Genomic DNA, 55,698 nt, shown 5'->3' with positions numbered 1-55,698 from the left:
ACTCAACGCCATGCGCGCCGACCCGCCGGCCTATGCGGCGAAGCTCTCGGCATTCCGGCGGCTTTTCCCGACGCCCGAAGCGAAATTCTATCTGATCCCCGGCGACCCCGTGATGCACATGACCAACGAAGGCGTGGGCGCGATTGACGAGGCGATTGCCGCACTGTCAAAACGTCCACCGCTGGGTACGCTGGCGCCCGCCCCCTTGCTGGGCCGCGCGGCGCGTGACTTTGTCGAGGAACAAGGTCCGACTGGCGCGATCGGCCATCGCAGCCAGAATGGCGACGGTCCCGGCGACCGGGTCAAGCGGCGCGGCGGCGACATCTATATCGCGGAGACGATCAGCTATGGCGCGAACAGCGCCACCGAGGTGATCCGCCAGTTGATCGTCGACGATGGCGTCGCCAGCCGTGGCCACCGCGCGATCCTGCTCTCGCCCGAATATCGCGTAGCAGGCATCTGGTGCGGACCACATGCGCGATACGGCGCGATGTGCGTGCTCGACTTCTCGGTATCCGCCACCGGCAGCTATCACCCCGGCTGAGCCGCGACGCTCAGAATGGCAGCTTGAACCCCGGCGGCAGCGGCATGCCGCTGGTCAGCTTGGACATTTCGGTGTTCGAGGCCGCGTCCGCCTTGCCGCGCGCGTCGTTGAACGCGGCGACGATCAGATCCTCGAGCATTTGCTTCTCGCTCGGCACGAGCAGCGAATCGTCGATCGCGATGCCGATGATCCGTCCCTTTGCCGAGGCTCGCACCTTGACCAGCCCGCCGCCCGAGGCACCTTCGACCTCGATCGTATCGAGATTGGCCTGCGCCTTGGTCAGTTCGGCCTGGACGTTCTGCGCCATGGCCATGATGTCTTCGATGCTCTTCATGCTTCGTTACTCCGTATCTCTGTCGTCCAGCTGTCCAGCACCGCGTCGGGGAATGCCGCGAACGCCGCCTTGACCACCGGGGTCTCCAATATCGCCGCGCGTTCGGCCGCTGCCTTTGCCAGCTTCACTTCGTTGAGCGTTGGTTCGCCCGGTACCTCCTCGGCGAAAACCTTCCACTGCTTGCTGGTGATCCGCTTCAGTTCGAGCGTCAGCTCACGCACGAAGTCTGCAGGCATCGGCCGCGCCGAACTCAGCACGAGTTCAAGCGGCGCGTAGCGCACCAGGCTTGCTGTATGGCTGAGCCGCGCGGCCAGCGCCGCCTCGCCCAGATCGTCGAGCATGGCGATAAGCCCGATAAAGTCCTCCGGCAGCGATGATGCGGTCGCCCCGTTGGAAGCGGACGCAGCCGTTGCCGGGGCTGCAGCAACGGTGGGAGCAGGACCGCCCGCCGCCAATTGCCGCGCCAGTTCGCCGGGATCCGGCAAGGTCGAGGCATGCACGATACGCAGCAGCGCCATCTCGCATGCCTCGATCGGCAGCGCCGCCCGCGCAACCTCGTCATGGCCCTTGAGCAGCAACTGCCAGAGCCGATGCAGCGCGGCAAAGGACAAGCCATTGGCCCAGATTTCCTGCGCCTCACGCTCCTCGACCGCCTGTCCCGCTTCGGGTGCGGTGCCGAGCTTGACCAGAGTGGTCGCGTGCACCGCCTCGAGCAGCGCGCGCATCACCGCCTGCGGGTCGACACCCAGGTCATATTGCCGCCGGAGCGCCGCAAGTGCACCGAGGCCATCGCCCGAGAGCAGCACGCCAAGCAGCGCCCGCACCGCGCCGCGATCGGACAAGCCGAGCATTTCGCGGACCGCGGCCGCCTTGACCCCGCCCCCCTCGATTCCCGCATGCGCAATGGCCTGGTCGAGAATCGACAGGCCGTCGCGGGCCGACCCTTCCGCAGCCCGCGCGATCAGCGCCAGCGCCTCCGATTCGGCCTCGACGCCCTCAGCCTCGGCGACATAAGCGAAATGCGCGCCCAACATCTCCGCCGAGATGCGCCGCAAGTCGAAACGCTGGCAGCGCGACAGCACCGTCACCGGCACCTTGTTGACCTCGGTCGTGGCGAAAAGGAATTTCACATGCGCCGGCGGCTCTTCCAGCGTCTTCAGAAGCGCGTTGAATGCGTTCTTCGACAGCATGTGCACTTCGTCGATAATGTAAATCTTGTAGCGCGCCGACACCGCCGCATAGCGCGACGCATCGATGATTTCACGCACATCGTCGACGCCGGTATGGCTCGCGGCGTCCATCTCGATCACATCGATATGCCGCCCCTCGGCGATTGCGCGGCACGGTTCGCACACGCCGCACGGATCGATCGTCGGACCACCCTCGCCATCGGGCCCGATACAGTTGAGCGCCTTGGCGATCAGCCGCGCGGTCGATGTCTTGCCGACCCCGCGCACCCCGGTAAGCAGGAACGCATGCGCAAGACGCCCGCGCTTGATCGCGTTGCCAAGCGTGGTCACCATCGCATCCTGACCGATCAGTTCGGCAAAGGTCTGCGGCCGGTATTTGCGGGCGAGAACGCGATAGACCTCAGCCTTGGCAGGCTGGGGCGGTTCACCAAGATCGAAGGAGTCGGACATCGGCTTCTATCTAGGGGCGCGAAGCCGCGATGTCGAAGGGTTCGGTCAAGAATGACGACCGATGGTCGCTCGCTTGACCCGATCCCACGCGATCAGCGACATCGCCTGACATAAAAGAGGAGTGCGGCATGTATCGACGGTTTGCGGGATTGCTTGCGGTTTGCGCCGTGATCGTCTCACCGGCATCGAACGCCCAGACTTCGCAAGTCGCCAAGCCGCTTTATCAGTTGCGCGTCTATCAGTTGAATCCGGCAAGCAAGGCCATCTTCCACGACCGATTCGCCGAACATGCGATGCGTATCATGCATCGTCACGGCTTCGACATCGTCGCCACCTGGGAGGCCGATCACGAAGGCAAGCCGGAATTCGTCTATCTGCTGCGCTGGACGGATGAAGCCGCAATGACGGCGCAATGGGCAGCATTCATGGCCGATGCGGAATGGGCGAAGATCAAGCGCGAAACCGTCTCGCCCGACGCGCCGATCATGGGCGGCATCGACACGCGAACCATGCGCCTGACGGCCTATTCGCCGCCGTTCGAATGAGGTTGAGGTGGGAGCCGGAACGACCCGCGGCGAAATCGTTGCGGCTGCTTCCTTCCGGATCTGACCGGGTTGGCGACGACCACGTCCGCCCGACTCCCGCGCTGCAGATAGGAGAGTCGGGCGGCGTGATCAATAGGGTCAGTTAGCGGCGATAGCGTACCGTGCGGCACCGCGTGACCTTACGGCCATGATACCAGGTGCGCTGACATACTTTCCGCGAGCCCCAGCCATGGCGGCGGCGATCATTACCCCAGTGGCGGCGGGTTTCGGTGCGATGGCGAACGACGACGCGCTCACGCGTCTGTTCGCCCGCGACCGTTCCAGCGACAGGCGCAACCGGGGCCGCGACGGCGGCGGTCGGGGCAATCGCGGCGGCGCCAAGCAGGCCGGCGGCGATCATGACGAAGAATTTCATGGGCTTCTCTCCTGGTGCCGATGTCGACACGGGATCGAAACGGTCATCGTCCCTGCATGTTCCGCGCTTCGCCGGGAATCCGTACCGTCAAGCCATCGAGCGTTTCATCGAGCCAGATCTGACAGGCGAGCCGGCTCGTCCGCGTTGCGCCCGCGGCAAGGTCGAGCATATCCTCTTCGTCTTCGCTCGCCCGGGGCAGCCGGGCGAAATCCTCCGCGGTGACGATGACATGGCAAGTCGAACACGCCATCTGCCCCTCACAGGTGCCTTCGAGCGGCTGGCCATAGGCCTGGGCGAGATCGAGCAGGCGATCGCCCGGCGACCCACGCGTTTCCAGGATCGATCCATCGGTGGCGATAAAGCGGACCAAAGTCATGCTGCGGCCCGCTGTGCGTCAGCGGCAGCGTTGATGCGGTCGATCGCCTCGACCAGTTCCGTTTCGGTCGAATAGCGGCCGAAGCCGATACGAATGCTCGAACGCGCCTGCGCTTCGCTCAGCCCGATTGCGCGGAGCACATGGCTGGAGCGGCCCGACCCGCTGGCACAGGCAGACCCTGCCGAAAAGGCGATGTCGCGCAGGCTCGACATCAGGCGGGCGACATCCAGGCCATCGCGGCGAATATTGAGATTGCCGCGATAGCGCTGATCGATCGACCCGTTGATCATCCAGCGCGACCCAAGCGCCGCCGCCGCATTTTCCCAAAGTCCGGCAACATGCGCGGCATCCTCGGCCTGGCGCTCGGCTGCCAGGCGAGCCGCCGCGCCGAAGCCGGCACAGAGCGCGGGCGACAAGGTGCCTGATCGCCCGAGCGCTTCCTGCCCGCCGCCATGCAGCAATGGTTCGAGTTCGACGCCATCGCGCACCCATAGCGCGCCGATGCCCTTTGGTCCGTGAATTTTGTGCGCCGATACCGCGACCATGTCGCATCCGGCCGGGATCGGCACTCGCCCAAAGCCCTGCACCGCGTCGCACAGCATCAGTGCTCCAGCTGCATGCGCCATTTCAGCCAGCTCGGCGATCGGCTGCACCACACCGATCTCATTATTGATCAGCATGGCGGCAACCAGCGCCGTTCCCGGCCCAATCGCCGTACGGGCCGCGGCGAGATCGACCAGGCCATCAACGCCCACAGGCAGCACCGTCACCGCCCGCCCCGACCGCGCCAGCGCGTCGACTGTGTCGAGCGTTGCCGCATGTTCGGTCGCGATCGTCACGATCCGGCCCGGCCCTCCAACTTTACCGGCCCCCTTGATCGCCCAGTTGATCGCTTCGGTCGCGCCGCTGGTGAAAGCGACCCTGCCGCCAGCGGGCAACAAGGCAGCGAGATTGTCCCGCGCGACCTCGACCGCCGCCCTGGCCGCCCTGCCCGGCACATGTGCCGAGTGCGGATTGGCGTGCTGGTTTTCGAGCCAGGGCAGCATCGCCGCCAGCGCTTCGGGCGCGAGGGGCGTCGTCGCCTGATAATCAAGGTAAATCATGCCGCAAACGCGCGCGCGGAGCGCGACACGGTGCGCCATTCGGCGATGAAGCGATCGACGTCTGCCTCGCTGGTCGTGCGGCCGAAGCTTACCCGCACCACTTCACGCGACGCTTCGACGCTCCACCCCATCGCGCCGAGTACATGGCTTGCCTTCATACTGCCTGACGAACAGGCGCTGCCCGCCGATACCGCAATTCCCGCCATGTCGAAGCGAATCAGCTGCGTCGCCGCCGCCAGCCCCGCCATGCGATACGAGCCGATCGCGGGATGACGCGGCTGGCCGTCCGCGACGAGAGTTCCGCCAGACCGCCCGATGGCATCGTCGAGTTTCACCCGAAGCACCGCCATCTTCGCCATATCCTCGGCCACGCCGAGAGCGGCGGCGAATCCAAGCGCAGCGGGCAAATTCTCCGTCCCCGCCCGATAGCCTCGTTCCTGCCCGCCGGTCGGCAGCAATGTCGCCAGATCGCGCACCAGCAGCGCACCGACACCCGGCGGCCCGCCGCGCTTATGGGCCGAGATCGCAACGAAATCGGCATGCATCGCCACCTCGGCATCGGCATCGGCGGGCATCTGCGCGGCATCGACCAGCAACAGGCCGCCAGCGTCATGCACTGCCCCGGCCAGCGCCGCGATCGGCTGACGCACGCCCGTTTCGCTGTTCGCCCACTGGATCGCCACGACCGGTCGACCCGCGATCGCCAATACCCGCTCAAGTGCCACCGGATCGATCAAACCCTGGGAATCGACCGTCAGCATCGCCGCATCGGGCGCGGCGCGGATGGCCGCATCATGTTCGACCGCGGAGATCAGGCGCCGGTCCACGACCGATCGGCCAAGCCCGATCGCCAGCGCTTCGCTCGCACCGCTGGTCAGGATCGTCTCTCCCGCCCAGCCATAGGCGGCGGCAATGCGTCCGCGCGCCGCTTCCAACGCCGCACGCGCCGCGCGTCCTTCGGCATGGGGCGATGACGGGTTGGCCCAATGCGCCATCCCATCGGCCATCGCAGCGATCGCTTCGGGCAGCATCGGTGTGGTTGCGGCATGATCGAGATAGAGGCGGTCGGCCAAGCGGTTTGTTCCAATTGCGAAAAGGCGCATCTTGCTTATATAGCGCGCACATTCCAGCGCTCCACCGTCAGTCTTTCGGGGGCGCGCGCAAATATTGTCAGCAGGTCTCCATGCCAGAAGTCATTTTCCCCGGTCCCGATGGCCGTCTCGAAGGCCGTTTCGCTCCCGGGCCGCGCCCGCGCGCGCCCGTGGCGATGATTCTCCACCCACATCCATCATCGGGTGGCACGATGAACAATCGCATCGTGCAGGAGCTCTACAAGACCTTCCAGCGACGCGGGTTCGCCACGCTGCGCTTCAATTTCCGCGGCGTCGGCAAGAGCCAGGGCACGTTCGACAACGGCATCGGCGAATTGTCCGACGCGGCGTCGGCGCTCGACTGGGTGCAGAGCTTCCATCCCGAAGCGTCGACCACCTGGATTGCCGGGTTCAGCTTCGGCGCGTGGATCGGCATGCAGCTGCTGATGCGCCGCCCGGAGATTCGCGGCTTCATCTCGGTCGCACCACCGGCGAACATGTACGATTTCACCTTCCTTGCCCCCTGCCCGGCCAGCGGCATCATCATTCAGGGCGAGAATGACGAAGTCTCCCCGCCGCTCGCGACCCAGAAGCTGGTCGACAAGCTGCGCACGCAGAAGCACATCACCATCCATCACGATACCATCCCCAAGGCGAACCACTTCTTCGAGCATGAAATGCCCGAGCTGATGGGCAGCGTGGACAAGTATCTGGATATGCGGCTCGACCCGAACTCGCCGATCCGGTGAGCGGGTCGGGGCCGACCGGCCCCGACGGTGTTTGATCGACAACGTGAGCAAGTTCGAAGGCTGAGGAGCGCGTTTCCACACTTGCCGCGATAGCGGGGGTCGAACAGCGCTTGAATCGATCGGCCAGAAAACGGCCATCGCGGGGGAGATATGTTACACCGGATTGTTACATATCTTCGACCGATAGAGCACGAGAAATTCCCGAATATATCGATTAATATCATTGATATATGCGACATATTTCAGAACTCCGGCAAACAACCGTGAGCATGGCAGATTGAGGGGTTTGCACCTGCTACCGACACCGTCCAATGCGGCTAGGGACCGCGCCATCGGCGCGCTGCTTGGACTTGCCGTCGGCGACGCGCTGGGCACGACGCTGGAATTCAGCGCGCGCGATTCGCTGCCACCCCTGGTCGATATGGTCGGTGGCGGTCCGTTCCATCTAGCACCGGGCCAATGGACCGACGATACCGCAATGGCCCTGGCGCTCGGCCATAGCTTGGTCGGAATGGATGAGCTCGATCCGGGCGACTGTATGGCGCGCTTCGTCAACTGGTATCGCCGGGGCATGTATAGCTGCACGGGCACGTGCTTCGATATCGGCTTAACCACCCAAGCGGCACTTCAGAACTTCGAGAAGAACGGTGAGCCCTTCGCGGGATCGACCAGCCATGAAAGCGCCGGCAACGGTTCGCTCATGCGGCTGTCGCCGGTCGCCATCTGGGGCGTCCGGCGCGACGAAGCCGCGATCCTCAAGGTTGCTCGTGCCCAAAGTCGCCTCACTCATGGCGCGGCCGAATGCCTTGTCGCATGCGAAAGTTTTGCTTTGCTCACCGCACGAGCGATCCGCGGCGCGGCGCCAGAGGAACTCTTTGCGCCGCCGCTTGTGACAACGCCTCCGAGCCGACGCATCGAAGACATTCTCGGAGGCAGTTGGCGCGGCAAACCGCGTCACGCGATCAGATCGAGCGGTTATGTCGTCGACAGCCTCGAAGCGGCGCTCTGGTGCGTGCACGAAACCACATCGTTCGAAGACGCGGTTCTGCTCGCGGCCAATCTCGGCGACGACGCCGACACGGTCGCTGCGATCACCGGCCAACTCGCCGGCGCGATCTACGGTGCAAGTGCGATACCGGCACACTGGCGCGACAGGCTGGCGTGGCGCGAAGAGATCGAAGACCTCGCCCTCAAGCTTTATAATGGCGACGCCCCAAATCCGACCTAAGTCCGTGGCATCCCAACGATGGAACGGGTTCAGACAGGCACGGTCACATCGTCCAGATGAGCACATTCCCCAGCAAAACCAGTGACATGATCAGCAGAAGGATGGCGCGTTTCCGCTGCTGGCCGCTGAACAGCAAATAACCGCCGCCAATCAGGCAGGCGAAGAAGCCGATCATGGCGATGGCAGGGGCGGCAGCCGCGATTCCGGTGAGGGCCTGGTTCATCCGCCTTTCCTACCCGTTCGCTTCAAGCGAAGTCGAGAAGCCTGTTTCGAAATCGCCTGGCCGGCCCAGCGTCCGAAGCATGCGCAGCGCAAAAGGCTACGCATGCCGGCGCATTTCATGCTATAACGATACTTATGGCTAGCGTCTTACCCTTCATCCCGGTTCAGCCGCCGCGCTCGACCGACTGGCAACCGATTTGGCGCGAGCTGACCGGCGAACGGCTTCGCAACACGGTCTACGGCATTCCCCAGCCGGCCTTCGAGCTGCCCATTCGCACGCGCAAGGCAATGGGACTCACGCTTCACAGCCTGATGGATCCGGAGGCGGTCGAGCGCGTGCTGTTGAGCAACAAGGCCAATTATCTGCGCCCGCGTCTGGCGCAGCGCCTGCTCTCCTCACTGGTCGGCAATGGACTGCTCAGCGCGGAAGGGGATGATTGGCGAACGCAGCGGCGAATCGTCGCACCGACTTTCGCGCCCGGCGCGGTGGCCGGCATGGCGGAAACCATGGCGCAATGCGCGGTCGACAACATTGCGCAGTGGCCGGTCGGTCCTGCGCGACTCGACATGGCCGCCGAGGCCACGCACACCACCATGGCGATCATCGCCAACAGCCTGTTCGCCGGCGACCCGCGCCTCACCAATCCCCAGGCCAGCGATTATATCAGCCAGTTGCTCGTCGTTGCCGGCCAAGCGCGCCTGATGGCGGTACTGGGTCTGCAGGACTGGGATCCAAGCCCGGGCATGCGGCGCGCGCGCCGGGCGCGCAACTGGCTGCGGCAGACACTGACCGAGATGGTCCGCGATCGCGGCCCGGATGGCGGGGGCGATGATTTCTTCGGTGGATTGATTCGCTCGCTTGGCGAGCATTTTCCGCCCGAACAGGCGGTTACGCTGGCGGTCGACAATGCGATCACCTTCTACCTTGCCGGGCACGAGACCACGGCCAACGCGCTGGCGTGGAGCATCTACTGCCTGGCGGCTCAGCCCGGCCTTCAGGAAGAAGCACGGACCGAGGCGATGGCGGCCATGGCCTATCCAGCCACGGAACGAATCGACCATCTCGAATTGCTGAAGCAGATCTTCGAAGAGACGATGCGTCTCTACCCACCCGCACCGCGATTCGCCCGCGAAGCACTGGCGCCCGACGAGCTATCGGGCAAGCCGATCGCCAAGGGCGAACTGGTGGCGGTCTGGCCCTGGGTCATCCATCGCCACCGTGCCCTGTGGGAGAATCCCGACCGCTTCGACCACACCCGGTTTACACCCGAAAACCGCGCCAGGATGCACCGCTTCCAATATATCCCCTTTGGTGGAGGCCCGCGTGTGTGCGTCGGCGCGCGCTTCGCGACGATGGAAGCGTTGCTGATCCTCGCGCAATGGCTGTGCGAGCGGCGGTTCTCGCTGCCGCAGGGGTTCGTGCCCGACCCGGTGGGCAGCGTGACCTTGCGGCCCAGAGGGGGCATGCCGCTCATGACCGAACCGGTATAGTCGTTTCCGACCGGATCGAGGCCCCACCAGCCACAAGCCCCTCACGGTTCAGTCGGCCCGCGCCAGCACTGCGCCATAGGCCTCCATGTCGACATTCCCACCCGACAGAATCACCAACGTCCCTGCATCAAGCGCGACCTGCCCGGTCAGCACCGCAGCCAGCGCGACTGCGCCGCCCGGTTCGACCACCAGCCGCAATTTTTCCGCCGCCCAGCGCTGTGCGGCGCGAATCGCCGCCTCGCTGACCGCCACACCATTCACACCGCGTCGCGACAGCACGTCGAAGGTCAGTTGCGACACGCGCACGGTCTGCAGCGCATCGCATGCCGTTGGCGGCGGATTATCGCCGACGGGCTCGATCCAGCCAGCCTCCAGCGAGCGGCGCATATCGTCCCAGCCTTCAGGCTCGACCACCGTCATCATGCTGTCGGGCAAGCCGAGCGCATTCCCGGCCGCCAGTCCGCCCCCACCGCACGGCACCACCACCCGACTCGGCACGCCCATGCCCAGCGCCGCCATCTGCACCGCCGCTTCGACCCCGGCACTGCCCTGCCCTTCAATGATCCACGGATCGTCGAAGCTCGGCACCAGCACCGCACCGCGCGCATGAGCGAGATGCGCGGCGATCTTCTCCCGACTCTCGGTCGCGCGATCATAATTCACCACTTCCGCACCGAGCGCGAGCGTACCGTCACGCTTCGATTTCGGCGCATCGGCGGGCATCACGATCGTTGCGGGCATGCCAAGCCGCTTCGCGGCCCAGGCGACACCCTGGGCATGGTTACCCGACGAAAAAGCGACGACACCTTTTTCGCGCACGTCATTGTCGATCGCGGTCAGCCGATGCCATGCCCCGCGCAATTTGAACGCGCCCATCGGCTGCAGGCACTCCGCCTTGAAAGCCACTGGAATTCCACGAATATCCGCCACGAAAAGCGGCGATGGCGGCAGGATCGCGGCGATCTTTGCCGCCGCATCGCGAACGCCGGCCCGGGTTGGTTGTCGCACCAAAGTCACATTTCACCTCCCAGGTCGCCTCTGCGCCTCCAATAGCGCTTTACATCCGCGAAAGCCGACCCTATTTCGCCCATCCGCTGCCCCATGGGACTTCCAACCGCAAGGCAGTGTTTCGTGAACTTGTCTACGGACATTGGAGGTCCCTTGAATTGCACAAGCATCATAACACGCTGGGGTTAGCGTCGACCGTTTCGACCGCTGTCGAGATTGCCAAACTCCGTCCGGTTCAGCCGGTAACGCTCGTTCGTCCGCATGCCGCTTCGCGTGCCGCCCGCTTCTTCGTCGAGAAGTTTCCGGGTCGGTCGCTCTATGCGGTGAAGGCGAACCCGTCCCCCGAACTCCTGCAGATCCTGTGGGATAGCGGAATCACGCATTACGACGTGGCCTCGATTGCCGAGGTGCGGCTCGTCTCGCGCACGCTTCCGCAAGCGACCTTGTGCTTCATGCACCCGGTCAAAGCCGAGGAAGCGATTCACGACGCCTATTTCAACTATGGCTGCCGCACCTTCAGCCTCGATTCGCTCGAGGAGTTGGACAAGATCCTGCGCGCGACCGAGCACGCCACCGACCTGACGCTGTGCGTCCGGCTGCGGGTGTCCTCGGAGCATTCGAAGCTCAGCCTTGCGTCCAAGTTCGGCTGCGCGCCGCACGAGGCCAAGGAGCTGCTGTTCGCGACCCGCCAGGCAGCCGATGCGCTGGGCATCTGCTTCCATGTCGGCAGCCAGGCGATGACGCCGGAGGCCTATGCCAATGCGCTGGAGCGAGTCCGTGCGGCGATCGTCGACGCAGCGGTCACGGTCGACGTGATCGATGTCGGCGGTGGCTTCCCCTCGACCTATCCGGGCATGGAGCCGCCGCCGCTCGAACATTATTTCGAGACGATTCACCGTGCGTTCGAAAGCCTGCCGGTCAGCTATTCGTCCGAATTGTGGGCGGAGCCGGGCCGGGCGTTGTGCGCGGAATATTCCTCGCTGGTGGTTCGGGTCGAACGGCGCCGTGGTGACGAGCTTTACATCAACGACGGCGCCTATGGCGCGCTGTTCGACGCCGCGCATATCGGCTGGCGTTTCCCGGTGCAGTTGCTCCGCGAACCCGACAGCCGCGCGCGCGACGTGGAGTTCAGCTTTTACGGCCCGACCTGTGACGATATGGATCACATGGCCGGTCCGTTCATGCTGCCCGCCGACACCCAGGCCGGGGACTATATCGAGATCGGCATGCTCGGCGCCTATGGCTGCGCCATGCGCACCGCGTTCAACGGCTTCGGCTCGGACGAAACGGTGATCATGGACGATGAGCCGATGGCCTCGCTCTATGTCGGCGACGATCGTGAGGTCGCGTCGAACGTCGTCACGCTGTAACAGCCGTTAGTCATGTAGCCGTCATCCCCGCGTAAGCGGGGATCCCGCTGCCTTATCCGTCGTCCGAAGAAGCGGGATTCCCGCTTTTGCGGGAATGACGGGCACTGGAGATTTGAGAATGACCGATACCACCCTCTCGAACCGCAAGGCCGAGCTTCTGTCGACCACCGTCGAGCATATCGACATCACCAAATTCGACGCGCGCCCGATCGTCGATGCGATGAAGAAGATGAGCTTCACGAGCCGCGACCTGGGCCGCGCGACCGACATCTACAATCAGATGCTCGCCGATCCCGATTGCTCGATCTTCCTGGTTATCGCCGGATCGACCAGTGCCGGCGGCTGCATGGATCTCTATGCCGAGCTGCTACGCAACAACATGATCGACGGCGTGGTCGCGACCGGCGCGTCGATCGTCGACATGGATTTCTTCGAAGGGCTTGGCCACAAGCATTATCAGGCGCTGGAAGTGCCGGATGACGACACGCTGCGCTCGCTGCTGATCGACCGCATCTACGACACCTATATCGACGAAGAGCAGTTGCAGGATTGCGACCATACGATCCTGGAAATCGCCAACAGCCTGGAGCCGCGCCCCTATTCGAGCCGTGAGTTCATCCGCGCGATGGGCAAGTACCTCGTCGAGAACGGTAAGAAGGACAACAGCCTGGTCAAGCTCGCATACGAGCATGACGTGCCGATCTTCTGCCCGGCGTTCGTCGACAGCTCGGCCGGCTTCGGGCTGGTCAAGCATCAGGTCGACCGCGCCAAGGAAGGCAAGCCGTACATGGTGCTCGACGCCATCGCCGATTTCCGTGAACTGACCGACATCAAGATCAAGGCCGGCACCACCGGCCTGCTGATGATCGGCGGCGGCGTGCCGAAGAACTTCATCCAGGACACCGTCGTGTGCGCCGAGATCCTCGGCCATGACGATGTCCAGGTGCACAAATATGCCGTGCAGATCACGGTCGCCGATGTGCGCGACGGCGCCTGCTCGTCCTCGACGCTGCAGGAAGCGGCGAGCTGGGGCAAGGTCAACACCGGCATCGAGCAGATGGTGTTCGCCGAAGCCGGATCGGTGATGCCGCTGCTGGCCAGCGACGCCTATCATCGCGGCTTGTGGAAGAACCGCACCAAGCGCCGTTGGGGTGCCAGCTTCGACTGAGCATTTCCCGCCGAAATGCGAAGGGGGCGCCGGATCGATCCGGCGCCCCTTTTTCTTTGGCCGCCATCCGCAGCGCATGACAGCCGGCCTTCACCTCCAACGAGTTTCGGTTTAGCCGTGCAATAGAGGTATTTTCCTGGGAGTGACGGCCATGCGCATATCTCTTTCCAGGATTGTCGCGGGCATGCTTGCTGCGATACCCGCGGCCGGCATGTTTGCCGCGATGCCCGCGGCGGCCCAAAGCCCGTTCGACGGCAGATGGCGGCCCGATACGTCGACACTACAGAGCGACGCGAAACCCACCATCATCCTATTGACGAATGGCGTCTTCAACAGGGATTCCGACAGCGCGGAAGGGAGCGTTGAAACGGACGGAAAATTTCATTCGATACCAAGCGAGGGCTATATCGATGAGATCGCGATCACCGTCATCGACGATCATATCGTCGAGGAAATAGACAAGGTCCATGGGAAGATCGTCTATACGGTCAAGTATGTCGTCTCTCCGGACGGCAATTTCCTGACATGGCAGGTGGTGAATTCCGCCAATCCCAAAGGCACGCCTGTCCGCAGCGAAACGCGGCAGCGCCGTGTCGGCACTCCACCTGCCAGATCACATCCGATATCCGGAACCTGGCAGACGATCGGTATCACCGTGGACGATGGATCAGCCGACTGGATTCTGAAACTGGACGGCAATCGCTTCAGCTCATGGTCTCCTCAAGGGGTCGGCTATGAGGCGATCGTCGGCGGGCCGGCTGTCCCGATCCAGGGTGACGAGGCGGGTGGGTTGGCCAAAGTCACCATGCCCAGCCCCGATACCGTTGTTAAGACCTCCTCGTCGAACGGTGTCGTCGGCTCGATATTCGAGATGACGATCCTTCCCGACGGAAAGACGATACGGGCAACCTCACGCGCGCCTCAAAGGAAGGCCGTAACGACGTTCTACCTGCATAAGCAGTGATATTCGGCCCTCTCCCGGTCATGGGCTGACCCTCAGTGCCTGGACGATCGCACAATGCTCCTCGCGTCAGTCTCTTCGCAGAAAAGTTGCGCATCCGTTTCGATTATTGCAGCTTGCCCGACAAAGATAAGGGGAGCTGAAAGATGACCGACCATAGCCCAATCCTCGCGCCGATCGTCGCACTGATCGGCTGGACCCTCGTGATGTGGCTGTGGATGTACGCCCGCCGCATCCCGGCAATGGGCAAGGCCGGGATCGATACGAAAAATCTGGTCGGCGGCAATGGCGCGGATCTGAGGGCGCGAATTCCGGCCAAGGACCAATGGCCCGCCGACAATTACAACCATCTGATGGAGCAGCCGACCCTATTCTACGCGGTCGCGCTGGTCCTCGCGCTTTCCGGGACCGGCGGTGGTTGGAATCTCTGCATTGCCTGGGCCTATGTCGGCCTGCGCATCGTCCACAGCCTCGTTCAAGTGACCGTCAATCGCGTGCTGGTGCGTTTCGCGATCTTCGCCCTCTCGACCTTATGCCTGATGGCGCTGACGCTTCACGCGGCGATGAAGGTTTTCAACCTGCACGGATAATGGCCGCGAGGCCGGTCTCAACGACCGGCCGCCGCCTTTGCCTGAGCATGTTGCGCCCGCGCAGCCTTGGCCGCACGATGATGGCCGATGGCGCAACCGGCGACCGCGCCGAGCACAGCATGCCCCTTGCCGACGAAATGCCCGGCGACACCACCGACGGCAGCGCCTTTGAGGCATCCTTTCGCATCGGCGGGAACCGCGACAGCAAGCGAGCTCGCGGCGGCGATAACGGCAATGAGCATCTTCATGGCAAGTCTCCCACGCGCTTCACGAACCGGCGCGCCGATATGGTCTAGCGAGACTTGATTGGCGCGGCAGTGATGATTGCATGACATCCGTGTCACGATCGGCTCAGCCGAACAGCCGTTGCATCGATCGTTCGAGCATCACCAATTGCCATAATGTCCGGCCATGTTCCGCACGGCCGGCCCGGTGGTCGGTGGCGATGCGTTCGATCGCGCGGGGATCGAACATGCCGCCCAGCACGCGCGATTTGGCAAGGGCGCCCGCTTCTTCCGCAAGCGCGCCGCGGAACCAGGCGCTGATCGGCGTCACAAAGCCCATTTTAGGCCGGTACAGTATGTCTTTGGGAAGATAGCGCTCCATGGCCTTCTTCATCAGCCATTTGCCCTGACCGCCCCTGATCCGCATCGATACGGGTAGCGAGGCGGCGAATTCGACGAAGCGATAATCGAGCAGCGGCTCGCGCGCCTCCAGGCCGACGGCCATGCTGGTGCGGTCGGTCTTGGTCAGGATGTCGCCAGGCAGCCAATGCTGGAAATCGGCATATTGCGCGCGGTCGATCGCGTCGCGGGCCGGTGCATCGCGCATCGAGCGGACATAGCGATCCTCCGCTCGATGGCCGATCAGCGCACGTTTCGCCTCGGTGGAGAAGAGCATCGCGCGGAGCGTCGGGGTCGTCACGCCGACCGAGCGCGCATAGGCCTCCGCCCCGTCCTCGGCGAGCGCGAGCAAGGTGGTTTTCGCACGCAAGGATCGCGGCGCCCAGTCGGCCTTGGGGTAGAGTCCCCCTAATGTCCCGAAGACGCTGGCCCGCATCGTCGCGGGGAGCAGCCCCCTCACCCGCTCCTCCGCCGCCTGGAACTTGTAGCGACGATAGCCGGCCAGCGCCTCGTCCGCGCCATCGCCCGACAGCGCGACCGTCACATCCTCGCGCGCCAGTTCGCACACGCGGTAGGTTGCCAGTGCCGAGGCATCGGCAAAGGGCTCGTCGAACGCCGCGACCAGTGTATCGATCAGCGCGAAATCGTCCGCCGCGACGATCCGGTCGCGATGATCGGTCGCGAAGCGCCGTGCGATCTGGTCGGCATAGCTGCGCTCGTCATGCCCTGCTTCGTTGAAACCGATCGTGCACGTCTTGACCGCTTTGGACGATGCCTCGGCCATCAATGCGACCACTGCCGAACTGTCGACCCCGCCCGACAGGAAAGCACCAAGCGGTACATCGGCCATCAGGCGCGACCGCACGGCGTCGCGCATCCGCGACACCAGTTCCTCTTCCAGCGCCTTGACCGAACCGCTGGCGCGGCGCGAGAAATCCACATCCCACCAGCGTGAGGGCGCGGGGACCGGCTTGCCGCGCTCGATCAGCAGCGAGTGGCCGGCGGGCAGCTTCTTCACCCCTGCGACGAGACAGGTGTCATCCGGCACATAACCGAACGCCATATAATCCTCGACCGCACGGATCTCGGGTTCGCGCCGCAGCAACGGATGCGCGAGCAAGCCCTTCAACTCGGAGGCGAACGCGACGCCACCGTCCGACAGCTCGACATAATGGAGCGGCTTCACCCCGAGCCGGTCGCGCGCCATGAACAGGCATTGCCGGCGGGAATCGTGCAGCGCGAAGGCGAACATGCCGTTGAGCCGATCAAGCATCGCCGGGCCCCAGGCCGACCAGCCGTGCAGCAGCACCTCCGTGTCGCTGTGCGAGACGAACACCGCGCCCATCGCTTCGAGCTGGTTGCGGACTTCGAGGAAATTATAGATTTCGCCATTGAAGGTGACGGTCAGCGCCTCGTCCGAACTCGCCATCGGCTGCGCGCCCGCGGGGGTCAGGTCGATGATCGCGAGCCGCCGATGGCCGAGCCCGACGCCCGGCGCGGTCCATATCCCCGACCCATCGGGTCCGCGATGCAGTTGCGCATCGGTCATCGCCCGGATGCGCACGGGATCGACCGGCTTCGGCGTGGCGGGGTAATAAAGGCCGGCGATGCCGCACATTGTGTTGGTTTATCCTCCAGGCGCCTCAAAAGCTTCGTCGTGCCGAATGCGTTCAGCACCTAAGCGCGGTCATTTGCCTCATGAGCGACGCGCCTGAGGCTCATGGCCGCGCTTCGACCCTGAAACAAGTTCAGGGTGACGACGTATTTGCGGAAAGCGCGCCCGCTACATCCCCGCCGCATGATCGGCCAGCGCATCGATCGGCCCGAGGTCGTGCACGAAGCGCTCAATCACCGCGCGTGTGTCGATGCCGGGCTGAACCTCGGCCGACACATGCACCGCGACCGCGCGTTGCGGCCCGCCGAGCAGCCTGGCCTGCAGCGTCGCGAGCTTCACCGCCTTATCGTTATGGGTGAGGACATTGCCCACGCGGTACCAGGTCACCACCTGGCGCTCGACTGGACCGGGCGCGGTGATCCGCATGGCCGAACCGCCGGCCAGATTGGGCAGATCGTCGATCCGCACCCAGATATCGTCCTGGCGCAGCACGCCCGTGCCGAACGAGACGAGTTCCTTACCCTCGCGCTGACTGCCGAACACGGCGATGGCGAGATCGACCGATGCGCCGCGCCCATCGCTGTAGCGACCGATCAGGAAATGGTCGGCGCCGGGATAATAAGGCGACCAGGCCGCCCGTACGCTCGTGTCGGTGCGTTGCCACCCGGCAATGGTGGGGAGCGAGATGACATCGGGCAGCTTTTGCGCCCGGCCCGCGATCGCACCGGCCCAGGCCGGGAAGATGCCCGCCACGGTCAGCACCAGGGCGGCGGCGATCAGGGCGTCGATGCGGCGTTTCGGTGGCTCCTGCAACGTCGCGGGATCAAAGACGGGATCGTCGGGCGCCCGGTCGAACCAACGCCAGCCGATCGCGATCACCGCCGCCATCACCACCCCGAAGAACACCCAGCCATAAACGATATGGTCCATCCCCGTCGCTTGCTCGACCGAGGTCAGATGCGCGGCATAGATGGTTCCGAAGGCACGCAGGCCATTGGCGATCACCGGTACGATCACAGCGATCGCCATGAACGCCGCGCGCCGCCCCCAGCTGACGAAGCAGACATTGGCGACCAGCGCGCCATAGGCGACCATCGCGATGACAAACTTCGCGCCCGAACAGGCTTCGGCGACTTCGAAATAGCCATTGGGAATGGTGATCAACACGCCATCGACCTGTGCCGGCACGCCGAACAGATGGAGCAGCGGCATGGTCATCGCCACGGTCACATCCTGCAGCATCGGTTCCAGCCCCTCGCCGAACGGCACGAGGAAGAAGGCGTAGCATAGCGGAAATAACAGCCCGCGCGCGGCATTGGGGCCAAGCAAGGTAACGACCGCGCCCTGCAGCATCATGACCAGGCCGAGATGCCGCGCCAGCGCAACGCTTGACGCATCGCCGAGCAGCCATCCGAACCCACCGACCGCGACGAGCGCGAGCCCCGGCCACCAGGCGACCGGCTGAAGTTCGGCAAGCTGTACGCGGCGCTGCCATACCAGCCAGGCGATGACCGGCGCGATAAACAGGCAATGCCCGAATGTCGTGCTGGTCCACCAGATCCGCGCCAGGTCGCCGGCATCGCCGCGAAAGAGCAGCACCAGAATCAGCGCGACGCCGCCCAGGATCGACGACTGCCGCCGCCAGCCCGCCGCGACCAGCGATGTGCCGTTGTTGAAATCGGCGGAGGGAAAGGCGATTGTCATGCTGCTGTCCTGCGCTGCGGCGGGGCCTTGACGCGAATGCCCATGATCGTTTCGAGCGGCGCAAGCCGCGCCTCCCAGCTATAGCGCTCCTCGACTTGCTTGCGCGCCTTCTGGCCCAGCGCCGCGGCGCCGGACGAGTTGGCGAGCAGCGCATTCACTTGTTCGGCGATCTCGCCGACCGTTTCACCGACACGGATCGTGTCCCGGTGGTCGATCCCCGCGGCAGCGGCAGCCGAGGCGACCACGGGACGCGCCATCGCCATCGCCTCAAGCACCTTGTTCTGCACGCCCCGCGCCAATTTGAGCGGTGCGACGACCACCGATGCGGCGGCGATCCAGCCACGCACATCGGCGACTTCGCCCGTCACGATCACGCCGGGCTGCCTGGCCAGCGCCTTGACCGCCTCAGTCGGCTGCCGCCCGACAATGGCAAAGCGCGCTTGCGGATATTCGAGGTGGATATGCGGCAGGATCGCTTCGACGAACCAGACGACCGCCTCGACATTGGGGCGGTAATCCATCTGGCCGGTGAACACGATCAGCGCGCCGGTGGTGTCGATCCGCTTGAAGCTGGCGGTGGGATCGAAGAACTCGGTGTCGATGCCGTTCTCGACCGCAAAGACCCGTTCGGCGCCCGTCTTGTCGCGGAACAATGCGGCTTCGTCTTCGCTGACGAACAGGCTCGCGGCCGCGTTCCGGGCGACGTTGCGTTCATAAGACTGGAGCAGACGCCCCTCGCGCCGCATCATCCACCCCATCGGCCCGCCAGAGGATTTGCCGTAGGCGGCGAATTTCGCCGAATCCATGTCGACGAAATCCATGATCACGCGCTGCCGCGGATTGGCCGGCAGATACTGCGCCATCTGGCTCGAAAAGACGTAGATCGTATCGATCGAGTGACGCGCGAGGATATTGTCGACGGCATCGCGCAATGGCCGGTTTTCGAACGAGGTCAGCGATACCGGCTTGCGCTTGAGCAATGCCTGAGTCGCCGCCAGCAGCCGCGATTTCGACCGCCAGATGATCGACCGGTTGCCGGTATATTTGGCGAGGCCGCTCTTGCCCTTCATGTCGCGCGTATCGTCGGCAAAAGCGATCAGATGGACACGCTTGCGCGCCGAGAGGAATTTCAGAATGTGGAACCCGCGGATCTTGTCGCCGCGATCAGGCGGATAAGGCACCCGGTGCGCCAGAAACAGGATGTCCCCCATCAGCCGAGTCCCTTGGAAATATACGGCCCAACCTGGTTCGCGACCCACAATGGCAGCTTTTTCCACATCTCGATCTTCAACCGATAGCGTGGATTCAACGGATTGATGTCGCGAAGCGCCCCCTCAGACGCTGCACGTTTAACATACATCAAAGGAACGCCCGGAAAACCCCAGTTCTTCTTGAAGGCAGCGGGTCCCGTTCCGACCTTCGACCGCCCGAAATCGAACCGGACACAACCCTTCGCGCGAGCATGACTCATCAGCGCGAAATACATCCGATCATTGGCACGAAGTGCCCGCGCCGTAGCGGTACCGCCGCCCCAATAGGGATAGACGGTATCGTTGAAATACAGGCTCAATACGCTGGCAACCGGCCTCCCATTCGCGCTTACCGTCAGAATGTCCGCGTTATCGCCGAACGCCGCCAGCACTTCGCGAAACAGCCGCGCGGGAAACACCGGTGTGCCCAGATTGCGAACCGATTCGGCATAGACCGCGAAATGCGCCGCCTGATCCGCCTTGCCGTTGCCGGTCGTCACTTGCAGGTCGATCTCAAGCGACTTGCGCACCTCGGCACGCTGTTTGCGCGGAATGGCAAGCAGTTCGGCCTCGTCATCGGCGGCCAGGTCGCGCGCGAAGCCGAGATAGGTATCCCTGTCGACTTTCCATTCCGGACCCGTCGGCTCCGCCCCCCGCAATTCCAGCGTCGGGCATTTCAACGTCTCGGCCAGCGCCCAGGCCGCATCACCCAACGTCTCCACCGCAGCCTCATCCTCAGCGAGAATGCCGCCACCAACCGCAAAGCCATTCGAGACCAGCGCCCGCCCGAACAGCGGCGACCGCACTTCGGTCAAAGGCACATAGCCGGCAATCGATCCATCGGCCCGTTCGGCGATCAACGCATGGGCAATCTGCCCGCAGCCGCGCGCGACGGCGATACTCCACGCTGGCAAATGAAACGGCGTCGCGTTGGGATGTGCATGCACGAACGCCGCGATCCGCGTGCGCTCATGCGCATCACCCAGGTTGACGGCCCGCACCGCCAACAGCGTCGAGATCAGCGGCATATTCACGCAAGCCCGCGCCGCGCCTCGGCCACCACTGCGTCCATTCGGCCCCAGTCGTGCCGTCCGATCAGCGTGCGCAGCTTGCCCGCCATCGCCCCAAGCCGACTGTAATGACGGAGCCTCGACTTAACCGGCGCATTGATCACGCGCGGCTGATCGGGATCGATCTCCCACGGATGGAAGTAGAATATCGCTGGCTGCCCCTCGCCCGCCACCTGGCGGACTGCGAAATCGGTCAGCGCGCCAGGAAACAAGCGGAAAAAGCCACCGCCCGTCGCCATCTTGCGCCCGGCCAGTTCGGCAATCGTCACCGGCACTTCGACCAGATCGGAATCGGGTAATGGGTGGAAGGCGTAGCGCGGCGCTTCGGGCCAGCCATAATGATCATGTTTGAGCGGCGCGACGCTCGACGAATAGGTATAGCCCGCCTCGGCCAGTTCGACATGCGCCCAGGGGGTGCGCTTGTCGATCGAGAAGCTGGGCGCACGATAGCCGGTCACCGCCGTGCCGCCGGCGTCTTCGAGCGTCTTGCGCGTCCGCGCAAGATCGGCCCGAAACGTCGCCGCATCCATGGTGAAGACGCGGTCATGATCCCAACCATGGCTGGCAATCTCATGCCCATTATCGACGATGCGCCGTATCAGCGCGGGATAACGCGCCGCCACCCAGCCAAGCGTGAAGAAGGTCGCCTTGACCCCGCTTTCGCCGAACAGCGCGAGTACCGCATCGGTATTGCGCTCGACCCGTGTCTCCAGCGAATCCCAATTGGCCTTGTCGATCACCTTTTCGAAGGCGCCGACCTGGAACCAGTCCTCGACATCGACGGAGAGCGCATGGCGCATCGCCCGGCTACCGCCCCGCCGCGTGACGCACAGACGCGATATCCGGGCTGGATTCACCCTCGACCCAGTCGACCAGCAAAGTCAGGACACGGCGCAGCGCCGCTTCCTGTTCCTCGACGCGCTCCTCAAGTGCTGCAATGCGCTCGAGGAGCACCAGATCGGGAGCCGCCATTTCCGGCACGATTTCCGACTCCGTCGCGGTTGCTACCTCGAGCGGTGTCGGCGGCGTTTGGGACAATGCCGCCTCACGCTCGGCGCGGATCGGACGCGGTTCGCTTGGCACCGTCGCTTCATCGACGATCGGCAGCGGCCGGGGAGCTTCCGCCGGCTCGGGCTTGGCGGTGACGGTGTGCCGTGACACCGGGGAGTCTCCGGCGATATCGGTGATCACCGCCTCGACCACCTCACTATCGATGCATTCCAACTGCTCGATCGCACCGAACAACAATACCCGACCGGCAAGCTGATTAAGCACGCGCGGCACGCCGCCGGAGCCGTGATACAATGCCTGGAACGCTTCGGGTGTGAAGCTCGGGCGGCCCTGCCATCCCACCACCGACAAGCGATGGACCATATAGGGTTCGACTTCTTCCGGCCCCATCGGGTCGAGATGATGCATCGCGATGACACGCTGGCGCAATTGTTCGAGCCGGTCGGAGCCATGCAGCCGTTGGCGGAACTCGGGCTGGCCAAGCAGGAATATCTGCAGCAGCGCATGCCCGCCCGCCTGGAAATTGGACAGCATGCGCAATTCTTCGAGCGCCGACACCGGGAGCGCCTGCGCCTCGTCGACGATCAGCAAGGTGCGCCGTCCCGACCGCGCGGTAGCGTGCAGGCCTCGCTCGATCGCGGCAAGCAACTGCGACTTGGTCTGGCCTGCGGTGTCGATATCAAGCCCGCCCGCGACCATGCGCAGCAAATCATCGGCCTCGATCTGAGTCGAGACGATCTTGATGATATGCAGCCGTTCGCGATCGACCGTCGCCATCAAATGGCCGACCAGGGTCGTCTTGCCCGCCCCGACATCGCCTGTGATGACGATAAAGCCCTCACCCTGGCTCAGCCCATAGCCGAGATAGGCCATCGCCTTGCGGTGAGTCGCGGTGTCGAACCAGAAACGCGGATCCGGCGTCAGCTGGAACGGTCGTCCGCTCAATCCATAATGATCGTCGTACATCGTCACCACCCTGTGCGAGCTAACGCTCTACACCTTTCAGAATTGATACCGCACACCCACTTGCGCCTGTGCCGAATATTGATCGTCCGCACCTTCCTGGCTGAACGAATAGATTCCGGCCGACACGGTCGCCCCGATGCGTCCGAAATTACGATAGTAGAGCCCCGTCGCTCCCGCTGAGAAGATGCCCGGCGTGTTACCGATACCGCTCTCGAAATAATTGGCGACGACATTGGCGCTGATGCCGGAATTCCGGTCAAGCGATGCCGACAGGAACGCCTGGGCATAATAGCTCTCGTCGGTCACGCCATTGACGCTGTAGCCGGTGCCGCCTCTCGGCGCGTAGAAGCGGCGATTGGCATAACCCGCACCGACACCGAAGCTCAGGGGGCCGCGGTTTGCCGAGATCACGGCATCGATGCCGCGTGCGCGATAGCTCGCAGTAGCGATCGACTGGAACACATCGTTCAGGCACCCGCCGGTCGACGCGCTCGATGTGCCGAAGGTGCAGCCGGAAAATTGCTGACCGAATGAATCGCGCTGCTCGACGAAGCTCGTCGGCAGGCCGGCGATACCATCGCGCAACTGACGCCCAAAGGTTTCGACGCTGTCATACACGCCGATCTGGATCCCGAGCGAACGGGTCGCGGCGTAGCTCAGCGAGCCGGTGTAGATCGTGCCGCCATAACGCTTGCCGACACGCGCCTGCAGCGTGGTGCGCGACGACGGTTTCCAGATGACGCCGGCGTCGTAGATCAGCCCGTCGGTTTCATAGGCAATACGACGCGGCGAGGCGGGATCGGTGCGGAAGCGGCCGTTGGAATCGACCACCGGCTGACCGGTGCCGTCCACGACCGCGTCGCGCTGGCTGATTTCGATCTTCTCATAACCCACGCCCGCGGTGAGCGCGAGCGTCGGCAAAACCGGCAGGACCAGGTCGGCGCGGCCATATTTGCCTTCGTAGCGTTGGTCGAGCTGGCCGGCATCCTCGCGCTCATAAGCGCCGCTGACGGTCACCCCGACCGGCAGCACGGTGCCCGCCTTCACCCCGGCGCTCGCCTGCAGGACATGGCTTCTCGAACTGTCGTAATTGTCGAGCCGCGGGCTGCCCGGAGCCACACCGGTGAAGCCGGGGTCCTCAACCTTGGTATAGGCGAAACGATAGCTCGCCCCGACGCTGACCGGGCCGACATGAGTCGATACCGTTGGACCGACATAAGCCGAATAGACCTGGCTGATATTGTCGACATTGCCGGCGAGCCCCACCGGCGCCGATCCGCGAATATCCGACCGCGCGCGAGTCGCCAGCGCACCGCCCTCGATGCTCACGCCCGGGGCGACCTTCACCGCTGCGCGCGCCAAACCGCTATGAATGTCGTCATCGCCGACATTCTTGTTCCAGCTGATCCGACGTTCGTAACGATAGCTGATCTGCACCTCAGCCCGCCGATTGTGGATCGACGCATCGACGCCAGCGGCAATGGTCGAATAGGTCAGGACGTCGCCGCCATTGAGATCAGCGGTCAGCACCTGACCGAGTTCGATGTAAGGCGCGATCGATTTTTCGCGCGCGGCGGCGGGGCTCGCGACGAGCGCGATCATGCCGGCGGCGATGAGATAATGGGCCCGCGTCACGTGGCGTCCTCCTGGCCATAATAGCTACCGAAGCGGCGGCCCCCGGGGACGAACGACACGGCGTTCAGGACCAGTTGAATATGGTCGCACCCATCGAGCAGCGCGACCGCCTGACGCAGGTCGCCCTCGCTCGTCTTGTCGGCACGGACCACCAGCATGACCTGCCCGACCTGCGTGGCGAGCACACCGGCAGGTGAGGCCGCCAATGCGGGCGGCGAATCGAAGATGATGATGCGGTGCGGATCCGCCGCGAGCAGCGTCGCGATCAGCGCGGCAGTACGGTCGCTGGCCAGCAATTCGGTGTCGGTGTTCGACTTGGTCCCGCACGGCAACAGGCTGAGTTGCGGGATATCGGTCGCGACGACACAGCTTTCGACCTCGATCCTCGGATCGGCGAGCACGTCGAGCAGACCCGGCCCGTCACTCGCGCCCAGGCGTCGCATCACATCGGGCTTGGCGAAATCGGCATCGACCAGCAGCACTTCGGTGTCGCGCTCGGCCGCCAGCGAGATCGCCAGATTGACCGCGCAAAAGGTCTTGCCCTCATCCGTATTAGGCGAACACACCAATATGGCGCGCGACCGGTCCTCATCCTGCAGCTTCACGGTCCGCGCGGTAAGCAGCAAATGCCGCTTCACCAGACGAAACTCCTCGGCCAGCGCATCGACGGCGGCGCCGGGAACCAGCAACCCTCTTTCTGCCAGCATCGCGCGATCAATCGCAATCGATGCCCCTGCCCCGCCCGGACGAGGACGCGTGCGAGGCGCCGGGGCTGCCGCTGGCGCGGTGTGCTGCCGGATTGGCTGCGGCACCGGCTTGAGAACGGGCTCGGGATCAGGAGCAGCGACAGGCTCCAGGACCAAGGCCGGCTTGATCACGGGCACAGGCTTGGGAATCGGTGCAAATTCAGGCTCGGGAGCCGATGCCGGCAGCCCCGGCAAGGCCCCACGAGCGCGCAGATGCGCGTCGAAATCATAAACCTGCGCCGCGCGTTCGAGCAACGACGCCTGTATCTTCCGTGGCGCCTCGGTCATGCCGCCATCCCCCGCGAAACCATTTCGACGCCGAGCAGCGCCACATAGGCGACGGCCAGCGCTGCCGCGCCGCCGCCGAAATACATCAGCTTGCGGCGACGATCGGCGATCTGCGCCTTGGTCACCATCTCGCCGATCGACCCGATCACCGGCATGCCGGTCGCGCGTTCCAGCCGGCCGGACGTCGCAAAGGTCGTCTGCAACTGGCCCATCGCAAAGGCCGCGCCGATCCCGCCGCAAATCGCGGCGATCAATGCGCCGGTGAGTAGCAATGGCCGGTTCGGCGCATTGGGCACGCGCGGTGCGGTCGGCGGATCGATCACGCTGAATTTGACCGCGTCGGTCTGGGTCTGGGCCTGGCCGCGCAGCTTGATGTCTTCGCGGTCAGCGAGCATCTTGTCATACTGGTCCTTCAGGACCGCATAATTGCGTTCGATCTGCCCCTGTTCGGCGGCAACCGCCGGGTCGCCCGCCAGCTTCGAATTGATCGTGTCGAGATCGCCCTGCAGCTGCTTCTTGCGCATCATCAGCGCGGCGACTTGCGACTGCTTCTCGGCCTGCATCGAACGCAACGACAGATAGAGCGGGTTGGACGCGCTTCCCGCCCCGCCGCCGACCACCGGCTCGTTGCGCGCAGCGGCCTGTGCCGCCGCCAACTGGCCCCTGAGCGCCACCATGTCGGGATGATTGTCGGTAAAGCCGCGGCCACGTGCTTCGGCAATCTGCCCCTGGATCGCGGCGAGCCGCGCACGCGCCGGCCCGGCCGTCGGTCCACCACCGACACCGGCAACATTCTGCGGTGTCCCCGCCATCTGACCGGTGACTGCGGCAAGGCTCGATTGCGCTGCAGCGAGATCGCTGTCGACCTGCGCCATCTGCGTGCGGGAAGCCCCCATGCGATCGGTCAGCGACCCGGTGCCCGGCAGCGAGCCGAGATAGCGGTTCTGGAAATCCGTTTTTTTCGCCTCTGCGTCCTGCAACTGCTTCTGGCGCTGCTCGAGCTGCGCATCGAGAAAACGCAGGGTCTGGCTGGTCTCGTCGCGATCGCCGGCAAGATTTTCCTCGACGAAGATGTCGATCAGCTTCTGCACAATCTGGCGCACGACCTTCGGACTGCTGCCGGTCGCGGTGATTTCGAACAGATTATCCTGCTGCGCGGTGACCTTGATCGCCTTTTGCAGTCCGGCGACCCGATCCGCGATGTCGCGATCGGTTGATACGGTATTGGCAAGATCGGTGCCGCGTACGACCTTCTGCAGATTGACCGCCGAGGTCAGCGTCTGGCGCACCCGGTCGACGTCCTGCTGCTGTTCCATCTGCGTGATGCCGATCTTGGACGGCAGGATAGACTGCATCTGGACGAATACGCGGGCCCGCGATTCGTAGCTGCTGGGGATTTGCGCCACGACGAACCAGCCGACAACCGCGATTCCCCAGGCGACCGCGAGCGCCAGCCAGCGCCGCGTCCAGACCGCATGTATCGCGACCCTCAGTTCATCATAAAGTCCGTTCACCCCCGGCCCCCCTCAGAACATCGATTCGGGGATGATGATGACGTCACCCGGTTCCAGCCGGACATTTGCCTTGGCATCGCCATTCTTCAGCAAGCTGGAGAGCTTGATATTATATTCGACCTGCTTGCCGGTGGTACGGTCGTAGCGCACCAGCCGGGCCTTGTTGCCGGCGGCATATTGGCTCAAGCCCCCGACCGCGATCATCGCGTCGAGCAACGTCATGTTGGCGCGATACGGGATCGACGCCGGCTTTTCGGTCGCGCCGACGATGCGCACCTGCTGGCTGAACGTGCCGGAGAAATTCTCCACGATCACCGAGACGATCGGATCCTTGATATATTCGCTCAGCGCGATCTTCATATCGTCAGCGAGCATCGCCGGGGTCTTGCCGACTGCGGGCATGTCCGAAATCAGCGGTGTGGTGATCCGGCCGTCGGGGCGCACCTGCACCTTCGCCGACAGTTCGGGGTTGCGCCACACGAAAATGTTGAGCTGGTCGAGCGGGCCAATGACATATTCCTCGCCCGGCTGTTCCTGCTTCGCCACGAAGGACGCAGGCGGCAATTGCGATCGGCCACCCCCGCCGGTGCAACCATTGAGCATGGTCGCCGCGATCCCTGCGACGGCGAACCCCTTGGGAATAGTCGAAAAACGCATTGCACTGGCCTCCTGCCGCAACGCGTTTCGCTGGTGACGTCATTCCAGCGAGGCGCACGGCTACATCGGCGCTATGCGATTAAGGAGGTAAAGATAGCGTTAGGATTGTCTGGCGTTGGCCGTGATTTCCGCTGGCTGGGGATGCCCGAGAAAGGCTGCCGGGCTCGCCGTCAGACCATAGGCGCCGGCCATGAAGATGGCGATGATGTCACCCGGCTGCGCCACCGGCAGGGTCACGCGATCGGCGAGCCGGTCGAGCGGCGTGCACAGGCATCCGACGACGCTGACCGTTTCGGTCGGGGCATCATAAGCGGCGGTGGCGACCGCCACAGGATAATTGCGCTTCACCACCGTCCCGAAATTGCCCGACGCCGCGAGTTGATGATGCAGTCCGCCATCGACGACCAGGAACGCCTCGCCCCGGCTCTCCTTCCGGTCGATCACGCGAGTCAGATAAACGCCGCATTCGCCAACCAGCCAGCGACCCAGCTCGATCGCAAACCGCGTATCGGCCAGCGAGCCGGCCCGCTCCGCCAGCCGTTCGGCCAATGCGGCGCCGATCGCTTCGACATCGAGCGTGACGTCACCCGGGAAATAGGGGATGCCGAAGCCACCGCCGAGATTGACCAGTGGCGGCATGACGCCAACATCGTCTGCCAGGCGCCCGGCCAGCGCCAGCGTCTCGGCCTGGGTATCGATGATCGCCTCGGCGCTGAGCGCCTGGGATCCGGCGAAGATATGAAAGCCGCGCCAGTCCGCGCCGCTCGCGATGATCTGCTTGACCAGCGCCGGCACGCGGTCGGCATCGACGCCAAAGGGGGAAGCCCGTCCACCCATCTTCATGCCAGACCCGCGCAGCTCCATGTCCGGATTCACCCGCACGGCAAGGCGCGGTGTAGCGCAAAGCCGCTGCCCCGCGGCAATGGCCCGCGCCGCCTCGCCTTCCGATTCCAGATTGATCGTCGCGCCAGCGCCAATTGCCGCCTCGAGCTCGGCATCGCGCTTGCCGGGCCCGGCAAAGCTGATCCGGTCGGTCGGCTTTTCCGCCAGCGCCAGCGACAATTCGCCGGCCGAGGCGACGTCAAGCCCGTCGACCAGTCGCGCCAGCGCCGCGATCATCGGCGGCGCCGGATTGGCCTTGATCGCATAATGCAGGTCCAGCCCCGCCGGCATCGCGGCGCGGAATCGCGCCACGCGTGCCGCGGCGATACCGGCATCATAGACGAAAACCGGGCTGCTGCCCGCCGCATCGATCCATTCCGCAGCACTGCGACCGGCGATCGTCAACGGCCCTGGCCCCAAGAATTCCGCGGGTATCGCCCCCATTGGCTTCATGACGTCATCTCCGCCCTCAGCGTCGCCCGGTCGAGTTTACCATTGGCGTTACGAGGCAATGCCTCGCGCCATTCATAACGCACCGGTTGCATGAAGCTCGGCAAATCGCGCCGGAGCCGATCGCGCAGCCGGACTTCGGCATCACCGGCATCGCCAATCGCCCGGCCGACAACGAGGATCGCCTGACCCAGCCGTGGGTCCGCCACACCCAATGCCACCGCTTCCGCCACCTCGCCGCCCGACAACACGGCTTCCTCGATTTCGGTCGGGCTGATCCGGTTGCCGGCGGATTTGATCATCTCGTCATCGCGCCCGACAAATCGGAACAGGCCGTCCACGCCCTCGACCACCGTGTCGCCCGACCACACCGCCATGCCACCCGACTCCGCCCAGTCGGGCGCGGCACGGAAGCGCTGCGCGGTGCGTTCCGCGTCCTGCCAATAGCCCTGCGCCACCAGCGGGCCGGCATGAACCAGCTCGCCCGGCTCGCCCGGCCCAGCGCGCGAACCATCCGCGCGCACCGTCATCACCTCGGTAAAGGGGATCGCTCGTCCCATCGCGTCGGGATGCGCATCGACCAGCGCGGGATCGAGATAAGTCGAACGAAACGCCTCGGTCAGTCCGTACATCGGATAGAGATCCGCGTCCGGAAAACGCCCGCGCAAGCCGCGGACCATGCGCGGCGTCAAAGCGCCGCCCGAATTGGTCAGCCGCTTCAGCCGCGCGGCGGTCTCGGCCGGCCAGTCCGCTTCGAGCAACTGGACCCAAAGCGGCGGCACACCCGCCAATGTCGTCGCCTCCAGCCGCTCGATCGCCTTTACGACATCGCGCGCGGTCAGATAGTCGAGCGGCGCATAGCTCGCGCCCGCGGCCCAGGTCGAGAAGAGCTGATTCTGTCCATAATCGAAGCTCAACGGCAGCACACCGAGCACGCGATCGGCGGGCACCAGCTTCAGATAATGCGCCACCGAGATCGCGCCGAGCCACATATTGGCGTGGCTGAGCATTACGCCCTTGGGCCGACCGGTCGATCCGGACGTATAGAGGATCGCTGCTAGAGCACCGGGATCGGCGGCGGATGATGGCATGACGTCACGTGCCGTTACCTCGTCCTCCAGCGCGATCCGGCAATTGGCGGGCACATCCCCGGTCTCCAGCGTACCGGCACGCACCGATTGGGTGATCAGCAGCGATGCTCCACTGTCGGCCAGAATGTGCGCGACCTGGCCGTGCTTGAGCATCGGATTGACCGGCACATGCACCAGCCCCGCGCGCGGGGCCGCCATCGGCAGCACGCATGCCATCCGCGTCTTGGGCAGCCAGCTTGCGATCCGGTCGCCTGGCGCAAGGCCTTGCACGGCTAGCCAGGCTGCCACTTGTCCGGTCAGCGCCTCCAGTTCGGCAAAGCTGAGCGTGCCGGCACGGTCAATCAGCGCGATGTCATCGGCCGCGCCACGCGCGGGCAACGCGTCGATCGGATACGGAACAGGGTCGAGAGCGGTCATGCGTCCTTGATAGCCTCCACCACCGTGCTGCCAAGCCGCCCGTTCGCGTTGCCCTTGGCATAAACCCCGGCATTCTCTAACGGCGGCTCCATAACGGGGGAAATCAAGGGTTCGCAGTGCTTCCTGATGACACGCAAATGATCGACGCCACGATCCGCGCCGTCCTTCGCGACGTGCTTGGCCTGAGCGAGGAGCGCGTTGCGACGTTCCGGAGCGAAACGCCGCTGTTCGGCGCGCTGCCCGAACTCGATTCAATGGCTGTTGCCGGCCTGCTGACCGAGATCGAGGAGCGGCTCGGCATCCTGATCGAAGACGACGAAGTCGATGGCGAGATGCTTGAGACGTTCGGCGCATTGGTGCGCTTCGCCACCGCCAAGGCCACGGGGTGATCGACTCCTACGACTGGTCCGGCGGACGGGAAGCGATGCTTCGCTTCGGTCCCACCACTGGCCCGGTCGTGATCGCCGCAATGCCGTTGTTCGAGGAAGCGAACCGGACACGCGCGTTCATGGTCGCCATTCTGCGTCAATTGGCAGCGCGCGGTATCGGCAGTGCCCTGCCCGATCTTCCAGGTACGAACGAAAGTCTTATTGAGACTGAACAATCATCCTTAAACAATTGGCAAAAGGCATTTTCGTCTGCTGCCGCTTCACTGCGCACCACCGGCCCCGTCCATGCCATCGCGATCCGCGGAGGCGCATTGATCGATCAGAACGCGCCAGTCGCCAGCCGCTGGCATTTCGCTCCCGCTCCCGGTGCCGCGCTGGTCCGTGACATGCTTCGCGCCCGCCTCGCGGCGGCAAAGGACGGTGGCGAAGCGTTCGATCCATCCGCGATCGAACGACCCGGTCCACCACTCGAACTCGCGGGCAATCGCATCAGTCGCGCCTTGTTGACCGTTCTCAACGATGCCACGCCGTCGACCGGCGGGGTGCTGCGTACAGTCCGGCTGGATACCGACGCTCAGCCTGCCGACCTGAAGACGGCCGGCGCACCGCTCTGGCGGCGTGCCGAGCCCGGCAACGACCTCGTCCTGGCCAAGCTCCTTGCGCACGACATCGCCACCTGGATCGCGACATGCGCCGCATAGTCTCCTTCCCTTGCGCCGGCGAAACGCTGCTCGGGACGCTCGACGTGGCGCCGGGTAGCGTCGGCTTGCTGATCGTTTCCGGCGGCAATGAAATCCGCATCGGCGCGCACCGCGGCATGGCCTTGCTCGCGGCACGGCTCGCGGCGGCAGGCATTCCCGTGTTTCGCTTCGACCGGCGCGGCATTGGCGATTCGAGCGGCGAGAATGGCGGCTTCGAAAGCTCGGCCGATGACATCAAAGCGGCAGCGACAGCTTTTCGCGCGGAAGTTCCGCACGTTACGCGTCTGGCCGCGTTCGGCAATTGCGATGCAGCAACCGCGCTTGCGCTGTTCCATGAGGTTGCGGGCATCGAAACGCTGATCCTGTCCAATCCCTGGGTGATTGAGGAGGATGACGATCTACCGCCCGCCGCTGCGATCCGCGCGCGTTATGTCGAGCGGCTGCGCGATCCGGGGACCTGGCTTCGGCTGATCAAGGGTGGAATCAGCTTTGGAAAATTATTCAAAGGCTTATTGAAAGCTTCGAGGAGTAATACTCAGGAACCGCATAGCCTCGCGGCCCGTGTGCGACGCGCGCTGAGCGGCCACACCGATAGCGTGACGTTCATCCTTGCGCGACAGGACGCGACCGCCATCGCGTTCGCCGACGCCTGCCGCCGCCATGGCTGGGCACCGCAGACACATATCATCGACACCGCATCGCATAGCTTCGCCCGTGCCACTGATGCGGCCGAGCTTGAATCGGTCATTCGCGCGCAGCTCGCGCGCGAATGACGTCACTCGGCGGCTTCGGCGACCTCGAACTCGGCGGTCGCAAGGAAGCGCTCGGCATCCAGCGCGGCCATACAGCCGGTTCCAGCCGCCGTGACCGCCTGGCGGTAGATCTTGTCCATCACATCGCCGCAGGCGAACACGCCGGGCACGCTAGTGCGGGTGGTGCCGGTCTCGACCGCGATATAACCGTCCGAATCGAGCGCGAGATGGCCGCGGAACAATTCGGTGGCCGGATGATGCCCGATCGCAACGAAACCGCCCTCGACATCGACGCGCGAAATCTCTCCAGTCACCGTGTCGCGCAGGTCGATACCCACCAGGCCTGCGGTGCCGCCGCCATCGACGAAGCTGTCGACTTCCTTGTTCCACAGCACCTTGATGCCCTTGTGCGCGAACAGCCGGTCCTGGAGGATCTTTTCGGCGCGGAAGCTGTCGCGACGGTGGATCAGCGTCACATCGGGCGAATGGTTGGTCAGGTATAGCGCTTCCTCGACCGCGGTGTTGCCGCCGCCGATCACCGCGACGCGCTTGCCGCGATAGAAGAAACCGTCACAGGTCGCGCAGGCGCTGACGCCCTTGCCCTTGAGCAGATCCTCGCTGTCGAGCCCAAGCCATTTGGCCTGCGCGCCGGTCGCGATGACCAGCACATCGCCTTCATAGACATCGCCGCCATCGCCGATCAGCCGAAACGGGCGACGCGTCAGGTCGACTTCGACGATCGTGTCCCACATCAGCCGCGTGCCGACATGCTCGGCCTGGGCCTGCATCTGCTCCATCAGCCACGGCCCCTGGATCACGTCGGCGAAGCCGGGGTAATTCTCGACATCGGTGGTGGTGGTCAGCTGGCCGCCCGGCTGGATCCCCTGCACGACGATCGGCGCCATCCCGGCGCGCGCGCCATAGATGGCGGCGGACAGGCCGGCGGGGCCGGAACCGAGGATGAGCATCTTGGTCGTGTGGGTGGTCATGAAAGCGTCCGTTCTGGCGAAGCCGCGCTTCTAAGGCGTGCCCGCGTGCCAATGCAACATGGGAGGTGATGGCGCCTGTGGAAGGATATCGATTCTTGCTGCTGCCCTAGATGTGATTGGGCGTGATCGGGTTATAAGGCCTGCCGACACCATGCGGATGAGGATGCCGATGTTCTTCCGACCGATTCTTCTGGCTGCCGCGCTGAGCGCGTCCGGTGCACATGCCCAGAGTGCTCCACCACCTGCCCCCACCCCGGTGCCCGCTCCTGCGCCAGCTCCCGCCACGGTGCGTGTCGCGCTTGAGACGGATCAGGGCCGGATCGTGCTTGAGCTCGAAAAGGAGCGCGCACCGATCACCACGGCCAATTTCCTGCGCTATGTCGATCAGAAGCGGCTTGACGGCATCGGCTTCTATCGCACGGTCAAGGTCGCTCCGGCCTTCGGATTCGTTCAGTTCGGGGTGCAGTACGCCCCCAAGCGCGTCCTGCCGCCGATCAAGCATGAGCCGACCACCCTGACCGGCCTCAAGCATTTGAACGGCACGATCTCGATCGCGCGTCACGCTCCGGGCTCGGCGACCGGCGACTTTACCATCAGCGTCGGTGACCAGCCGTCGCTCGATGCCGATCCGAGCCAGCCGGGCGACAATCTTGGCTATGCCGCGTTCGGTCATGTCGTCGAGGGCATGGATGTGGTCACACGCATCCTCGACGCACCTCCCTCGCCGACTGCCGGAGAAGGCGTGATGAAGGGGCAGATGCTGGTGCCGCCAATCCTGATTCGGAGCGCGAAGCGCTTGCCCTGAGCAGGCTTGGCACAGGCTCGCGAGTGGTAGCGGAGGAGGGACTTGAACCCCCGACCCCAGGATTATGATTCCCGTGCTCTAACCAGCTGAGCTACTCCGCCCCGAAAGGCCGCTTCACTCGCGAGGCGCGGGCTATAGGAACGCGCGCGAAAGCGGTCAAGCGAACATATGACGCGACAGCGGTTCCCAGGGGCCGCCACGATACCACCAGCTCGCCAGACCGGCGATTGCAACCGGGCGCGGGCGGAAATCCAGCGCCAGCGCCGCTTGCAGCGCCTTGGCCTCGGCAGGCGTCACTTTGTTCTGTACCGTGACGTGCGGCCGCCATCCGACGGCATCCTGCGGCGTCAGCATTGCCGAGAAGGCGTCGGCCAGCCGGTCGCGGATGTCGGCAAGTTCGGGTGATTCGATCCGGAATGCCACACCCTTGCCCAGCGACATCAGGCCAGCGATGCGCGCTGCCGGCCCCGGCACGCCGCGCGTCTCGCCCGCGAGGCGTTGCTTGAGTTCCGCTTCGAGCGATGGCCCAAGATGATGGAACATAGTCAAATGCGCCGGCAACTGATTGCGTTCGGCTGGAAAATACACGCGGCGCAGGGTGTCGAAATACGCCGTGTCCTGCTTGCCGAACAGCGCCGTGACGATGATCGGGGCGGCTGCGCTCAAATCTCGACCTGGCTGCCCAGTTCGACCACGCGGTTGGTCGGCAGGCGGAAAAACTCCATCGCGCTTTCCGCATTGCGCAACATCCAGGCGAAGAGCTTTTCGCGCCAGACCATCATTCCCGGCCGCGCCGAGAGCAGCAGCGTCTGCCGCGACAGGAAGAAGCTGGTGTCCATCATGCGGAAATCCGCACCGCATTGATGGATGCGCGCCAGCGCGGCCGGCACATCGGGTTCCTGCATGAAGCCGTATTTCAGCACCATGCGGTGGAAACCCTGGTCGAGATTCTCAAGGTAACAGCGGCCGTCATCAGGATAATAGGGCTCGTCCATGATCTTGATGGTGAGCAGGATGATGCGTTCGTGCAGCACCTTGTTGTGCTTGAGGTTATGGAGCAGCGCGTGCGGCACCCCCTCGGGCGATGAGGTCATGAACACCGCGGTGCCGGGCACGCGCGTGGCCGAGGTTGCGGCCGACTGGATGAACACCTTGATCGGCATCGCGCCCTCGCGCATTCGCTCGATCATCAACTTGCGGCCCTTGGCCCAGGTGGTCAGCAGGGTGAAGATGATCAGCCCGATGAGCAGCGGGAACCAGCCGCCATCAGGCACCTTGGTCAGGTTGGCGGCGAAATAGGCGCCATCGACCAGGAACAGCACCGCCAGCAGCGGGACGGCATAATAGGACGGCCAGTTCCACAACCGGAACAGCACCACGCCGAGCAGGCAGGTGTCGATCATCATCGCACCGGTCACCGCGATGCCATAGGCCGAGGTCAGGTTGGCCGACGACCGGAACGCCAGCACCAACAGCAGGACCATGGCCATCAGCAGCCAGTTGACCAGCGGGATATAAATCTGCCCCGCGGTCGAGGCGCTGGTATGTTCGATGCGCAGGCGCGGGATGAAGCCGAGCTGGATCGCCTGTTGCGTGACCGAAAAGGCGCCGGTGATCACCGCCTGGCTGGCGATCACCGCCGCAGCGGTGGCGAGCAGCACCAGCGGCAGCTGCAGATATTCAGGTGCGAGCAGGTAGAACGGGCTGGCCAGCGCGGGCGTGCCGTCGCGCATCAGCATCGCACCCTGCCCCATATAGTTCATGATCAGTGCCGGCAGCACGAAGAACAGCCAGGAGACGCGAATCGGGTTGCGGCCGAAATGCCCCATATCGGCATAGAGCGCCTCGGCGCCGGTCACCGCCAGCACAACCGAGCCAAGCGCCAGGAAAGCGCGCACCGGGTCGTAGAGAAAGAATTCGACCGCGTAATGCGGCGAGAAGGCCCAGAGAATATCGGGCGTCTTGATCACGCTGAGCAGGCCGAGCGTCGCGATGACCGCGAAATAGAGCAGCATGACCGGGCCGAAGAACAGCCCGATCTTCGAGGTGCCGCTGCGCTGGATCGAGAAGAGCGCGACGAGGATGACCACCGCGATCGGCAGCACCAGCCCGCCCAGGCCCGGCGCAGCGATCGCCAGCCCCTCGACCGCGCCAAGTACGGTCACCGCCGGGGTGATCATGCTGTCGCCGTAGAACAGCGCGGTGGCGAACACACCGAGCAGCACGATGCCGGCGCTCCAGCGCTTGGTCTTGGTCTTGCCCGACACCAAAGCGAGCAAGGCGAGACTGCCCCCTTCGCCCTTATTGTCGGCGCGCATGATGATGCTGACATATTTGACCGTCACGACCAGCATCATCGACCAGAACATCAGGCTGACCACGCCCATGATGTGGAACGCATCGACGGCCAGCGGGTGATGCCCGGCAAAGGTCTCCCGAAACGCGTAGAGCGGGCTGGTGCCGATATCGCCGAACACCACGCCGATCGCGCCAAGCGACAATTTGATGATGCCGTCGGGGCCATGGCAATGCGCCGCAGGCGCGCCGACTTGGTCGGCGCCCGGTTCAGCGACGATTTCAGGGGTACCGGTGGTCACCGGGGCAGCACTCTGATCGGGATTTGCATCAATCGCATCTTGGCCAAACGCGACCGACGCCTAGCCGGTTGCGTGGCGCGCCTATCACGCGCCGGGTAAGGCCGCAACATATGGTCATGCCGCGCCGGCGAACAAGGCATCCGCCTCGCCCCGGGTCGGAACGGCGCGGAGTACGAAGCTGCTGCTGATCGTGTTCACCCCGGGCAATCGGCCGAGATGTTCGCGGTGCATGCGTTCATAATCGTCGAGGTCGCGGCATATGATCTTCAGCCGGTAATCCTGCGCGCCGGAAACCAGCGCGCATTCGACGATGCCATCGATTGCCGCCACCGCGCGTTCGAACTGGGCAAGATCCTCGTCGACCTGCGTGCCGAGCGTAATGTCGACCAGCGCAGTAACCCGAAAGCCAAGCCGCCGATGACCGAGATGCGCCCCATAGCCTAGGATATGCCCCGACGACTCGAGTGCCTGAATGCGCCGGGTACAGGCTGATTGCGACAGGCCTACCTGTGCGGCGATGCTGCTGACCGACGCCCGCGCGTCGGCGGCGAGCAATTGCAATATTGCCGAGTCTATCCGGTTAAGTTGCATGATTTCCATTCAATTCCCCGATCATACCGGCAATGTATGCAATCACCCCCCGTTTCGCCATAGTAATTTGCAGAGATTTGAGGCCTGGAACGCGGTATGATGCGCCATAACAATTCGATCCGGAGAGTTTCGCCATGCGTGTCGGTGTCCCCAAGGAAATCAAGAATCACGAATATCGCGTCGGCCTGACGCCGCCATCGGTGTCGGAACTGACCGCGCTCGGCCATAAAGTCGTGGTACAGACTGGTGCCGGTCTCGGCATCGATTTCGAAGACCAGGACTATATCGACGCCGGCGCGACGATCGTGCCCGACGCCGCCAGCGTGTTCGCGCAGTCGGACATGATCGTGAAAGTGAAGGAGCCGCAGCCGAGTGAAATCGCGCTGCTCGAATCGCGCCACTTGCTGTTCACCTATCTCCACCTCGCCGCCGACAAGGCGCAAGCCGAGGGGCTGATCAAGTCGGGCGCGACCTGCATCGCCTATGAAACAGTCACCGCCAACGACCGTTCGCTGCCGCTGCTCAAGCCGATGTCGGAAGTCGCCGGTCGCATGTCGATCCAGGTCGGCGCGCATTATCTCGAAAAGGAACAGGGCGGCCGCGGCGTGCTGCTCGGCGGCGTCCCCGGCGTGGCCCCTGCCCGTGTCGCGATCCTTGGCGGCGGCGTGTCCGGCGTCAACGCGGCGCAGATGGCGGTCGGCATGCGTGCCGATGTGACGATCTACGACATTTCGAACGCCCGCCTTGCCGAACTCGACATGTTCTTCTCCAGCCAGATCAAGACCGCCTATGCCTCCAAGGCAGCGATCGCTTCGGCAGTGAAGAACGCGCACCTCGTGATCGGCGCGGTGCTGGTGCCCGGCGCAGCAGCCCCGAAGCTGGTCACGCGCGAGATGCTCAAGACGATGAAGCGCGGGTCGGTGCTGGTCGATATCGCGATCGACCAGGGCGGTTGCTTCGAAACCAGCCATGCGACAACCCATGACGACCCGGTGTTCGAAGTCGATGGCGTGATTCATTATTGCGTCGCCAACATGCCGGGCGCGGTCGCGCGCACCAGCACCTTCGCGCTCAACAATGCGACCCTGCCCTTCGTGCTGAAGCTGGCGAGCCTTGGTGCGGAAAAGGCGATGGCCGCCGACCCGCATCTCGCCAACGGCCTGAATGTGTCAAATGGCAAGATCCGTCACCAGGCGGTGGCCGATGCGCTCGACTTGCCGTTTGAGGCCTGGGCCGCCTGAACACTGCCGACTCACCGTTCGCCCGGAGCCTGTCGAAGGGCCGTTCTTCTTTGCGACGTCAAAAAAGAACGGTGCTTCGACAGGCTCGGCACGAACGGGACATTGTGATTTGCCCAGTCCCCGACGGGGTGATTCGACTGCTGTTTCGCGCTGTTTTCGGGGGCAAATTTTTTCCATGCTGTTAAGTTGGATTTTCCCGCCAATTTTCCGACTTATTTTCAGCATGTTGCGACGAAATATGCTGTTATTGAATAACAGCATGGGAACAGCAAATAACAGCAGCCATTTTCCCGCATAACAGCATGCCGGAAGTTCCAGATTTTACGGTCATGTGAAAGAGCCGGGCCGGGCGCGAGCATCGCGCCGGGCCGGCTCAACGATGCGGTGATCCGCGCCGGGATTGAATCGACCCGGCGATCAGCGCGGCGTTTGATCCCCGTCAGCCAGCAAACGATCGAGCAGCGCCAGCCGATAGGCCAGTTCCGGCCGGTAGGAGACGCGCTCAGGCGTCAATGCGAGCGCATGGGCCCAATAGGGCCGCGCCTGGGCGAAATTGCCCGCACGGATATAGGCAAGCCCGGTGAAAAAGGGCGGCGCCGGATGCTTCGGGGCAAGGCGCGCGGCCTGAGTAAAGGCGAACAGGGCAGTGGGGGACACATGCCCCCCGTCGTGCAGCGCCAGCGCGGTGCCAAGACCGGTCCATAATGCGAGGCTGTCGGGATAACGGTGCAGCCCGCCAAGGATGGCCCGCACGGCACTTTCGGTATCCCCCACGCGAGTCATGCCGTCAGCGGCGGTCAGATAGGCCGTATCGGCACGCAATCGCCCGACCATCGCTTCGCGCAGTTCGACCAGGCCGGCATCGACCTCGATCGGCCGGGCATTGGCCTTGACCGGAGCCCCCTCCAGCATGGGCTGCCCCTGCAGCGCATAACCCGCCGCGCCAAGCACCAGCGCGGACCCGACGAACGACCAGAGTTCGCGCGACACGCCGATACGCCACAACAGCAGCGCGGCCCCGCCGGCAATGCCCGCAAGTATCACCCAGCCCATCAGCCGCGCCGCCGCTTGAACGATCCGCGCGCGAGCCATGCGCCGAGCGCCAGCAGTATAAGCGGCATGAGCCAGAGCGGCGCCGTCACCGCGCTGAGCGGCGGATCATAGGTCACATAGTCGCCATAGCGCGCGATCAGCCACTTTCGAACCTGCTCCGGGCTTTCGCCATCGGCGATGCGCCGCCGCACCAGCGAGCGCATGTCACCGGCCATTTCGGCATCGCTGTCGGAGATCGCCTGCCCCTGGCAAACGAGGCAGCGCAGGGTCGCCATCAGCGCCCTTGCCTGGGCCTCCTTGGCCGGGTCCCTGAGCTGGGTGTTGGCAAGCGATGCCAGTGGGAGGGCACTGTCAGCCAAGGCTGGAGTGGCGGCGAGCAGCATCAATCCAGCGACAAGGGTGACGCGAATCATCACCGCGCCGCCTGCAATGCCGCAAGGATTTCGGGGATGTCGTCGGCGCGAATATCGCCGACATGCTGCTTCACCACGCGCCCATGGCCATCGATGACGAAGGTTTCCGGCACGCCCGACGAGCCGAGCGCCAGTTGCACCGAGCTTTCCGCGTCATTGCCGATACGCTGATAAGGATCGCCGTTGCGCTTCAGAAAGGCCTGGATCGCCGGGGTTGAATCGCGGATCGCAATGGCGTCGATCGGCACGCCCATTTGCCTGAGCTTCATCAATTGCGGCGCTTCGGCGATGCACGGCACGCACCAGCTGGCAAAGACGTTGAGCAGTCGTGGCTGGCCCTGATTGAACACCGCGCTACCCAGCCCTGGCTTGTCGGGGACCATCGCGGCGAGCGAGAAAGTCGGCAATTGCTTGCCGATCAGCGCCGAGCGCACCGTCCGATCGGCGGGCCGGATCAGGCCGCTCGCCACGACCGCGAACAGCAGCGCGAACCCCGCCAATGGCAGCCAGATCACCCCCCGCTTCATGATGGGCGCCTCATGCATAAGCCTCCCGCAGTACGACCTTGCGCTCGCGCCTGACGCGCCCGAGCAGGGACAGCGCGCCCCCCAGCGCGATCAGTGCGCCACCGAACCAGATAAAGGTCACGAATGGCTTCCACCACAGGCGGAGCTGCCAGCGCCCCTGCCCGTCCGGCGCGCCGAGCACGGTATAAAGCTGCCCGTCGAGCCGGGTCGCGATGGCCGATTCGCTCGTCACGGTCGGCGGCGACGAAAAGAAGCGCGACTGCGGATGGAGGATGAACGGCGTGCCGTCTTCCCCACGCTGGACCGTCAGTTGCGCTTGCAGCGCGGACCAGTTCGATCCGATCAGCGGGCTGATGCCATCGAGCGTCACGCGATAGGGGCCGACCCTGTGCGGTTCGCCGACGCGCACCGCGACCAGCGTTTCCTTCGTGAAAGCGCTGTCGGAGGCCATCCCGGCCAGGCTGACCGCAATGCCGAGATGCGCGATCACCATGCCCCAGGTGAAGAGCGGGGTGCGGCGCAGATTGCGTTTCCACAGCGGCGCGACGCTGGCCACCGCCAGCCCCGCCGCCAGCCCGAGCCCGAGCATCGGGAGAATCGCGATCCCGCCGGTGACCATGAAGATCGCCGCCCAGGTGAAACAGGTCGCGGCAATCGGCCCGAGCATCCGCGACAGCACCAGCCCACCTTCATCGCGCCGCCAGCGCAGCAGCGGTCCGGCGGCCATGAACGCGACCAGAATCAGCGCGATCGGCCCGGCGGTCTTGTCGAAAAAGGGCGGGCCGACCGACAATTGCGTGCCCATCGATGCCGCGACGATCGGATAGAGCGTGCCGATCAACACGATACCGAGGATCACGGAAAGCAGCAGGTTGTTGGCGACCAGCGCGCCTTCACGGCTGACCAGTTCGAAGGTCCGGCCCTGATGCACCGTGCCGACGCGTGCGCCGAACAGCACAAGCGCGCCGCCAATATAGATGACGAGCAGCGCGAGGATGAAGCTACCGCGTTCGGGATCGACCGCAAAGGCATGGACGCTGGTCAGGATGCCCGAGCGGACCAGAAAAGTGCCGACCATCGACATGGAAAAGGCGACCACCGCCAGCATCACCGTCCAGGCGCGCAGACCGTCGCGCGTCGCCAGCACGGTCACCGAATGCAGCAACGCGGTCGCCGCAAGCCACGGCATCAGCGACGCATTTTCGACCGGGTCCCAGAACCACCAGCCGCCCCAGCCAAGCTCGTAATACGCCCAATAAGAGCCCGCCGTGATGCCAAGCGTCAGGAAAATCCACGCACCGAGGATCCAGGGCCGCATCGCCCGCGCGAAAGCGGGCCCGACATCGCGCGTGATCAGGGCCCCGACCGCGAAGGAGAAGGCGACCGAGATGCCGACATAGCCAATGTACAGCGTCGGCGGGTGGAACGCCAAGCCAGGGTCCTGCAGCAGCGGATTGAGCCCCGCCCCATCGGCTGCGGCGGGGCTCAGTCTTGAGAATGGATTGGAGGAAAAGAGCAGGAACGCATAGAAACCCAATGCAATTGCGGCCTGTGCGCCAAGCGTCGCGATCAGGGTCTGCTTGTTCAACCGATCCTCGAAGATCGCAATCGCACCGCCGGCCAGCCCGAGGATGGTGACCCAGAGCAGCATCGATCCTTCATGATTGCCCCAGGCGCCGGCAAATTTGTACAGCCAGGGCTTGGCCGAATGGCTGTTCTCGGCAACCAGCAGCACCGACATGTCGGAGCGCATGAACACAGTGATGAGCAAGCCCATCGCCAGAGCCGTGAGCAACCCCTGCACGATCGCGACCGGGCGTACCGCCGCCATGACGTCATCGCGCGCCTTGGCAATGCCGACCGCTGCCATGATCAGTTGCAGCGCCGCCATTGCCGCCGCCAACCACAACGCTGCCAGCCCCCCTTCAGCGATCATGGTTTGAGCGTCTTCGTCTCATGCATGTTGCCTTCACGAGTCTGAGCGACCTGTGGCGGCATATAGCGTTCGTCATGCTTGGCGAGCAGGTTGGTTGCGGTGAAGCTGCCATCGGGATTGAATTGCCCTTCGGCGACCACTCCCGAGGCTTCCTTGAACAGATCGGGCGTGATGCCGCTGAAGCTGACCGGAACCGTGGCCGCGCCATCCGTGACGGTGAACCTGATCGACACCCCGTCCGCCTGGCGCTTGATCGACCCCTTCTCGACCATGCCGCCGAGCCGTACCGCGCGGCCGATCGGCGGCCCCGCCTTGGCGACGTCCGATGGCGCGTAGAAGAAGGCGGCCTGATCCTTGAGCGCCGATAGCGCCAGGCCGCTGGCGCCGGCGATCGCCACCACCGCCAGCGCCACGAGCATCAGCCGTTGATGTTTCGCCTTCATGATCGTTCGCTTCCGGGCCGTTCCGCCTTGCGCATCGCGCGCCAGCTGCCCAGCGCCAGCGCAATGGCTGCGGCAAAGGTCAGCGTGTAGGCGGCGACGACGAAGGGCCAGGGGTTCATGAGGTTGCCCTCCGGCGCAACCGCGCCTCGGTCTTGGCGGTCGCGAGCATCGCACGCATGCGCATCAGCACGATGGCGGCGAAGAACAGAGTGAAGCCGAACAGCATGAGCGGCAGCGGCCACAAAATACTGCCGGCGATCTTCGAGCTGGTCAGGCCGATGCTTTGCCCCTGATGCAGCGTGTTCCACCACACCACCGAATAGCGGATGATCGGCAGCAGCACCGACCCGGCGACGCCATAAATGGCCGGAATGCGTCCGTCGCCGCCGCGATCGGCATCGGCGCGAGCCAGCGCCATATAGCCGAGATAGACGAAGAACAGCAGCAGCATCGAAGTCATGCGCCCGTCCCATTGCCACCAGGTGCCCCAGGTCGGCCGACCCCAGATCGACCCGGTGATCAGACACAGGGCAGTGAAGACGGCGCCGGGCAATGCGATCGCCCGCGCGGCGACCCCGGCCAGCGGGTGGCGCCAGACCAGGAACATGATGCTCGACACCGCGATCCCGCTCCACCCGGCCATGCCGAGCCAAGCGCTGGGCACATGAATATAGAGGATGCGGACCGTCTCGCCCTGCAGATAATCGGGTGGGGTCTGAGTCAGCCCGGCCCAGGTGCCGATCGCGATCAGCACCAGCCCGGTCCAGAACAGCACGGGCGTCAATGGACGCGCGAGCTTCAGGAAGCGGGCGGGATTGGCAAAGGCATGAAGAGAGGCCACGATGCCTTGCGGTCTAAAGGGGATCGGGGCGTTACTCAACAGACCGAAAGAGCCATTGCTGAGCGATCGTCGCCGATCACTTCCGGCCGATCATCCCCGCCCGATCAGCCGTTTGGCGATCATGTCCGCCACATCGGATGCCGGCGCGCCGCTGCGATCGCTCTCGTCCCACACTTCGATCAGCCGCTCGGGGATCTTGGCGATCCGCGCATTGACCTCGGCTTCGTCGCCCTGGCCGAGATATTCGAGCCCGACATTGATGATGCCGCCGGCGTTGATGACATAGTCGGGCGCATAGAGAATGCCCCGTGCCGCCAGCCGTGCGCCGTCCTCGCGGGTCGCGAGCTGATTGTTGGCGCCACCCGCGATCACCGTCGTCCGCAGCGCGGCGATCGACTCTTCGGTCAGGATCGCGCCAAGCGCATTGGGGCTGACGATGTCCGCCTGCAATCCGAGAATCGCGTCGGTCGTGGCGACTTCCCCGCCCAGATCGGCCGCCAGCGCCCTGGCGCGATCGGCATTCACATCGGCGAGAGTCAGGCGTGCGCCATCCCTGGCGAGCAGCCTGGCCAGGCCACCGCCGACACTGCCGACGCCCTGGATCGCGACATGCACGTCCTTCATCGAATCGGCACCGAGCCCGCGCTTCGCCGCGGCCTTGACGCCGAGATAGACGCCGTGCGCGGTATAGGGACCAGGATCGCCACCCGCGCTGCCCGCCGCGACCGGCAAGCCGGAGACGTGGCGCGTCATCGTCGCAATGGTCTTCATGCTCGCCTCGGACATGCCGACATCCTCGGCCGTCACATAGCGTCCGCCCAGCGAGTCGACCGCGCGACCGAATGCCTCGAGCTGCGCGGTGGTGATCGTGTCGCCGGGCTTTGCCGCCAGCACCACGCCCTTGCCGCCGCCCATCGGCAGGCCGGCCATCGCATTCTTGAAGCTCATGCCGCGCGACAGGCGCAGCGCATCGGTGATCGCGCCGTCGCTGTCGGCATAATGCCAGAAGCGCACCCCGCCGGCGGCAGGGCCGAGCTTGGTCGAGTGGATCGCGATGACCGCCTGGAGTCCGCTCGTCGCGTCAGTGAAGAGGTGCACGCCCTCATGGTCGTCGAAATCGGGGAAACCCCAGCCGCTGGTCATGGATGCTCTCGGCATAAAAGAAAATGGGGCGACCGACGGGACTTGAACCCGCAACATCCGGCATCACAAGCCGACGCTCTAACCAATTGAACTACGATCGCCGCAGAGCCAGCGCCCCTAGCGGGCCGAACGGGCCAGCGTCAAGATTAGCGTGCATTCAAATGCCAGGAACCTGTTCAGAACCTGCCCTCGATCGCCAGCGTATAGCCGTTGGCGCCGGGCTGAAACCCGCTCAGCACCAGTTTCGGCACGGCGGCGGGGTCGGCCGGCTGGACCGACAATTCGGCACGAAATCGGCCCGTCGCCCAGAGCCTTAGCGCAACGGCTTCAGTCCCCGACTGGCTGGCAAGCGGCAGCAACAGCGCGCCCGAGTCGCACTTCGCCGTGCCGGAAAGCCCCTGAGTCAGCGCGATGCCCGCCAGATCGCCGTTCAGGGTCGCACGCACGCGGCCCTCCGCGCGCTGGCATGTGCCATCCTGGAACCGCACCGTGACATCATCGAGATTGATCGCTGAGACCGGCACCGGCGCGAAGACGTTGCCCGCCGCCAAGGACGCGGTCATGTCGTCGAGCCCCATGCTGTGACGACTGACGCCGATCGCACCGCGCAACGGACGGGATGCATCGCGCCCGTCAAGCGCCACGCGGGCGCGACCGACCAGCAATTGCACCGGCGACAGCCGCGCGTTCAGGTCGCCCAGATCGAGATCGCCGAATTGCGCACCGCTCAACGATCCCCACCAGACACTGCCATTGACGGTGCGCGCCGCGAGCCCGGTTTCGCCGAGCCCGAACCAGCCGAGCACCAGCCGCATCGGCATGAAGGCGATCAGCGCAATCAGGAAGGCGGCACCGAACAGCGCGGTTGGACCGGTGGTCAGGCGGATGCGCTTCATTGTCCGCGCGCCTTCAGGGTGATGTCCGCCGCCACGGTCTGATCGCCATTGTTGGTGAGGTTGAGCGAATCGACCAAGATGCCGGCCAGTTCGAGATCAGCGATCCAGCCGAGCAACGGGCCAGGCTTCGCGGCGGTGATGGTGATCTGCACCCGATCCGCACCCTGCACCACGACATTGGCAAGCGGAAAGCCGGCATTATTGGCGCGGTCGCGGACCACCGAATCAAGCGAACCCCCAAGTGGCGCGGGCCGATCCTGCTGGAGCGATTTCAGCGCCGCGAGCCGCACCTCGGTCTCCGCCACGCGCAACACCGCGCCGGCATGGCGTTCGCGCGCCGATGACAGCGCATCGGTGACCGGCCGGATGATCCCGGCCCAGACCAGGGTCAATGCGGCGAGCGCGGCCATGACGATCAGCATGCGCTTTTCGCGCAGCGAACGATCGGTGAACCAGCTGTTGAAAGCGGCGATCATCGTGGAGAAGCCTTGAACTGAGCCGAGGCCCGGCCATTGCCCACCTCGATCGGGGCGGGCTGAACGACGAAGCCCTGCGCCTCAATGCGATGCCGGACATCGACCACGGTTGCTTCGCGGTCGGCCGAGACGGTCGCGCGGACATCGCCATTCGCATCGAACGCCAGCGCGGTCAGCTCCGCACCCGGCACCGAGCGTACCGCGGAGGAGACCGCCGCCGCGGTACGGCTGAAACCAAGCCCGCCGCCGCGCAAGCGCGACAGCCGCTCATTCAACTGGCGGTCGGCATCGTTGACCGTCTCGCCACGCGGCAATCCCTGGCGCGCGAGCGTGTCGGCGCGCTGTTCCAGCGCATCGGCGGCCAGGCTGTATTTGAGGATCGAAACGATGCTGATGAACAAGGTAACGGTCAGGATCGCGACCGACAGCCAGCCGAGACGCCGGATCAGCGCCCAGTCGAGCGCCAATTTGCGCCGCCGCGCGAAGACACCCTGACGCAAGTCGAGCGCCGGCGACGCGACCGCCGCGACAATCGCTGCTTCGAGCTCGTCACGCCCGAGCGTCGCGGGCGCAGTCCCGCCCGTGACGAGTTCAGTCAGCCGCGCCTCATCGGCAAAACCGCTGGTGGTGCCGCGCACCACGCCTTCGCCGCCGAGATCGGCGCGGACATAGCCCTCATCCGGGCGCGGCAGCAGCATCGGCGCGGGCAGCAGCATCGCCGGATCGACACCATTCGCCGCAAGCGCGGCGAGCCAGTGATGCATTTGCGCGGCCGACACGACACCAATCGGCCGCTCGGCATGATCGTCCTCGCGGCCGACCGCGACATGCAGCTCGGCGATCGGCGAGGCGCTGGCATCCGCCGCCAGCATGCGCGCCGCGGTGACCGATTGCGCGACCGAGCGATCGGGCAGTTCGGCCCAGTGCAGTGTCACCGCATCGGCCGGCGCGATCGCCACCGGCGGCGGCGCATCCGGATCGACCGCATCGGGGAATCCCTCGCCGCGCGCCTTCACCACAGCGTCGGCGATGCGCAGCCAGCGCCAGGGCGCGCTGGGCGCAGGCAGGAACAGGACCAGCGTATCGCTCATCACCGCTCACCCCATTGCCGCGAGACCAGCCGCGCAGGCAAAGTCGTCGCATCGATCGTCGATTGCTGTTCCAATTCCGCCCCGTCCAAGGTCACATCCACGTCGAGCGCGAACCAATGCGTCGTAACCGCGGTTTGAGCAACCGCATCCGGCGCCTGCGTGATCCCGGACAGTGCCGGGACCTTCCAGAACGCCACCGTGCTCTCATAGCCCTGCGGCGGGCGCTTCAGCAGCAATTGCCGCGCGCCCTCGACGGTGAGCGTGTCGGGCATCAACATGGCGAAGAGTGGCGCCTGTTCCGGCAGCAAGGTGTTGACGTTGATCTTCGAAGGCTTGGCGATCGGCAACGTGCACAGCCAGGGGCGGAGCTTGGCATAGATTTGCGGCGTAACCCCCGACACCGCGCGCAATTCGCTCGGGTCGGCCATCAGCGTATTGGCGGTGCGATACGGGGTCGCCGCACCAAGATAGGTGGCGTCCTCCGCGCCCGCCGGCAATGGATTGGTGTCGCTGTCGATCCAGTCGGACGTGGCATCGGCGATCGGCACGGCAAGCTGCCCCGGCACGCCGACCAGCCGCATCAGCCGCGCGAATTGCAGGCGCGCGGGCGTAAAGGCGGCATAGACGCGCGGTTCGGTCTCAACGACCAGGCCATTGAGATTGAAGCAATTTCCGCCGTCCCGAACGCGCGCAGTCGCCATGCCGCCGGGGACCGGCAGCGGGAACGGCTTCCCGCTCCATCCGCCCGCCAAGGTAACGCGCGACGCGTCGCGACCGAGCAGGTCGGTGACCTTGGTCAGCGCCAGCGTTTCGGCGGCATAGCCATAGGCGCGCGCTTGCTCCGTCGCGGCGGCATTGCCGGAGAGCCGGGTGGCGAGACGCAATTTCTCCAGCGCGGTCGCGGCGAGCACCGAGATGACCGCGACGAGCAACAGCACGGTCAACAGCGCGGCGCCCCGTTCGGTACCGGGTTTTGGGTCGGGTCCGGGCGTGGGGCCGCGTTCAGCCACCATTGCCGGCCTCCAGCCCCTTGGGCGCATAGCCGGCCCCGACCAGGAAGAGCTGACGGAACTCAGTGCCGTTGCCGCGCACCAGCCGCATTTCGACCACTTGCGGCAGTGGCGCCCTGGCGCTCCCCTGCCACACGTCGCTCCACGCGCCGGCGATGCGGTAGCGCAACTTGACCTCACGCACGTCGCTCAGCAGCACGGCCGGGGCGAGTGGCTCGGCACCGTCGAGCATCGGGTAGGAGATTCGTTCGAAATTGCCGCCGGACAGACGATATTCGACCTTCTGATCACGCGCCCGCCGCGCCTCGTCGAGATTGGTCCAGCCGCCGCGCACGAGACGCAGCATCGGCGTCGTCCCCGATCCGGCTTCCCCGGTGAAAGCAGGCAGGACATCGCCCGCTTCATTGCGCGTAGTGCGGAACGACGCTTGCGCAAAATCGGCCGACAGCGCCGACGACAGGCGGTTCAATGCGCTGACATCATCAAGCCGCTCACCGGTCACGCCCTGCGCCCGGACGCTGAACGACAGCAAGGCGACCCCGGCCGATGCGAGCATGCCGAAGATCAGGAAGGAGATCATCAGCTCGACAAGCGTGAAGCCGTGTTCGGCGGAACGCCTCAGGGCTGTGAAGCCGTGTTCGGCGGAACGCCTCAGGGCTGTGAAGCCGTGTTCGGCGGAACGCCTCAGGGCTGTGAAGCCGTGTTCGGCGGCGCGCTTCATCACGATGCACCCGGTAACGTGGCCGGCCGCACCACGGTCAGCCGCCCTTGCACTTGCCCCGCGGCATCGGCGACCGACACGTCGATGCGCAGGATGCGCGTGTCGCCCGTCGAACGCGTCACGCGAGTCCAGCCCCAGCTGCGACCGCCATTCTGCTCGACGCCCCTGGCCTGGCCGATCGCGGGCGGGCGGGCATCGCTCAACGCCTCGATCGCGACATTGCGCGCGACCATTTGCGCGGTCAGCGCCGAATCGAGCATGCCGGCGCCGCGGATCGTCGCCCCTTCCAGACGGATCAGCGCCAGTGCCGCGAGGCTGAACACCGCGAGCGCCACCATCATTTCAATGAGCGTGAAGCCGTGTTCGGCGGAACGCCTCGAAGAGTTGAAGACGCGGCGGTGCATATCAGCCATCGACCTTGACCGAGCCATCGGCGCCGATCCGCACGATCACGCTTTCGCCATCGCGGTTCAGACGCACATCGAACGAGCGATCCGCCAGGCCAGTCGAATCGAACACCACCCGGTCGCGATCGGCGCTGAGCACTGGCGTGACGCCGTCGGCCCAGCGCGACACCCGCAGCGGCTTTTCGCTGATGGGCAGCCACGCGCCGCGACTGCGCATGTCGAAGCCATAGCCGCCGCCCGATACCCAGATGCTGACCGGGCGCGCCTCGACGATCGCCGAATCATGCGCGGCGCGTGCGCGGGCCGCAAAACGCGTCGCATCATCGACCAGCCGTCCACGCGGATCGGGGATCGCCAGCACGACGACAGCCGATGCCAGCCCGATGATCGTGATGACGATCATCAGTTCGACCAACGTGAAGCCGTGTTCGGCGAAACGCCTCACGGGCGTGAAGCCGTGTTCGGCGAAACGCCTCACGGGCGTGAAGCCGTGTTCGGCGAAACGCCTCACGGGCGTGAAGCCGTGTTCGGCGAAACGCCTCACGGGCGTGAAGCCGTGTTCGGCGGAACGCCTGAAAGAGGTCAGAGCAGCATGCATGGATCCGCTCCGATCCTCCCGACATGCGGCCGATGCGTATCGGGATCGCAGCGATCCAGTCGGCATTGCCCGCCGATCGTCATGCCAATTTCCCGCAACTGCGGGAGTTTCTGCGGGAAAATGCTTTTTTGAGCGTTCTGCGGGAATCTGCGGGAAAAGCTGCGGGAATTTTGATGGAGCCGCACGGGAATTTCGCGGCGCGGCTGCGGGAATATCGGGAAAGTTTCCGGGGCTGAGATCATGATCCGCTCAATTCCTGCTTTGTCCGATTCAAATCGCCGGTCGAATGGGCTTTCACCGCCGAAGCGCGGCGCCCGAACCGGAGAACAGACATGACAATGCCCGAGAGCCATGTGAATCGGGTCGATCATCCGGCGGACGGATGAGACGACCCTGCTCCGGCTTCGGACTTTCGACGTCACTGCCAGCTGCCGATATCCGCATCCGCGCCCTCGCCGCCTTCCTTGCCGTCGGCGCCCAGCGTCCAGATGTCCGCCGCGCCATGCGTGCCGGGTGACGCGTAGAGATAGGGCCGGCCCCAGGGATCGTTGGGCAGCTTCTTGATATAGCCGCCCTTTTGGTAGCGCGACGGATCGGAGAGATCGGCCGGCGCGTTGAGCAGCGCCGCCAAGCCTTGCGAGGTGGTCGGATAGATCGACAGGTTGAGCTTGTAGAGTTCGAGGCCATTCTCGATCGTCGCGATGTCGGCCTTGGCCTTCTCGCTCTTGGCGCGCTCGCCCTGCGGGATCACATTGAGCGCGACGATCGTCGCGAGCAGGCCGAGAATGACGATCACGACCATCAGCTCCACGAGAGTAAAGCCTTCTTCGCGGCGGCGCTTGCGGGCGGCGGTTTTGGGGTCGGTGGTCATGGTCTTCCTCATTGTCCGGCCAGTGTATTGAGCTGCAGGATCGGCAGCAGGATCGATAGCACGATCGTCGCGACGATACCGCCCATGATGACGATGATCGCCGGTTCGAGCAGCGACAAAGCGGTCGCGGTGAAGCGGTCGAATTCGCGTTCGAGATAGTCGGCGGCGCGTTCGAGCATTTCGTCGAGCTTGCCCGCCGATTCACCCGATGCAGCCAGATACGTCAGCAACGGCGGAAAGACGCCGGCGCGGCGCATCGCGGCGGACAGGCTGCCGCCGGCGCGAATCGATTCGACGATCTCGTCCGACGCGGCGCGCAGGCGGCGATTGTGAATCGTGCCGGCAGTCAGCGTGAGGCCTTCCAGCAGCGGCAAGCGGCTGGCGACCATCGTCGCGAGCGTGCGCGCCATGCGAGCGGCGTGGAGATCGCGCAGCAGCCGGCCAAGCAGCGGAATGCGCAGCAGCCAGCCGTCAAAGGCAAGGCGGATCGATGGCTGTTTGAGCGCTTGCCAACCAATCAGGCCAGTCGCCACGACCGCCAGCAGCATGACCCACCAATAGCCGACGAGCAGGTCGGACAAGCCGATGACGATGCGCGTCAGCAAGGGCAGCTGCTGGCCGACCGTGTCGAACTGCTCGACCACTTGCGGCACGACGAAGGCCATCAAGGCGGTCACCACACCCATCGCCACCACCGCGAGGACGGTCGGATAAGCCAGCGTGGTGATGATCTTGCCGTTGATCTCGGCCTGGCGCTCCAGCAACACCGAGAGACGATCGAGAATGATCGGCAGCGAGCCCGAGCGCTCACCGGCCGCGACCATCGCCCGATAGAGCGGCGGGAAGCTTTTCGGCTCGCGCCCCATCGCTTCGGCGAGCCGCCTGCCCTCCATCACGCCGGCATGGACGCTGGAGACGATCGCGCGCACCCGCTCCTGCTCGGTCTGGCGGGTGATGGTGCGGAGCGATTCCTCCAGCGGCGACACCTGGTTGAGCGTCGCGAGCTGACGCGTGAACAAGGTGAGCTGCTTCACGCTCATCTTCCGCCGCCCGAGGCGTAGGTCGGAGAGCAATGGCTTGCCGCGTGCAGGCGCACCGGAACCTGGCTCGATCTTCACGACGTATAGCCGCTTGCGATCGAGCAGGTCGCGCGCGTCGTCGATCGACGGCGCGGCGATATGGCCGCGCTTTTCGCGCCCGGCAGTGTCGATCACCAGATAGTCGAAATCAGGCATTGCTGTCAGCGTCGATCACCAGCGGCACCTCGACATCGGCCATGTCGCGGCGCGAGACGCGCACCGCTTCTTCCGGCGTGGTCAGCCCGTCGCGCACCAGTTGCCGCGCCGCCGAGCCGAGATTGGGTGCGTTGACAAAGGCATGGCGCGCAATGATCGCTTCGTCGCCGCCATCGTTGATCAGGCGGCGGATCGTCTCGTCGATGCGGATCGCCTCGAATACGCCGATACGCCCCTTGAACCCAGTGCCGTTGCACTCCTCGCACCCGACCGGCTCATAGACGATCGCGCCGGGATCGAAGCCAAGCAGCGCCGACACCGACCCTTGCGCCTGGACCGGCTTGCGGCAGTTCTGGCACAACCGCCGCACCAGCCGCTGCGCGATCACGGCACGCAGGGTCGAGGCAAGCAGGAACGGTTCGATCTTCATGTCGCGCATGCGCGTGATCGCGCCGACCGCGTCATTGGTGTGCACGGTCGACAGCACGAGATGGCCGGTCAGCGACGCCTGCACCGCGATTTCCGCCGTCTCCTTGTCGCGGATTTCGCCGACCATCACCACGTCGGGATCCTGGCGCAGGATGGCGCGCAAGCCGGCGGCGAAGGTCAGCCCGACCTTGGGATTGACCTGAGTCTGGCCAATGCCTTCCATCGCATATTCGACCGGATCCTCGACCGTCAGGATGTTGCGGCTGCCATCGTTGAGCAGGCGCAGTGCCGCGTAAAGCGTGGTGGTCTTGCCCGAGCCGGTCGGGCCAGTAACCAGGATGATGCCATTGGGTTCGGAAATCGCGCCCTTCAACATGGTGTTGATCGCCGCGGTCATGCCAAGCACGTCGAGCGTGATCCCGGCATTTTCCTTGTCGAGGATACGCAGCACGACGCGCTCGCCCGCGCGGCTCGGCAAGGTCGAGACGCGCACGTCGAGCAGCTTGCCGGCGAGCGTCAGGCCGATGCGACCGTCCTGCGGCACGCGGCGCTCGGCGATGTCGAGCCGCGCCATCACCTTGACCCGGCTGACGATGACCGGGGCGACATGCGGCGGCATGCGCAGCGTCTCGCGCAGCACGCCGTCGATGCGCATGCGCACGACAAGCCCGGTTTCATAGGGCTCGATATGGATGTCCGACACGCCATTGCGCGCGGCATCGGCGATGATGCCGTTGATCAGGCGGATCGCCGGGGCGTCGTCGGCGGTGTCGAGCAGATCGTCGGCGGTCGGCATGTCGCCGGCCAGCATGTCGAGCTCGTCGCCGAGCCCAAGCGTGCCTGCCGCGACCGCCGCCGCCTGACCGTCCATCGCATAGGCGTCGGACAATTTACGGTCGAATTCCTCGGCGCTGACGAAACCGACATCGAACGGGCGCGCAAGATGCCGCCTGAGTTCGAGCAGGACGCGCGGGTCCGCCCCTTCGCGCATCGCGATCGCCAGATGATCGCCACCGCCCGGTTCGAGCACGACGCCAAAGCGGCGCGCAAAAGCATAGGGAATGGCGACCATCGCCGAGGGCGGGATGAACGCCTCAGGCAATTCGACCGGCGCGTCGGCTGCCCGCTCGGCTTCGTCGCCGCGCGCGATCTGCATCACCGTTCCCCCTGCGGCTTCAGCGGCGCGGTCGAGTTGCGCATCACCGGCACGCCGATCCGTGGATCCTCGATATTGCCGGGCACCGGGGCCGACGGGATCGGCGGCGCAGCGCCCATATAGTCGCGCACCAGTTCATCGATGCTCGGTTCATGATTGGGCGACTGCCCCGCCTGCTGCATGCGCAGATAGCCATAACGCTGCTCCGTGACCCGGCGGGTATCCTCGGGCGTGCGCAACACGGTCGGGCGGATGAAGATCATCAAATTGGTCTTGGTGCGTTCCTTGGCCTTGGAGCGGAACAGCGCGCCGATCCCGGGCAAATCGCCGAGCAACGGGACTTTCTCGATCGTGCGTCGCTCACTATCGCTGAGCAGGCCGCCGATGATCGCGATCTGGCCGTCATCGACGGTCAGGGTCGTCTCCACCTCGCGCTTGTTGAGGATCAGGTCGCTATTGTCGCTCGACACCGGCCCGGCGATCGAGCTGACCTGCTGATGCAGGAACAGTTTGATCGTGCCGCTCGAATTGACCTGCGGGCGCACCTCGAGCTGGATGCCGACATTTTCGCGCTGCACCGTGCGGAAGGCATTGTCGAAATTGGTCGACAGCTGCTGGCCGGTGGTGATCGGGATTTCCTGGCCGACCAGGATCCGGGCCGGCTGATTGTCGAGCGTGGTCAGCGACGGTGCCTGGAGCAGGTTCGACGTCGTATCGGATTTCACCGCGTTGATGATCGCCCCGAAGATCGCGTTCTTGCCGATATTGAACGCGCCACCGCCGAAACCGCCGCTGGCGCCGAGGATCGAATTGATCGCCGACTGAGCGAGCGAATCGCTGACCGCGCTGTTGGTCGTGGTCGTGACGGTGCCGCCATTGACCGTGGTGGTGGTGGTGTTCAGCTTGCGCGCACCGATCGCGCCGGCGATGGTCAGCAGATTGGGCGCCGAATTGCCGTAGCTGGTGGCGAAGCTCGGCACGCCACTGCCGGGCAATCCGGCAAGCAGGAATTGCACGCCGAGCTTGTTCGCGGTCGCGTCCGACACTTCGGCGACGATGGCTTCGACCAGCACCTGTTCGCGCCGCGTGTCGAGTTGCCGCACGACTTCACTCAACTGGCGCTGCACTTCGGCCGGGGCGGCGATGACGATCGCATTGGCCCCCGAAAAGCGCGTGATGACCGATGCGGTGCGCCCGCCCTCGGCAACGATCGCGGCCTGCCCCGTGCTCCCGCCGGTAGCGGGCGCGGCCTGTTGCGTCTGGGGCGGCGGCGAATTGCTGGTGTTATTCTGTCCGTTCGCCGCCGTGCCGCCGAAATTGGAGCGCGACAATGTGTTGGAGCCGCTGTTGCTCGACTGAGTCGGCGTCTGGCCGACCAGTTGCTGCAGCACCGGCAGCAATTGTTCGGCATCGGCATTTTCAAGGAAGACGACGCGAATTTCGGTGCCGTTCTTCGCGCGCTTGTCGAGATCCTCCGCCACGGCGGCGAGCCGCGCCACGGTTGCCCCGTCACCACGCAAGGCCACCGAGTTGGAGCTGGCGATGGCCACCACGGTCGCGCTGGGGCCGGCCGCTCCCGCCGGCGCACCCGCCGGAGGGTTTGCGCGCTGCAGCGCCTGATTGCGGTGGAGTG

Annotated in this window: 59 protein-coding genes, 2 tRNA genes and 1 other RNA gene (1 of these 62 only partly in view); 15 read left to right on the top strand and 47 right to left on the bottom strand. The window is 64.8% G+C overall.

Features of this window, described 5'->3' with window-relative positions; genetic code table 11:
* A protein-coding gene (locus tag OO12_RS10450; RefSeq protein ID WP_034158623.1) for a CAP domain-containing protein crosses the window boundary here: on the top strand, positions 1 to 544 show its 3' portion. The gene continues 95 nt to the left of window position 1, outside the view; only the last 544 of its 639 coding nucleotides appear in the window; its start codon lies off the left edge, out of view; the stop codon is at positions 542 to 544.
* A 10-nt stretch (positions 545 to 554) separates the two neighbouring features.
* On the opposite strand, the gene OO12_RS10445 is transcribed toward OO12_RS10450, so the two are convergent.
* Positions 555 to 878 (bottom strand): YbaB/EbfC family nucleoid-associated protein, encoded by a 324-nt coding sequence (locus tag OO12_RS10445; RefSeq protein WP_034158622.1) that lies wholly within the window; start codon positions 876 to 878, stop codon positions 555 to 557.
* Entirely contained in the window at positions 875 to 2,518 is a 1,644-nt protein-coding gene (locus OO12_RS10440) for a DNA polymerase III subunit gamma/tau (RefSeq protein WP_034158621.1), read from the bottom strand. The genes OO12_RS10445 and OO12_RS10440 overlap by 4 nt, the downstream gene beginning before the upstream one ends.
* 128 nt (positions 2,519 to 2,646) lie before the next feature.
* Between OO12_RS10440 and OO12_RS10435 the strand changes: the two genes are divergently transcribed.
* On the top strand, positions 2,647 to 3,063 hold the full coding sequence (locus OO12_RS10435) for an NIPSNAP family protein (RefSeq protein ID WP_034158620.1): 417 nt from the start codon (positions 2,647 to 2,649) through the stop codon (positions 3,061 to 3,063).
* A gap of 3 nt (positions 3,064 to 3,066) precedes the next feature.
* Here OO12_RS10435 and ffs read toward each other — a convergent pair.
* The 5 genes from ffs to OO12_RS10415 form a co-directional block, all read right to left on the bottom strand.
* Positions 3,067 to 3,164, bottom strand: an RNA gene (gene ffs, locus OO12_RS27465) — signal recognition particle sRNA small type.
* A 41-nt stretch (positions 3,165 to 3,205) separates the two neighbouring features.
* Entirely contained in the window at positions 3,206 to 3,478 is a 273-nt protein-coding gene (locus OO12_RS10430; RefSeq protein ID WP_034158619.1) for a hypothetical protein, read from the bottom strand.
* A gap of 43 nt (positions 3,479 to 3,521) precedes the next feature.
* Positions 3,522 to 3,854, bottom strand: coding sequence for a 2Fe-2S iron-sulfur cluster-binding protein (locus OO12_RS10425; RefSeq protein WP_034158618.1), 333 nt, complete (start codon positions 3,852 to 3,854; stop codon positions 3,522 to 3,524).
* On the bottom strand, positions 3,851 to 4,957 hold the full coding sequence (locus tag OO12_RS10420; protein WP_034158641.1) for a cysteine desulfurase family protein: 1,107 nt from the start codon (positions 4,955 to 4,957) through the stop codon (positions 3,851 to 3,853). Before OO12_RS10420 ends, OO12_RS10425 begins: the two co-directional genes overlap by 4 nt.
* A complete protein-coding gene (locus OO12_RS10415; RefSeq protein WP_034158617.1) occupies positions 4,954 to 6,030 on the bottom strand; it encodes a cysteine desulfurase family protein in 1,077 nt (358 codons plus the stop codon). The genes OO12_RS10420 and OO12_RS10415 overlap by 4 nt, the downstream gene beginning before the upstream one ends.
* Before the next feature lie 110 nt (positions 6,031 to 6,140).
* On the opposite strand from OO12_RS10415, the gene OO12_RS10410 reads away from it, so the two are divergent.
* Both OO12_RS10410 and OO12_RS10405 read left to right on the top strand, forming a co-directional pair.
* Positions 6,141 to 6,797 (top strand): alpha/beta hydrolase, encoded by a 657-nt coding sequence (locus OO12_RS10410; RefSeq protein WP_034158616.1) that lies wholly within the window; start codon positions 6,141 to 6,143, stop codon positions 6,795 to 6,797.
* A 277-nt stretch (positions 6,798 to 7,074) separates the two neighbouring features.
* Positions 7,075 to 8,025: an ADP-ribosylglycohydrolase family protein gene (locus tag OO12_RS10405; protein ID WP_200887436.1), complete on the top strand. Its 951-nt coding sequence runs from the start codon at positions 7,075 to 7,077 to the stop codon at positions 8,023 to 8,025.
* A 43-nt stretch (positions 8,026 to 8,068) separates the two neighbouring features.
* On the opposite strand, the gene OO12_RS10400 is transcribed toward OO12_RS10405, so the two are convergent.
* Entirely contained in the window at positions 8,069 to 8,248 is a 180-nt protein-coding gene (locus OO12_RS10400; RefSeq protein WP_034158615.1) for a hypothetical protein, read from the bottom strand.
* A gap of 134 nt (positions 8,249 to 8,382) precedes the next feature.
* On the opposite strand from OO12_RS10400, the gene OO12_RS10395 reads away from it, so the two are divergent.
* Positions 8,383 to 9,738 carry a cytochrome P450 gene (locus OO12_RS10395; protein ID WP_034158614.1) on the top strand — a complete coding sequence of 452 codons (1,356 nt, stop codon included), beginning with the start codon at positions 8,383 to 8,385 and terminating at the stop codon, positions 9,736 to 9,738.
* A gap of 48 nt (positions 9,739 to 9,786) precedes the next feature.
* On the opposite strand, the gene OO12_RS10390 is transcribed toward OO12_RS10395, so the two are convergent.
* Positions 9,787 to 10,755, bottom strand: a complete 969-nt coding sequence (locus OO12_RS10390) for a threonine ammonia-lyase (protein WP_034158613.1) — start codon at positions 10,753 to 10,755, stop codon at positions 9,787 to 9,789.
* A 149-nt stretch (positions 10,756 to 10,904) separates the two neighbouring features.
* On the opposite strand from OO12_RS10390, the gene OO12_RS10385 reads away from it, so the two are divergent.
* The 4 genes from OO12_RS10385 to OO12_RS10370 all read left to right on the top strand — a co-directional run bounded on the left by OO12_RS10385 (position 10,905) and on the right by OO12_RS10370 (position 14,835).
* Entirely contained in the window at positions 10,905 to 12,116 is a 1,212-nt protein-coding gene (locus tag OO12_RS10385) for a type III PLP-dependent enzyme (RefSeq protein WP_034158612.1), read from the top strand.
* A gap of 118 nt (positions 12,117 to 12,234) precedes the next feature.
* Positions 12,235 to 13,284 (top strand): 1,9-bis(guanidino)-5-aza-nonane synthase, encoded by a 1,050-nt coding sequence (locus OO12_RS10380; RefSeq protein WP_034158611.1) that lies wholly within the window; start codon positions 12,235 to 12,237, stop codon positions 13,282 to 13,284.
* 151 nt (positions 13,285 to 13,435) lie between these two features.
* Positions 13,436 to 14,248, top strand: a complete 813-nt coding sequence (locus tag OO12_RS10375) for a hypothetical protein (RefSeq protein WP_152616350.1) — start codon at positions 13,436 to 13,438, stop codon at positions 14,246 to 14,248.
* Positions 14,249 to 14,391: 143 nt separating this feature from the next.
* Entirely contained in the window at positions 14,392 to 14,835 is a 444-nt protein-coding gene (locus tag OO12_RS10370; protein WP_034158609.1) for an MAPEG family protein, read from the top strand.
* 17 nt (positions 14,836 to 14,852) lie between these two features.
* Here OO12_RS10370 and OO12_RS27460 read toward each other — a convergent pair whose 3' ends face one another.
* The 13 genes from OO12_RS27460 to OO12_RS10305 form a co-directional block, all read right to left on the bottom strand.
* Positions 14,853 to 15,083, bottom strand: a complete 231-nt coding sequence (locus OO12_RS27460; protein ID WP_082006463.1) for a hypothetical protein — start codon at positions 15,081 to 15,083, stop codon at positions 14,853 to 14,855.
* A gap of 103 nt (positions 15,084 to 15,186) precedes the next feature.
* Positions 15,187 to 17,076: an XrtA/PEP-CTERM system amidotransferase gene (locus tag OO12_RS10360; RefSeq protein WP_034158607.1), complete on the bottom strand. Its 1,890-nt coding sequence runs from the start codon at positions 17,074 to 17,076 to the stop codon at positions 15,187 to 15,189.
* Positions 17,077 to 17,241: 165 nt separating this feature from the next.
* Positions 17,242 to 18,777 (bottom strand): exosortase A, encoded by a 1,536-nt coding sequence (gene xrtA / locus OO12_RS10355; protein WP_052215725.1) that lies wholly within the window; start codon positions 18,775 to 18,777, stop codon positions 17,242 to 17,244.
* Positions 18,774 to 19,988 carry a TIGR03087 family PEP-CTERM/XrtA system glycosyltransferase gene (locus OO12_RS10350; protein ID WP_034158606.1) on the bottom strand — a complete coding sequence of 405 codons (1,215 nt, stop codon included), beginning with the start codon at positions 19,986 to 19,988 and terminating at the stop codon, positions 18,774 to 18,776. Before OO12_RS10350 ends, xrtA begins: the two co-directional genes overlap by 4 nt.
* Positions 19,988 to 21,061, bottom strand: coding sequence for a FemAB family XrtA/PEP-CTERM system-associated protein (locus OO12_RS10345; protein ID WP_034158605.1), 1,074 nt, complete (start codon positions 21,059 to 21,061; stop codon positions 19,988 to 19,990). The genes OO12_RS10350 and OO12_RS10345 overlap by 1 nt, the downstream gene beginning before the upstream one ends.
* Positions 21,058 to 21,897 (bottom strand): XrtA system polysaccharide deacetylase, encoded by an 840-nt coding sequence (locus OO12_RS10340; RefSeq protein WP_034158604.1) that lies wholly within the window; start codon positions 21,895 to 21,897, stop codon positions 21,058 to 21,060. The genes OO12_RS10345 and OO12_RS10340 overlap by 4 nt, the downstream gene beginning before the upstream one ends.
* 7 nt (positions 21,898 to 21,904) lie before the next feature.
* Positions 21,905 to 23,074, bottom strand: a complete 1,170-nt coding sequence (locus OO12_RS10335; protein WP_034158638.1) for an ExeA family protein — start codon at positions 23,072 to 23,074, stop codon at positions 21,905 to 21,907.
* 36 nt (positions 23,075 to 23,110) lie between these two features.
* On the bottom strand, positions 23,111 to 24,709 hold the full coding sequence (locus tag OO12_RS10330; protein WP_034158603.1) for a hypothetical protein: 1,599 nt from the start codon (positions 24,707 to 24,709) through the stop codon (positions 23,111 to 23,113).
* Positions 24,706 to 25,743, bottom strand: coding sequence for an AAA family ATPase (locus OO12_RS10325; protein WP_034158602.1), 1,038 nt, complete (start codon positions 25,741 to 25,743; stop codon positions 24,706 to 24,708). The genes OO12_RS10330 and OO12_RS10325 overlap by 4 nt, the downstream gene beginning before the upstream one ends.
* Complete coding sequence (locus tag OO12_RS10320; RefSeq protein WP_034158601.1) at positions 25,740 to 27,257, bottom strand: XrtA system polysaccharide chain length determinant; 1,518 nt, start codon at positions 27,255 to 27,257, stop codon at positions 25,740 to 25,742. Before OO12_RS10320 ends, OO12_RS10325 begins: the two co-directional genes overlap by 4 nt.
* A gap of 12 nt (positions 27,258 to 27,269) precedes the next feature.
* The gene (locus OO12_RS10315; protein WP_235364743.1) at positions 27,270 to 27,860 is read right to left on the bottom strand and encodes an XrtA/PEP-CTERM system exopolysaccharide export protein; all 591 of its coding nucleotides are present in this window, start codon (positions 27,858 to 27,860) and stop codon (positions 27,270 to 27,272) included.
* Between the two features lie 153 nt (positions 27,861 to 28,013).
* On the bottom strand, positions 28,014 to 29,249 hold the full coding sequence (locus OO12_RS10310; protein ID WP_034158599.1) for a pyridoxal-dependent decarboxylase, exosortase A system-associated: 1,236 nt from the start codon (positions 29,247 to 29,249) through the stop codon (positions 28,014 to 28,016).
* Positions 29,246 to 30,754: an acyl-CoA ligase (AMP-forming), exosortase A system-associated gene (locus tag OO12_RS10305; RefSeq protein ID WP_034158598.1), complete on the bottom strand. Its 1,509-nt coding sequence runs from the start codon at positions 30,752 to 30,754 to the stop codon at positions 29,246 to 29,248. The genes OO12_RS10310 and OO12_RS10305 overlap by 4 nt, the downstream gene beginning before the upstream one ends.
* A 137-nt stretch (positions 30,755 to 30,891) precedes the next feature.
* Here OO12_RS10305 and OO12_RS10300 point away from each other — a divergent pair, with 137 nt between their 5' ends.
* From OO12_RS10300 to OO12_RS10290, 3 genes are read left to right on the top strand one after another with little or no spacing between them, the layout of a single operon-like run.
* Positions 30,892 to 31,143 carry an acyl carrier protein gene (locus OO12_RS10300; protein ID WP_235364739.1) on the top strand — a complete coding sequence of 84 codons (252 nt, stop codon included), beginning with the start codon at positions 30,892 to 30,894 and terminating at the stop codon, positions 31,141 to 31,143.
* Positions 31,140 to 31,844: a hypothetical protein gene (locus tag OO12_RS10295; RefSeq protein WP_034158596.1), complete on the top strand. Its 705-nt coding sequence runs from the start codon at positions 31,140 to 31,142 to the stop codon at positions 31,842 to 31,844. The genes OO12_RS10300 and OO12_RS10295 overlap by 4 nt, the downstream gene beginning before the upstream one ends.
* Positions 31,832 to 32,617, top strand: a complete 786-nt coding sequence (locus OO12_RS10290) for a hydrolase 1, exosortase A system-associated (RefSeq protein WP_034158595.1) — start codon at positions 31,832 to 31,834, stop codon at positions 32,615 to 32,617. Before OO12_RS10295 ends, OO12_RS10290 begins: the two co-directional genes overlap by 13 nt.
* 2 nt (positions 32,618 to 32,619) lie before the next feature.
* Here the strand turns inward: OO12_RS10290 and trxB are convergent, their stop codons facing one another.
* Positions 32,620 to 33,585, bottom strand: coding sequence for a thioredoxin-disulfide reductase (gene trxB, locus OO12_RS10285; protein WP_034158594.1), 966 nt, complete (start codon positions 33,583 to 33,585; stop codon positions 32,620 to 32,622).
* 169 nt (positions 33,586 to 33,754) lie between these two features.
* Between trxB and OO12_RS10280 the strand changes: the two genes are divergently transcribed.
* Positions 33,755 to 34,390: a peptidylprolyl isomerase gene (locus tag OO12_RS10280; RefSeq protein WP_082006466.1), complete on the top strand. Its 636-nt coding sequence runs from the start codon at positions 33,755 to 33,757 to the stop codon at positions 34,388 to 34,390.
* 24 nt (positions 34,391 to 34,414) lie between these two features.
* On the opposite strand, the gene OO12_RS10275 is transcribed toward OO12_RS10280, so the two are convergent.
* From OO12_RS10275 to OO12_RS10260, 4 genes are all read right to left on the bottom strand, one after another.
* A tRNA-Met gene (locus OO12_RS10275) sits at positions 34,415 to 34,491 on the bottom strand.
* A 55-nt stretch (positions 34,492 to 34,546) separates the two neighbouring features.
* Positions 34,547 to 35,056 (bottom strand): 2'-5' RNA ligase family protein, encoded by a 510-nt coding sequence (locus OO12_RS10270; RefSeq protein ID WP_034158592.1) that lies wholly within the window; start codon positions 35,054 to 35,056, stop codon positions 34,547 to 34,549.
* Positions 35,053 to 36,966: a potassium transporter Kup gene (locus OO12_RS10265; protein ID WP_034158637.1), complete on the bottom strand. Its 1,914-nt coding sequence runs from the start codon at positions 36,964 to 36,966 to the stop codon at positions 35,053 to 35,055. Before OO12_RS10265 ends, OO12_RS10270 begins: the two co-directional genes overlap by 4 nt.
* 135 nt (positions 36,967 to 37,101) lie before the next feature.
* The gene (locus OO12_RS10260; RefSeq protein WP_052215724.1) at positions 37,102 to 37,587 is read right to left on the bottom strand and encodes an Lrp/AsnC family transcriptional regulator; all 486 of its coding nucleotides are present in this window, start codon (positions 37,585 to 37,587) and stop codon (positions 37,102 to 37,104) included.
* Positions 37,588 to 37,712: 125 nt separating this feature from the next.
* Here OO12_RS10260 and ald point away from each other — a divergent pair, with 125 nt between their 5' ends.
* Positions 37,713 to 38,819 (top strand): alanine dehydrogenase, encoded by a 1,107-nt coding sequence (ald, locus tag OO12_RS10255; protein ID WP_034158591.1) that lies wholly within the window; start codon positions 37,713 to 37,715, stop codon positions 38,817 to 38,819.
* 417 nt (positions 38,820 to 39,236) lie between these two features.
* Here ald and OO12_RS10250 read toward each other — a convergent pair whose 3' ends face one another.
* The 16 genes from OO12_RS10250 to OO12_RS10180 all read right to left on the bottom strand — a co-directional run bounded on the left by OO12_RS10250 (position 39,237) and on the right by OO12_RS10180 (position 50,320).
* A complete protein-coding gene (locus OO12_RS10250; RefSeq protein WP_235364738.1) occupies positions 39,237 to 39,911 on the bottom strand; it encodes a tetratricopeptide repeat protein in 675 nt (224 codons plus the stop codon).
* Positions 39,872 to 40,285 carry a cytochrome c-type biogenesis protein gene (locus OO12_RS10245; RefSeq protein WP_034158590.1) on the bottom strand — a complete coding sequence of 138 codons (414 nt, stop codon included), beginning with the start codon at positions 40,283 to 40,285 and terminating at the stop codon, positions 39,872 to 39,874. The genes OO12_RS10250 and OO12_RS10245 overlap by 40 nt, the downstream gene beginning before the upstream one ends.
* A complete protein-coding gene (locus OO12_RS10240) occupies positions 40,285 to 40,812 on the bottom strand; it encodes a redoxin family protein (RefSeq protein ID WP_034158589.1) in 528 nt (175 codons plus the stop codon). Before OO12_RS10240 ends, OO12_RS10245 begins: the two co-directional genes overlap by 1 nt.
* A gap of 10 nt (positions 40,813 to 40,822) precedes the next feature.
* Positions 40,823 to 42,748, bottom strand: coding sequence for a heme lyase CcmF/NrfE family subunit (locus OO12_RS10235; RefSeq protein ID WP_034158588.1), 1,926 nt, complete (start codon positions 42,746 to 42,748; stop codon positions 40,823 to 40,825).
* Positions 42,745 to 43,191 carry a cytochrome c maturation protein CcmE gene (gene ccmE, locus OO12_RS10230; protein ID WP_034158587.1) on the bottom strand — a complete coding sequence of 149 codons (447 nt, stop codon included), beginning with the start codon at positions 43,189 to 43,191 and terminating at the stop codon, positions 42,745 to 42,747. The genes OO12_RS10235 and ccmE overlap by 4 nt, the downstream gene beginning before the upstream one ends.
* Positions 43,188 to 43,310, bottom strand: a complete 123-nt coding sequence (locus OO12_RS29285) for a hypothetical protein (RefSeq protein WP_268747916.1) — start codon at positions 43,308 to 43,310, stop codon at positions 43,188 to 43,190. Before OO12_RS29285 ends, ccmE begins: the two co-directional genes overlap by 4 nt.
* Complete coding sequence (gene ccmC, locus OO12_RS10225) at positions 43,307 to 44,032, bottom strand: heme ABC transporter permease CcmC (protein ID WP_034158586.1); 726 nt, start codon at positions 44,030 to 44,032, stop codon at positions 43,307 to 43,309. The genes OO12_RS29285 and ccmC overlap by 4 nt, the downstream gene beginning before the upstream one ends.
* Before the next feature lie 90 nt (positions 44,033 to 44,122).
* Positions 44,123 to 45,175 (bottom strand): Glu/Leu/Phe/Val family dehydrogenase, encoded by a 1,053-nt coding sequence (locus OO12_RS10220; RefSeq protein WP_034158585.1) that lies wholly within the window; start codon positions 45,173 to 45,175, stop codon positions 44,123 to 44,125.
* A 24-nt stretch (positions 45,176 to 45,199) separates the two neighbouring features.
* Positions 45,200 to 45,276, bottom strand: a tRNA-His gene (locus tag OO12_RS10215).
* Between the two features lie 75 nt (positions 45,277 to 45,351).
* Positions 45,352 to 46,071, bottom strand: a complete 720-nt coding sequence (gspN, locus tag OO12_RS10210; protein WP_034158584.1) for a type II secretion system protein N — start codon at positions 46,069 to 46,071, stop codon at positions 45,352 to 45,354.
* Positions 46,068 to 46,547 (bottom strand): type II secretion system protein GspM, encoded by a 480-nt coding sequence (gene gspM, locus OO12_RS10205; protein ID WP_034158583.1) that lies wholly within the window; start codon positions 46,545 to 46,547, stop codon positions 46,068 to 46,070. The genes gspN and gspM overlap by 4 nt, the downstream gene beginning before the upstream one ends.
* Complete coding sequence (gspL, locus tag OO12_RS10200; protein WP_034158582.1) at positions 46,544 to 47,638, bottom strand: type II secretion system protein GspL; 1,095 nt, start codon at positions 47,636 to 47,638, stop codon at positions 46,544 to 46,546. The genes gspM and gspL overlap by 4 nt, the downstream gene beginning before the upstream one ends.
* Positions 47,638 to 48,651 (bottom strand): type II secretion system minor pseudopilin GspK, encoded by a 1,014-nt coding sequence (gspK, locus tag OO12_RS10195; protein WP_052215723.1) that lies wholly within the window; start codon positions 48,649 to 48,651, stop codon positions 47,638 to 47,640. Before gspK ends, gspL begins: the two co-directional genes overlap by 1 nt.
* A complete protein-coding gene (gene gspJ / locus OO12_RS10190) occupies positions 48,641 to 49,369 on the bottom strand; it encodes a type II secretion system minor pseudopilin GspJ (RefSeq protein WP_082006462.1) in 729 nt (242 codons plus the stop codon). The genes gspK and gspJ overlap by 11 nt, the downstream gene beginning before the upstream one ends.
* Positions 49,369 to 49,782: a type II secretion system minor pseudopilin GspI gene (gene gspI, locus OO12_RS10185; RefSeq protein WP_235364737.1), complete on the bottom strand. Its 414-nt coding sequence runs from the start codon at positions 49,780 to 49,782 to the stop codon at positions 49,369 to 49,371. Before gspI ends, gspJ begins: the two co-directional genes overlap by 1 nt.
* On the bottom strand, positions 49,775 to 50,320 hold the full coding sequence (locus OO12_RS10180) for a GspH/FimT family pseudopilin (RefSeq protein ID WP_235364736.1): 546 nt from the start codon (positions 50,318 to 50,320) through the stop codon (positions 49,775 to 49,777). Before OO12_RS10180 ends, gspI begins: the two co-directional genes overlap by 8 nt.
* Before the next feature lie 86 nt (positions 50,321 to 50,406).
* Here OO12_RS10180 and OO12_RS10170 point away from each other — a divergent pair, with 86 nt between their 5' ends.
* Complete coding sequence (locus OO12_RS10170; RefSeq protein WP_152616349.1) at positions 50,407 to 50,610, top strand: hypothetical protein; 204 nt, start codon at positions 50,407 to 50,409, stop codon at positions 50,608 to 50,610.
* Positions 50,611 to 50,792: 182 nt separating this feature from the next.
* On the opposite strand, the gene gspG is transcribed toward OO12_RS10170, so the two are convergent.
* The 4 genes from gspG to gspD all read right to left on the bottom strand — a co-directional run.
* The gene (gspG, locus tag OO12_RS10165) at positions 50,793 to 51,245 is read right to left on the bottom strand and encodes a type II secretion system major pseudopilin GspG (protein WP_082006465.1); all 453 of its coding nucleotides are present in this window, start codon (positions 51,243 to 51,245) and stop codon (positions 50,793 to 50,795) included.
* An 8-nt stretch (positions 51,246 to 51,253) separates the two neighbouring features.
* Entirely contained in the window at positions 51,254 to 52,480 is a 1,227-nt protein-coding gene (gene gspF, locus OO12_RS10160; RefSeq protein ID WP_034158579.1) for a type II secretion system inner membrane protein GspF, read from the bottom strand.
* Complete coding sequence (locus OO12_RS10155; protein WP_052215722.1) at positions 52,473 to 54,065, bottom strand: ATPase, T2SS/T4P/T4SS family; 1,593 nt, start codon at positions 54,063 to 54,065, stop codon at positions 52,473 to 52,475. Before OO12_RS10155 ends, gspF begins: the two co-directional genes overlap by 8 nt.
* Positions 54,065 to 55,698: type II secretion system secretin GspD (gspD, locus tag OO12_RS10150; protein WP_052215721.1), on the bottom strand; the 1,634-nt coding region annotated here is incomplete at its 5' end. The genes OO12_RS10155 and gspD, both read right to left, overlap by 1 nt.

The organism is Sphingomonas sp. ERG5 (genome assembly GCF_000803065.1).
Taxonomy (GTDB): Bacteria; Pseudomonadota; Alphaproteobacteria; order Sphingomonadales; family Sphingomonadaceae; genus Sphingomonas.
Note: the sequence above shows the minus strand (reverse complement) of the source record. Positions and strands in the feature narration are given on the sequence as shown.

Excerpts from the sequence above, each read along its gene's own strand:
- OO12_RS10445 (WP_034158622.1), bottom strand. The coding sequence starts at position 878 with ATGAAGAGCATCGAAGACATCATGGCCATGGCGCAGAACGTCCAGGCC.
- OO12_RS10440 (WP_034158621.1), bottom strand. The coding sequence starts at position 2,518 with ATGTCCGACTCCTTCGATCTTGGTGAACCGCCCCAGCCTGCCAAGGCT.
- OO12_RS10435 (WP_034158620.1), top strand. The coding sequence starts at position 2,647 with ATGTATCGACGGTTTGCGGGATTGCTTGCGGTTTGCGCCGTGATCGTC.
- OO12_RS10430 (WP_034158619.1), bottom strand. The coding sequence starts at position 3,478 with ATGAAATTCTTCGTCATGATCGCCGCCGGCCTGCTTGGCGCCGCCGCG.
- OO12_RS10425 (WP_034158618.1), bottom strand. The coding sequence starts at position 3,854 with ATGACTTTGGTCCGCTTTATCGCCACCGATGGATCGATCCTGGAAACG.
- OO12_RS10420 (WP_034158641.1), bottom strand. The coding sequence starts at position 4,957 with ATGATTTACCTTGATTATCAGGCGACGACGCCCCTCGCGCCCGAAGCG.
- OO12_RS10410 (WP_034158616.1), top strand. The coding sequence starts at position 6,141 with ATGCCAGAAGTCATTTTCCCCGGTCCCGATGGCCGTCTCGAAGGCCGT.
- OO12_RS10400 (WP_034158615.1), bottom strand. The coding sequence starts at position 8,248 with ATGAACCAGGCCCTCACCGGAATCGCGGCTGCCGCCCCTGCCATCGCC.
- OO12_RS10395 (WP_034158614.1), top strand. The coding sequence starts at position 8,383 with ATGGCTAGCGTCTTACCCTTCATCCCGGTTCAGCCGCCGCGCTCGACC.
- OO12_RS10380 (WP_034158611.1), top strand. The coding sequence starts at position 12,235 with ATGACCGATACCACCCTCTCGAACCGCAAGGCCGAGCTTCTGTCGACC.
- OO12_RS10375 (WP_152616350.1), top strand. The coding sequence starts at position 13,436 with ATGCGCATATCTCTTTCCAGGATTGTCGCGGGCATGCTTGCTGCGATA.
- OO12_RS10370 (WP_034158609.1), top strand. The coding sequence starts at position 14,392 with ATGACCGACCATAGCCCAATCCTCGCGCCGATCGTCGCACTGATCGGC.
- OO12_RS27460 (WP_082006463.1), bottom strand. The coding sequence starts at position 15,083 with ATGAAGATGCTCATTGCCGTTATCGCCGCCGCGAGCTCGCTTGCTGTC.
- OO12_RS10360 (WP_034158607.1), bottom strand. The coding sequence starts at position 17,076 with ATGTGCGGCATCGCCGGCCTTTATTACCCCGCCACGCCGAAGCCGGTC.
- xrtA (WP_052215725.1), bottom strand. The coding sequence starts at position 18,777 with ATGACAATCGCCTTTCCCTCCGCCGATTTCAACAACGGCACATCGCTG.
- OO12_RS10350 (WP_034158606.1), bottom strand. The coding sequence starts at position 19,988 with ATGGGGGACATCCTGTTTCTGGCGCACCGGGTGCCTTATCCGCCTGAT.
- OO12_RS10340 (WP_034158604.1), bottom strand. The coding sequence starts at position 21,897 with ATGCGCCATGCGCTCTCCGTCGATGTCGAGGACTGGTTCCAGGTCGGC.
- OO12_RS10335 (WP_034158638.1), bottom strand. The coding sequence starts at position 23,074 with ATGTACGACGATCATTATGGATTGAGCGGACGACCGTTCCAGCTGACG.
- OO12_RS10325 (WP_034158602.1), bottom strand. The coding sequence starts at position 25,743 with ATGACCGAGGCGCCACGGAAGATACAGGCGTCGTTGCTCGAACGCGCG.
- OO12_RS10315 (WP_235364743.1), bottom strand. The coding sequence starts at position 27,860 with ATGCTCAATGGTTGCACCGGCGGGGGTGGCCGATCGCAATTGCCGCCT.
- OO12_RS10310 (WP_034158599.1), bottom strand. The coding sequence starts at position 29,249 with ATGAAGCCAATGGGGGCGATACCCGCGGAATTCTTGGGGCCAGGGCCG.
- OO12_RS10305 (WP_034158598.1), bottom strand. The coding sequence starts at position 30,754 with ATGACCGCTCTCGACCCTGTTCCGTATCCGATCGACGCGTTGCCCGCG.
- OO12_RS10300 (WP_235364739.1), top strand. The coding sequence starts at position 30,892 with ATGATCGACGCCACGATCCGCGCCGTCCTTCGCGACGTGCTTGGCCTG.
- OO12_RS10290 (WP_034158595.1), top strand. The coding sequence starts at position 31,832 with ATGCGCCGCATAGTCTCCTTCCCTTGCGCCGGCGAAACGCTGCTCGGG.
- trxB (WP_034158594.1), bottom strand. The coding sequence starts at position 33,585 with ATGACCACCCACACGACCAAGATGCTCATCCTCGGTTCCGGCCCCGCC.
- OO12_RS10280 (WP_082006466.1), top strand. The coding sequence starts at position 33,755 with ATGTTCTTCCGACCGATTCTTCTGGCTGCCGCGCTGAGCGCGTCCGGT.
- OO12_RS10260 (WP_052215724.1), bottom strand. The coding sequence starts at position 37,587 with ATGGAAATCATGCAACTTAACCGGATAGACTCGGCAATATTGCAATTG.
- ald (WP_034158591.1), top strand. The coding sequence starts at position 37,713 with ATGCGTGTCGGTGTCCCCAAGGAAATCAAGAATCACGAATATCGCGTC.
- OO12_RS10250 (WP_235364738.1), bottom strand. The coding sequence starts at position 39,911 with ATGGCTCGCGCGCGGATCGTTCAAGCGGCGGCGCGGCTGATGGGCTGG.
- OO12_RS10245 (WP_034158590.1), bottom strand. The coding sequence starts at position 40,285 with ATGATTCGCGTCACCCTTGTCGCTGGATTGATGCTGCTCGCCGCCACT.
- OO12_RS10240 (WP_034158589.1), bottom strand. The coding sequence starts at position 40,812 with ATGAAGCGGGGGGTGATCTGGCTGCCATTGGCGGGGTTCGCGCTGCTG.
- OO12_RS10235 (WP_034158588.1), bottom strand. The coding sequence starts at position 42,748 with ATGATCGCTGAAGGGGGGCTGGCAGCGTTGTGGTTGGCGGCGGCAATG.
- ccmE (WP_034158587.1), bottom strand. The coding sequence starts at position 43,191 with ATGAAGGCGAAACATCAACGGCTGATGCTCGTGGCGCTGGCGGTGGTG.
- OO12_RS29285 (WP_268747916.1), bottom strand. The coding sequence starts at position 43,310 with ATGAACCCCTGGCCCTTCGTCGTCGCCGCCTACACGCTGACCTTTGCC.
- OO12_RS10220 (WP_034158585.1), bottom strand. The coding sequence starts at position 45,175 with ATGACCAGCGGCTGGGGTTTCCCCGATTTCGACGACCATGAGGGCGTG.
- gspN (WP_034158584.1), bottom strand. The coding sequence starts at position 46,071 with ATGAAGCGCATCCGCCTGACCACCGGTCCAACCGCGCTGTTCGGTGCC.
- gspM (WP_034158583.1), bottom strand. The coding sequence starts at position 46,547 with ATGATCGCCGCTTTCAACAGCTGGTTCACCGATCGTTCGCTGCGCGAA.
- gspL (WP_034158582.1), bottom strand. The coding sequence starts at position 47,638 with ATGAGCGATACGCTGGTCCTGTTCCTGCCTGCGCCCAGCGCGCCCTGG.
- gspK (WP_052215723.1), bottom strand. The coding sequence starts at position 48,651 with ATGGTGGCTGAACGCGGCCCCACGCCCGGACCCGACCCAAAACCCGGT.
- gspJ (WP_082006462.1), bottom strand. The coding sequence starts at position 49,369 with ATGAAGCGCGCCGCCGAACACGGCTTCACAGCCCTGAGGCGTTCCGCC.
- gspI (WP_235364737.1), bottom strand. The coding sequence starts at position 49,782 with ATGGCTGATATGCACCGCCGCGTCTTCAACTCTTCGAGGCGTTCCGCC.
- OO12_RS10170 (WP_152616349.1), top strand. The coding sequence starts at position 50,407 with ATGCGTATCGGGATCGCAGCGATCCAGTCGGCATTGCCCGCCGATCGT.
- gspG (WP_082006465.1), bottom strand. The coding sequence starts at position 51,245 with ATGACCACCGACCCCAAAACCGCCGCCCGCAAGCGCCGCCGCGAAGAA.
- gspF (WP_034158579.1), bottom strand. The coding sequence starts at position 52,480 with ATGCCTGATTTCGACTATCTGGTGATCGACACTGCCGGGCGCGAAAAG.
- OO12_RS10155 (WP_052215722.1), bottom strand. The coding sequence starts at position 54,065 with ATGCAGATCGCGCGCGGCGACGAAGCCGAGCGGGCAGCCGACGCGCCG.